The organism is Amycolatopsis australiensis (genome assembly GCF_900119165.1).
In the GTDB taxonomy this organism is placed as follows: Bacteria; Actinomycetota; Actinomycetes; order Mycobacteriales; family Pseudonocardiaceae; genus Amycolatopsis; species Amycolatopsis australiensis.
Window position 1 is genome coordinate 4787334 of record NZ_FPJG01000006.1, and the last position, 55681, is coordinate 4843014.

Genomic DNA, 55681 nt, shown 5'->3' on the forward strand with positions numbered 1-55681 from the left:
ACGCCGGAACAGCGGGCTGCGGACCGGCCCACCGCACGACGGCCGCGACGTCCTCGGCCGGGCCCGGGCGCAGCACCGCCTCGGGGACCGCGTGCACGAGATGCCCGAAGCCGTCCGCGGCCCGCCGGCGCGTGGCCGGGTCGCGCACCAGTGCGCCGTCGAGCCGTGGCGGGGCCGCGGAGCCGACCTTGTCCACAGTGGACACCTCGTCGGGACCGGCGGCCGGGTTCACGGCTGCGCGACCTCGTCCTCAGCCGATGCCGGAGCGGCGCCGTCGCGGTGGGCGCCGAAAGCGGTCAGCAGCGCGACGGCCGTCAACGCGACGCCGAACCACACCGCGCCGGTGGTTCCGAACCCCGTCGCGAACAGCCCGCCCAGCAGCGCGCCCAGCGCGATGGAGATGTTGTAACCCATGGTGTTGAGCGACATCGCGGCTTCGAAGGTGTCCGGGGCCGCGGCGAGCATCATGTTGACCTGGCAGAGGTTCGCCGCGCCGAACGACACGCCCCACAGCACCACCGCCACGGCCAGGCCGGCCGGGCCGGTGCCGATCAGCAGGACCAGCAGCAGCGACCCGACGAGGCCCGTGCAGGCCGCGATGAACGTCGCGCGCATGTTCGTGGTGACCGTGTGCCCGGCGACGAAGTTGCCGGCCGCGCCGCCGACCCCGAAGACGATCAGCAGCCCGGTGATCCACACCGGCGACATCCCGGCCCGCTGCTCCATCAGGGGCCGGATGAACGTGTAGGCGCCGAAGTGCCCGAGCACGTACAGCGCGACGGTCGTCATCACGACCCTCAGCCGCCCGTTGCGCAGCGGCAGCGCGAACACCTCCCGTACCGGGACGGCGCTGCGGGACGGCAGCGACGGCAGCGTGAGCACGACGGCGAGGAGCACCACCACGCTCAGGCCGCTCCAGATGAGGAACGTGGTGCGCCAGCCGGTCAGGCTCTCGATGAACGTGCCCAGCGGCATGCCCGCGACGGTCGCGATCGACATGCCCGACAGCACCACCGCGGCGGCCTTGCTCGCCTTGTCGCCGGGCACGAGCCGCATCGCCATGGCGACGCCGATCGCCCAGAACACGCCGTGCGCGAAACCGGTCACCAGCCGGGCGGCGAGCACGACCGGGAAGTTCGGCGAGACGGCCGTGACGAGGTTGCCGAGCGCCATGATCACCAGCAGCGCGGCGAGGAGCGCGCGGCGGTTCACCGTGCGGCTCCAGGCCACCAGGAACGGCACCCCGACTCCGGCCGAGATGCCGTACAGCGTCACCATCATGCCCGCGAGGCCGACGGAGACGGACAGGCCAGCGCTGATCGGGGTGAGCAGCCCGACGGGCATCAGTTCGGTGGTGACGAAGACGAACAGGCTCGCGGTGATGGCCGCGACGCCCGCCCACGCCCGGGTCGACGCGCGCGGGACAGTACGGGATGTGGTCATGGATGTCCTTCGGAACATCCCTGCGCAGACAGGGAAATCGAGCGGAAAGCCGCGATGGTGCCTCGCGGGTGGCTGGGCCACGATCCGAGTTTCGCCGCCGGCGAGCGATGAGTCCAACGCAATGTCGTCACCTCAGCGATGCCGTAGGATCATTGATCCATGGAGCTCCAGCAGATGCGTTACGTGCTCGCCGTCGCCGAGACGAACAGCTTCACCCGCGCCGCGGAGCAGTGCCTGGTCGTCCAATCCGCGCTGAGCAGGCAGGTCGCCGCACTCGAACGGGAGCTGGGGGCGCGCCTGTTCGAGCGCACGAGCCGGCACGTCCGGATCACGCCGGCCGGCGAGGCCTTCGTGGCCGCGGCCCGCGAAAGCCTCAACGCCGCCGAGCGGGCGGTCGCCGACGTCGGGGCCGTGACCGGTCAGGTGCGCGGCAGGCTCGCCCTCGGCCTGATCCCCACCGTGGCCGCCGTCGACATCCCGGACGCGCTGAGCCGCTTCCGCCGCCGCTACCCGCAGGTCCGGCTGAACATCCGGGTCGGCGGCAGCGAGGAGCTCACCGAGCAGGTCAGGCAGGGCAAGATCGAGGTCGCGTTCCTGGGGTTGCCGACCAGCACGCGACCGGCCGGCGTCACCGCGCGCGAGCTGGCCAGGGACCGGCTGGTCGCGGTCGTCGCGCCGGACCACCCGCTGGCGTCCGAGCCGGTCGTCGACCTCGCCCGGCTGCGTCCGAGACGTTCATCGACCTGCCACCGCAGTCCGCCGCGCGGGCGCAGTCGGACGAGGCGTTCGCCGCCGCGGGCCTGACCCGCGAGGTCGCCTTCGAGGTCACCACCGCGGACTTCATGATGGCCCGGCTCGTGCGGAAGGGCCTGGCGATCGCCTTGCTCCCGGCGGCCTACGTCCCCCAGCTGACGGGTCTGGCGACCATCGAGATCACCGACGCGCCGACGCGCGTCGAATACCTCATCTGGAGCGGCGCGGGCCGCACGCCGGCGGCGACCGCGTTCCTCGACCTGCTGGACCTGCCGGCCCGATGACCCGCGACCCGGCGGGCTACGACGTGACGTACTCCTGAGGCGCGGCGCCGCCGAGCGCCGCGTGCAGCTGGCTGCGGCTGGTGATCCCGAGCTTCGGGAACACCTTGTACAGGTGGGCGGCGACCGTCCGGTGCGACACGTAGATGCGGTCGGCGATCTCCCGGTTGGTCAGCCCGGACGCGGCCAGGTGGGCGATCTGCAGCTCCGGGGACGTCAATTCGGCGGCGGGGCCGACGCGGGCCGCGCCCGGCGCCGTCCCGCCCGCTGCCCGCAGCTCCGCCGCGGCCCGGGAGCAACCCCGGCAAGGTCGAGGGGACTCCCGGTGCGCCGCAGAAGACGCTGGAGATCGGCCCAGGCGGCGGGGCGAGCGTCGCCGGCTGGAGCCGCGGCTGACGTCGTCCGGGAACCGCTGTTTCGGCCTAGGGCAGCAAGGCACAGCTGCACGCGCTCCTGGACTGGGCGACGGGCAGCAACGCCGCCGGGAAGGTCGTCCTGTATGCGAACGGCGGTCACGGCTTCCTCTTCCAGTTCCCCGGGACTTCGCCGCCGAGGTGACCAGGTTCCTCGCCTGGGAAGGCACCCCTTGTGCCCACCTCGGCCCGGCGAGGTGGGCACAGCGGGCGGACGTCAGAACGCCGTCACGGCACTCGCTGCCGCGGGCACCTGTGGCGCCGGAGTGCCGGCGGCGCGGCGGGCGCCGCCGGTCAGGGGCAGGCCGCCGGCCGGGGCGAACATGCCCATCGCGAACGTCGAGCCGCTCGGGGCCGAGGCGATCGGCACGACCGGGAAGGCGTTGCCGCCGGCCCGCACGGACGTGGAGATGTAGTCGCCGAACATCCGGCCCTGCGACGTGTCCGGGATCCACGACAGGTTCATCGGCCCGGCGACCTGGGTGGCGCCGCTCCAGCTCGTCCCGCCGTCGACCGACGAGACGAACCCGACGTCGAGCCGGCAGGTCGAGGCCGTGCAGGCGGCGTCGGGGTAGTAGTAGTACGTCAGGCCGATCCGGGCGCTCGCGCCGGAAGTCGACGGGTCGACGCCGAGGCCGGGGACGAAGTGGTCGACGGTGCTGGTGGTGGCGTCGATCGGCACGCGCGCCGGCGTGGTCCACGTGGTGCCGTCGGCGGACCTGCTCAGCACGATGTCGTTGCTCGGGCAGCCGGCGCGGAACCGGCAGTCCGACCAGGCGACGTAGACCGTGCCCGCGCTGTCGGTTTCGGCGCTGGGCAGGGCTTCTTCGCGCAGGCCGCCGGCCGCGTCGTGGTGGCTGACCGCCGCGACCTGGACGGTCGAGGACCAGGTCGCGCCGCCGTTGGCGGAGCGGAAGCTGCGGATCTGGTCGTTGAGCGAGAGGTAGGGGACGACGACGGTGCCGTTCGGCTGCACGACCGGCTGGCCGCCGAGCCCGGTGTGCGCGCCGGCGGGAGCCCGGGCGGGTCCCCACGTCAGGCCGCCGTCGGTCGAGGTCTTCATCCGGATCGAGTCGCCGGAACTCGTGATGTCGTACTCGGTGTAGCAGGTGCCGAAGAACGGGCTGGTCGCGGTGTTGTCGCAGACGATCCAGTTCTTGTCCAGCGACCCGGTGGCGGTGGTGACGGGGTTGCCGAAGGTCTTCCCGCCGTCGGTGGAGCGGCTGGTGAACACCGGGGTGCCGCTGGGGCAGTTGACGCCGAGCGAGGAGATCAGCCAGACGTTGTGCTTGGCGTCGAAGGCGACGGCGGCGTCGCTGATCTGGCCGCAGGCGCCGCCGGTGTTGGCGGTGGTGCCGGGCAGGAAGCCGTGGGTCCAGGTGGCGCCGCCGTCGGTGGAGGTCGCGAACCCGACGTCGGACGAGCCGCCGCCGAAGACGCGTCCGACCTGGAAGGCCGAAACGATCGTGGACCCGAAGGCGAACGTGTCGGGTTCGACCTCGGTTCTGTGCTGGGCTTGCGCGTCGGTGAACGGGTCGGAGCTGACCTGGGTCACGGCGACGTTCGCGGACGCGGACGTCGTGCCGGCCAGGAGCCCGCCGACCACGACGGCGGGCAGTAATGCGGCGGTCAGGGGTTTTCGGGAAAGCGGCATGGCACGTTCACCTTCTGGCGTCGAAGTGAGGAAACGAGGCGGGCAGCGGGGTCGCCGCTGCGGGCCATGACGAATGTCGATCCAGCCACTCCGATCCGCCGCGGTAAATCCGCCATGTGGTGGACCTGGCCGGGCGGACATCCCGATTGCGGGAAATGGGCGAATTCGGCTTGTCGCGCCACGTGCGGCGACCATTCCGGGCTCGACCGGTCAAGAACCTTCGGCGGCCGCTGAACGGGGGACGAGTTGGCCGTGCGCTTACCTTGTCCGAAAAAGACAGCCGGATCAGCGGTAACGGATCGGTGTTTCCCGGCGACGATGCCAACGGCGGCCAAGGCACGGCGGAGTCCGTGTGGCTGGCCGTGCACCGGAAACCCGGTCGATCAAGGGAGCACGCCGTGCCGCGTCCCCGCACCATTTCCGTGATCAGCATGACCATTCTGAGTACCGCAGCCATCGGCTTGTCCGCCGGTTCGCCGGCGACCGCGCGGCCGTTCGGTTACCACCAGCTGAGCAAGCTCCAGCAGCGCCATGTTTCCGGGCTGCTGTCCACCGTCCTCAACGGCGAAGATCCGGCGAACGCCGCCCGGGCGCTGGCCCCGAACCGCGCCCGGCCGTCGGCCGCGGCGCCGTGCGCGAACCGGTTCGGCGCCGACGTCAAGGTCAACCAGAACTGCCTGAACATCGCCGACCCGGACCTGCAGGGCCGGGGGCAGGCGCAGAACGAGACCTGGGCGGCGGCCGACCCGAACCACCCGGACCACGTCATCGCCACCTACAACGACTACCGCCGCGGCGACGGCACCTGCGGCGTCAGCTATTCCCTCGACGGCGCCCGCACGTGGTCCGACGCGACCACACCGAACGGCTTCAGCCGCGGCTTCGGCGGCGCGCCACGGGAGTACTGGCAGTCCGGCGGGGACACGTCGGTGGCCTGGGATTCGCGCGGCAACGCCTACCTGTCCTGCCAGGTCTTCAACCGCGGCAACACCGTCTCGCCGAACCCGGACCAGTCCAGCGCGTTCCTGGTCTTCCGCTCGACCGGTACCGACGGCGCGTCCTGGAACTTCCCGGGACGTCCGGTCGCCGCGCACGACGACACCGCCGGCGCCGGGAACTTCCTGCTGGACAAGCAACTTCTGACGGTGGACGCCAATCCGCGCAGCCCGTTCCGCGACCGCGTCTACGTGTCCTGGACGACGTTCGCCGACGACGGCACCGGCTACATCTACGAGGCATACTCCGCCGACTACGGCGAAACGTTCTCGGCGCCGGTGCTCGTCAGCGCCGACACTCCGTTGTGCGCCAACGCCCTCGGCTTCCCGACGCCGCGCGGGCGCTGCAACCAGAACCAGGACTCGCAGCCGTTCGTCGGCCCGGACGGCGCGCTGTACGTGGTGTTCAACAACTTCAACAACGCCACCGCGAACGCGGCCGACAACCACAACCAGGTCCTGCTGGCCCGCTCGGCCGACGGCGGCCGGACGTTCGCGGCCCCGGTGCTGGTCGGCAACTACCACGAGCTGCCCGACTGCGCGACCTACCAGAACGGCCAGGACCCCGGGCGCGCGTGCGTCCCGGAGAAGGGCCCGTCGGCGAATTCGGTGTTCCGCGCGAGCAACTACCCGATCGGCGGCGTCGACCCGCGGCACCCGGACCGGATCCTGGTCACGTACGGCTCGTACATCAACCGGAACTCCGACGAGAACACCGGCTGCGCACCGGCGGGGTTCAACCCGGCAACCGGCGTCAACCGCTACACCGGCGTGAAGAACGGTACGTGCAACAACGACATCGTGCTGTCGGCCTCGGCGAACTCCGGCGCGTCGTTCACCGGCGGCACGACCGACGTCCGGCAGCTGCCGGTGGTGACGACGGCCGCCGGCCAGGCCCGCACCGACCAGTTCTGGCAGGGAGCGGCGTTCACCCCGGACGGCACGTTCGTGGTGAGCTACTACGACCGCCAGTACGGCGCGGACGAGACGACGGGATTCTCGGACATCACGGTGTCGGCCGCGTCCGGCGCCGGCGTCACCCACATCCGGGCGACGTCGGGAAGCATGCCACCGCCGACCCAGTTCAGCGGCACGTTCTACGGCGACTACGCGGGAATCGCGGTCACGGCCCGCACGGCGTACCCGGTCTGGTCGGACACGCGCCCACCGGACCTGTTCCTCTGCCCGGGTACCGGCACTCCCGGCGTTCCGCCGCGCAGTTGCGAGGCGGGCGCACCGAACGCGTCGATCGCCAATGACCAGGACACGTACACCACAAGCGTCGGCATCCGTTGACGTGAGCGTCGTCTGAGACCCTGTCCGTCCTGGACGGACAGGGCCTCGGGCCTGCGGCGGAAGGAGGACGAGCTGAGCGAGACGGCGGTCATGACGACCGGCGCACCTCCGTCCGAAGAGCCGGCACGCCGTCGTGGCGTCGGCGGCGCTGGCTGCCGCGCTGGCCGCGCTCCTCTTCGGCGGCGTCGTCGGCTTTGGTGAACGGGGACGCAGTCACGGTCTGGCCGCGCCTCGGTCTCGGCTTGAACGCCGGCTCGTCGTTGACGCCGTGCCCGTCGGCACGCTGTGCGCGAGGACGGTCCGGTTCACCAGGGTTGGCGGGGGCCGGGCCGCCGCCGTCGGAGGGTTCCTGCTCGGCGCCGCCGCCGGCGGCCTCGGCCTGCTGTCCGCCCTGGTCGCCCTCGCGGACTTCGAGCGGACGCCGGGCCTGCCGGTGGCGGCCGAGGTGGGCGGCGGCGCCGCCGTGACCGTGCTGGGAGTGGCCGTCGTCCTCTGGGCGGGCTGGACGTGGGCGGCGCGGCGACCGGGCCGGGACCGCGCGCCGCCGCCGCGCTGGTCGCCTGGACGCTGTGGCCTGCGCCGCCACCTTCGATGCCGCCGTCGATCGCGCAGCTCGGCGAGCCCGGACGGCCGCACGCTGGCCGCGCTCTACGACGATCAGACCGTGCAGGTGTGGGACGTGGCCACGCGCCGCCCGGTCGGTCAGCTGCTCGGCCCTCGGGAATTACCGCCGGGGTGCCGACGTGGCGTTCACCGTGGACAGCCGCACCCTGGTGACGACGAAGGCGGACAACGGATTCTGTGTCGTCCGGACGTGGGAAGCGGCGGCCGGGCGCCCGACCGGCCAGAACACCCTCAGCCTCGCGCTCGACGGCAACCGGCGCAACGAAGCCAAAGAGGCGGCGCTCAGCGCGGACGGCCGCATCGTGGCCGTCACGCCCGTCCCGGAGTCCGCGGAGGACATCGGCGTGCACCTGCGGGACGTCGGCGGCGGCCGGATCGGTTCGGCCGGTATGACCGAGGACAAGGGCCCCGGCGCCAAACCGAGCCCGGACGGCCGGCTGCTCGTCACCGCGAGCGCGCCGCACGACGACTTCGAGCCGATCACCGTTCCGTACGCGGTGGCGGCGGTGACGTTCAGCCCGGACGGCCACACGCTGACCGCGGAAGGAGGCGCGGTGGGCTGTGGAACACCGGAACGGCGCGCAGATCGGCGCGGGCAGCCCCGGAACGGGCGGCGCGCTGGCCTTCAGCCCGGACGGCCGGACCCTCGCCGCCCGGAGTGACCACGGCGCGTTGCGGCTGTTCACCGTTCCCCGCGGCTGAGGCACGCCGTGTCGCAGGTGGACAGTGCCCGCTAGGACGCGCTTTCGCGGTCTTCGAGACCGACTGCCTGGCGCAGCTGCCGGCAGTCGCGGTGCAGTTCGGGGCGGTCGTCGGCGAGCCGGTACATCAGGTCGCTCAAGCCCTGGGCGATGGCGTTCAATTTGTGCTGGGTGGCGTCGTCTGAGCGTTTTTGGGTGTTCTGGAGCAGGGCGACGAGCAGGAACGTCACGATGGTGGTCGCGGTGTTGATGATCAGCTGCCAGGTGTCGACGCTCTTCAGGACGAAGATCGACGGCGCCCACAACACCACGATCAGCACGCACACCACGAAGAACCAGGCCCGGGACGTAAATTCGTTCGTGGCGGTGGCAAAACGGTCGAAGACCGACAAATGAGAATTGACGGACGAGGGCATCGTCGCCTGCTCGTCGGCCGAGGTGTCGCGATAAGTGGTCACCCGGCCCGCGTACCCGCTGTGAGCTGCCGCAACACTTTCCCGGGGAAACTTTCACCGCGGCCAATGGCCTGGGCGAGACGCTCCCGTCGCCGGAAATTCACCGGATCGGCATCTTTCCGGTCTCCTTCCGGCGAAGCGCGGCAGTCATCATTCCGATGCCCGTTCGAGACGAGGAGGTTCCGTGCCCGCTTCCCTGCTTTCCCGGCTCGCCGTGACCGTCACCGCGGTGGCGGCCACGCTCGGCGTCAGCACCACGGCCGCCGACGCCACCGTGTACAGCTCCTGCACGCAGTCCCGCTGCTCGGACGCCCGCTCGGCCAACACCATCTGGCAGAGCAAGGGCTACCCCGGTACGCGCGGCTGGTACGACTGGCCCGGCGGCAAGTGCAACTACGCGGGCGGCACCTACCAGAACCTCGAGGGCGAACTGCCGGCCGGCCACTCGTTCCGCGAGTTCGACGTCTACCCGCGCACCTGCGGCGCGGCCCGCGACGCCTACCGCATCGTGGTCGACCTGACCGCCGGCGCGGTCTGGTTCTCGCCCAACCACTACACGGACTTCTACAAGCTCTGAGCCGGTCCACGCCCGAAACGGTTGAACACCGGGGTGGAGTGGGTAGGTCACTGACGACGGCCTGAGGATGCGCCGTCCGGGGTAGACGGCGGCCGGCCGCGGTGATCACCCTGTCGTCGGGGCGGCAGGCGTGCGGGTCACCGCGGCCGGCCGCCGTCGTCGGCCATGCCGCCGAGGCCGTCGAGGATGAGGTCGAGCCCGAACTCGAACTCGTCGGCGAACGCGAACCCCGTCTTCGCCAGTTCCGTGACCACCTCGGCGAGGTAGGGGTAGTCCTCGACCCCGGATGGTTGCCGGGCGGCGACGGCGTCCCGGCGTCGCGCCGCCTCCGCCGGGATGTCGCCGGCGAGGGTCTTCTCCTGGAGGGCGAACCCGTAGACGTAGGCGTCCATCAGGTTGTAGGCGTGCACGGCCAGGCGAAAGGGAAAACCCGCGTCACGGCGGAGGCAGCGCATCACCTCGTTGTGGTGGTGCAGGTTCGCCGGTCCCGGAGTGCCCGTCTCCATCCGGCCGACCGCCCACGGGTGCCGCAGCAGCGCCTCCCGCATCGACGAGGCGCGTGCGCGCAGAGCGGTCCGCCAGCCGACGCCGACCGGCACCTCGACCTCGGCGAAGACCAGGTCGACCATGCCGTCGAGGAGCTCGCGCTTGTCCGCCACGTGCTTGTACAGCGCCATCGGAACGACGCCGAGCCGGGCCGCCAGTCCCCGCATGGTCAGTGCCTCGAAGCCGCCCTCGTCCGCCAATCCGACGGCGGCGCGCAGCACCTTGGCGCGGTTGAGCCGGTCGCGGCCGGTGGCCGCGGCGGTTTCCTGCATCGCGGTCCTCTCGTCTCCTGACCGTGCCCGGCCTTGACAGGTGTACATCGTACGCCTAGCTTTGCCGCACGAAAGGTGTACGACGTACACCTCCGGTGGGCACTTGCGAGGAGCCAGGCATGAGTACGACAGCAAGACCCGTCACCATGGCGCCCACCGCGGGGAGGCTTTCGCGCGCGGCCGGCATCTGCGCCGCGATCGCGGGGGCGCTGTTCATCGCGGTCCAGATCGGCCATCCGGCCATGACCGTCTCGACGGTCACCACGACCGACTGGGCCGTGCGCAGCACGGCGAAGATGCTCATGGCCGCGCTGGCGCTCGCGGGCATCACCGGCATGTACGTGCGTCAAGTCCGGCAGGCCGGGATTCTCGGCTTCGTCGGTTATGTGCTGTTCGCCGCCGGCTACCTGCTCGTGCTGAGCGTCGAGGTCGTCGCCGCGGCTGTGCTGCCCGCGCTGGCGCACACCGCGCCGGGCTACGTCGCGGACGTCCTCGCCGTCGCCTTCGGCGGCACCGCAACCCATGACATCGGCGCCATGCGGATCGTCTTCGTGGTCAGCTCCGTCGGCTATCTCGCGGGCGGCTGCCTGTTCGGCATCGCGCTGTTCCGGGCGCGCGTCCTCGCCCGGTGGGCCGCGGCGCTGCTCGCCGTGGGCACGGTCGCCACAGTCGCGCTCGCGGTGCTTCCGGAGTCGTTCAACCGGCCGCTGGCCGTCCCGGTCGGCGTGGCCTTGATCGGCTTGGGCTGCTCGCTGTGGCGCGATCAGGCGGCCGGCGGCGAATGATCAGCGCGCCGCGGCCGGTGCCTCCAGTACAGAGCGCAGGCCGGGCAGCGCCAGCTTCCGCCACGCTTCGGTCAGCCAGGCCGGGCCGTGGCGGAAGTCGTGCGTGACCCACCAGCCGAGCAGGCCCAGCGTGGTGTTGGTGTAGTGCTCGACGACCAGGTCGACCGGCAGGCCCGACCCGGATTCGGCCAGCGGCCCGCTCAGGTGCTCGGTCAGCACCTGGCCGACCATCCGCTGCAGGTGACCGGCCACCAGGTTGCCGCCCTGACGGCCGCAGAGCGCCCGGTACACCGTGCGGTGCTCGTAGGCGTGCCGGTAGAGCAGCTCGGCCGGCCGCGCGGTGTCGGTCGGGGACAGCGTGCTGACCGCGTCACGCAGCTGGCCGAGCATCTCCTCGAAGCAGCTGAACAGCAGGGCGTCCTTGTCCTGGTAGTGCGCGTAGAACGTGGAGCGGACGACATCCGCGCGGTCCAGGATCTCCCGCACGCTGATCCGCTCGTAGCCCTTCTCCAGCACCAGTTCGATCAACGCCTGGTGCAGCGCGCGACGGGTGCGGCGGACACGCCTGTCGTCGGGCATCGCGGCCTCCGGTTTCCGGACAGTTTCGCCGATCGGTTCGCTACCGCACGGCCGGCCGGGATCGCACGTTGACGACCCCTTGGTCCCGGACACGATACTCGAACAGGTTGTTCGATATCAGATCTTTTGTTCGGTGAGGGGTGTGTCATGGTCGTGTGGATGCTGGTGCTCGCCGGGTCGGTGGCCACGCCGTCGGTGGCGGCGGTGGCGTTGTACCGCGGCGGGCTGGCCACGGGGCTGCCGCCCCGCAGATCGGCCGCGGTGGCGGTGACCGTCGGCGCGGTGTGGGGCGCGTGGGTCGGGACGAGTGCGGCGTTGGCCGCGAACGACGTCTACCACGACCCGGACGCGGTGGTGCCGTGGCTGGGGGTGGCCGCGCTCGCCGCGCTGATCGCCGCGTTGCTGGCGGCCCGCATTCCGGCGCTCGGCCGCATCCTGGCCGCATCGGGCGCGACGCCGCGGCCGGCGTGGCCGCACGCGGTGCGGGTCTTGGGTGTGCTGTTCCTGATCGCCATGGTCCAGGGCACGCTGCCGGCGGTGTTCGCGCTGCCCGCGGGACTCGGCGACATGGCGATCGGCGTCGCGGCCATCGTGCTGGCGCGTCGCTGGAACCGCCGCCGCGCGGTGTGGTTCAACGTGTTCGGCCTGCTGGACCTCGTCGTCGCGGTGACGCTGGGCCTGCTGGGCGGCCTGGCGACCCACCCGATCCTGCCGGTCTCCCCGTCGACGGCGGCGATGTCCCTGCTGCCGCTCGCGTTGATCCCGACGACGGTGGTGCCCCTCGACGCGGCACTGCACGTGCTGTCACTGGCCCGGCTGCGTCGCGCGACCCGCTCGGCGGCGGTGCCGGTGCCCGCTGTCGGCTCGTGACCCGTCACGCTGGGTGGTACGCCCGGCGGTCCTGCGGCGGGCCGGGCGGGGCATGCCTTCACTTGGGCACGCCGCTCGACGCCGGGCCGCGCCCGGGGAGACGGGGTTGTTCGTGGAGGCCGGGTTTCCCCGCCGTATGCCGGATAACGGCCAGGGGTCTTCGCCGTCATCAGCGGTCAGCGGGAAGTTCGACCCATTCCAGCGCCCACCGGTTGAGTTCCAGCAGCACCTTGCCCAGCGCGGCACCCTTCGGGGTCAGCCGGTACTCGATGCGCACCGGGGTGGTGGGCTGCACGCTTCGCTCGACGAGCCCGTCGGCTTCGAGGTCCTTCAGGCGCTGCGACAGCAGCTTGTCGGTCATGCCGGGAACAGCGCCGGCGATGTCGCTGAACCGGGTGGCGCCGCCCAGCAGCGCGCGCAACACGGTCGCGGCCCAGCGGCGGCCGAGCATGTCCATCGCCGCCGCGTAGTACGGGCAGTACGGCCGGAGGGAATCGACGTCCAGTTCGCGATGTGGCATGGCTCACTCCTCAGTGACCATCTCGGGGAAAGTTCCTATCTTCAAGATAGGTACTAGCCGACTGAGGAGCAGCATATGCCCGAGTCCGGTACGGCAGCGCTGTCGTACGAAGTGTTCGTGTCCGAGCCGATCCCGACCACCGGCACGCTGCCCACCGGCGAGCCGCAGCTGTGGTCGCCGCTCTCGACGACGCTCATCTCCGGCGCGGCTGATGCCGTCCTGGTCGACCCGCCGTTCACGAGGGAGCAGACCCGGCAGGTCGGCGACTGGATCGAGCGTTCCGGCAAGCGGTTGAGCCAGATCTACGTCACCCACGGACACGGCGACCACTGGTTCGGCGCGGCATCGCTGGCCGGACGCTTCCCCGGGGCGGCGGTTCACGCCACCGAAGGCACCATCCGGCTCATGCACGCCTCCGTGACCGGGCCGCGAAAAGCGTTCTGGGACAAGCTTTTCCCCGGTCAGATCCCCGACACCCCGGTCGTCGCCCGGCCCTTGCCTGCCGATGGCATCGTCCTCGAAGGACACCGGCTGATCCCGGTCGAGGTCGGCCACAGCGACTGCGACGACTCCACCGTGCTGCACGTGCCCGCGCTCGGGCTGGTCGTCGCCGGTGACGTCGCCTACAACAACGTGCACCAGTACCTCGCCGACGGCGGCCTCGACGGCGGCATCGACGCCTGGCTGGGCGCCCTCGACCAGGTGCGGGCCCTGCGGCCGGCCGCCGTGGTCGCCGGCCACAAGGATCCCCGGCGGCCGGACGATCCCGGCATCCTCGACGAGACCGCGGACTACCTGCGCACCGCACAGCGGGTGCTCGCCGGGAAACCCGCGCCACGCGAATTCTTCGACGAACTGACCCGGCGCCACCCGGAGCGGCTCAACCCCGGCACCGTCTGGCTCAACGCGCAGCGGTTGAGGTGAAGCGAGCAGTCCGAGGTAGCCGGTGGACCGGGCTGGTCCGACAACCAAGGAGCAACCAGATGAACCTCGAATCCGACCACGGCACCGTCACGCTCGCCCGCGACGGTCACGTCCTGCTGATCGGCCTCAACCGCCCCGACAAGCGCAACGCGTTCAACCGCGCGATGCTGCACGACCTCTCCCGCGCCTACGCCCTGCTCGAATCGGACCCCGGCCTGCGCGCCGGAGTGCTGTTCGCCCACGGTGAGCACTTCACCGCCGGACTCGACCTCGCCGACGTCGCTCCGGTGATCGAGGCCGGTGCCGCACTCCACCCGGCCGACGGGCGCGATCCGTGGCGGCTGGACGGCCACTGGACGACGCCGGTGGTCGCCGCCGCGCAGGGCCGGGTGCTGACGCTCGGCATCGAGCTGCTCCTGGCCGCCGACATCCGGGTCGCCGCCCCCGACGCCCGCTTCAGCCAGCTCGAGGTCCGCCGCGGAATCTACCCGTTCGGCGGAGCGACCCTGCGTTTCCCCCGCGAAGCCGGCTGGGGCAACGCCATGCGCTGGATGCTCACCGGCGACGAGTTCGACGCCGCCGAAGCCCACCGCATCGGGCTGGTCCAGGAGGTCGTCGCCGATCCCCGGCAACGCGCCCGCGCAATCGCCCACAGCATCGCCGACGACGCGGCACCTCTCGGCGTGCGCGCGGTCCTCGCCTCGGCGCACCGGGCGCGTGACCACGGCGACTCGGCCGCCATCGACGATCTCACCCCGACCGTCACCCGGCTGCTCGCCAGTGCCGACGGCAAGGAAGGCGTCCGGTCGTTCCTCGAGCGGCGCAAAGCCGCGTTCACCGGCCGGTGACGCCGCAGGTCCGGGGTTCAGGCGGGCGGCGAGCAGACGATTTCGACCGAGCCACCGGGCAGTGAGCGCGAACTTTCGAAGGACACCACGTCGTCCGGTGCGCCCGGCGGTCCGGTGGGAGCCGAGCACGGAGACCTTCGGATCCGGCCACGGCCGGCGGTCAGCACGGCTTCGCTGCCGGAGATGAATTCCCGGACCCGAAACGGCGAGTTCCTGTTCTGCTGGATCAGCCGCCGGCCGTCGCGGGTCTTCCGGCGGAGGAGCCGGGTCAGAGCTTCGGCTTGCCCGGCTGGTAAAGCCAGGCGTGGAAGAACGAGCCGAGGTCGCGGCCGGTCAGTCGCTCGACGAACTCGATGAAATCCCGCGTCGAGACGTTGCCGTACCGGTGGGCCGCCGGCCACTGCCTGAGGACGTCGAAGAAGGCGCGGTCGCCGATCTTCGTGCGCAGCGCCTGCAGGGTCATCGCGCCGCGGTTGTAGACCAGGTCGTCGAAGATGTGATCACGTCCGGGGTCGGCGACTTCGCCGCTCCAGTCCTTCTCGTCGGCGTAGGCCTTGGCGAAAGTCTGCTGCACCGGGACGTTGTTGAACTTCTCCTGGTACAGCCACTCCGAGTAGGTCGCGAAGCCTTCGTTGAGCCAGATGTCCGACCAGTGCACCGGGGTGAGGCTGTCGCCGAACCACTGGTGGCCGAGTTCGTGGGCGAGCAGGTCGCCGTCGACGTCGCTGGTCTTCTGGTCGTAGACCGGCCGGCTCTGCGTCTCGAGGGCGTAGCCGACCCCGACATCGGCGAGGATGCCGCCGGTCGAATCGAACGGGTACTGCCCGTACATCGACGATTCCCATTGGACGATCTGGGCCGTGGTCTGGTTGAACACGGTGTCCTGACCGGGCTTGGTGTCGATCGACTGGCCGATCGCGGTGATGTCGGGCAGACCGCCTGCCGTCACGCCGCGGGTGACGTGGTAGCCGCCGATCGCGAGCATGCTCAGCTCGCTGGCCATCGGGCGGTTCATGGACCAGCGGAAGGTGGTCTGGTGATCGTGCGTGGTGGTGGGCCCGGGCTCACCGTTGGCCAGCACGGTGAGCCCGGCCGGCACGGTGATGGTCTGGGTGTAGGTCGCCTTGTCGTCGGGGGTGTCGTTCACCGGGTAGTAGGTGGCCGCCCCGATCGGCTGGTTGAGCGCGACGGCGCCGTCCTTGGTGGCGACCCAGCCGGAAAGGCCCAGCGCGGGGTCGTCGATCTGCTGCGGGACACCGGCGTAGCTCACCGAGACGACGAACGCGCTGCCCTGCCGCAGCCCGAACGGCGGGGTGATCACCAGCTCCTGGGCGCCGCTGCGGGTGAAGGTGGCGTTCAGGCCGTTCACCGAGAGCTTGCCGATCGTCAGCGGTCCCTGGAAGTCGAGATCGAAGCGGGAGAGGTTCTGGGTGGCCGTGGCGAAGATCGTCGTGGTCGCGTCGATCGCGTGGGTCCCGGGGTCGAACGTCAGCCGGATGTCGTAGTGGCTGACGTCGTAGCCGCCGTTGCCCATGTCGGGGAAGTACGGATCCCCGGCGCCTGGCGCACCGGGGGAGAACACCGGCGCCGGCGCCGCGTCCGCCGCGGGACTGGTCGCGGCCAGCAGGCCGGCGGACAGTGCACAGGAAACGGCCAGCAAGCGGCCACGGCTGAGGTTGGCGCCCCGCATCGGTCCTCCTCGGCAAGCATCGACGCTGAAGAGTAGGACCGACCCGACACACGGATCAACCCCGTTGCGGCGTCATGGAAGTCCGGTTCGGGCGGTTCCTGGCCGGTCGTGCCGTTGCGGGTTCCGGGGTGATGGCTTGACCCCGGCAGGCCGTTGCCGGCCGGGCGTGGGTGGTCGCGAGGCTGCTCCCGATGCCGGTGCTGGCGTGGGGTGCGGACGAGTTGTTCCGCTGGGCCACCCGCCGCGCTGCCGCCTGACGCTGGTCGGGGTGGACGGCCGAGCGGGGGCCGCACGAGCCGGAGATCAGCGGCTACGACTGGAGACGTGCCAAGCGGCACCACGAGGAACCGAGGGAAAATCTTTCGTGAAGCGAATTTCGCGAAGCACGAGGGCGGATGGCCGGTACGGGCTCGGGGCGACGGCGGCGGCCCTGGCTTTGGTGGCGGCCGGGGCGACCGCCGCCGAGGCGGCGCCGGCGGAGCCCGGCCAGGTCGTCCGGCCGATGGGCGGCTGCCGTGCCGGAATCGTGTGCGGCACCACCTTCAACAACACCTCGCACGCCGTGCAGGTCTGCCTGGCACGGCAAGGGGCGCGACCAGGACTACCAGAGCTCCGGCTCGTGCGACCAGGTCGCCTGCGCGGCGCCGCACAGCGTGTACGGCACGCGCAGCTCGTGGCCGGGGGCATCGCCCCACCTCCGGCACGCCGGCGTGGCCCCGGCCGGGCCGCCCACGGGCCGGACGCGGAATCGCTGTTGTCGCAGACGGTGGTGCGGTAGCGGAAGCCTGCCCGCGGTGCTGCGTCCGTGCACTCCCGCGCTCTCCTCGGCCGCGCTGTTGCCGGGGCGGGTCGCCTGCTCCGCGCCGTTCAGCAGCGCCACTTGACAGGTCGGCAAGGCGCGTCGGGGAAGCCGCTGATTGCGCGAGCAACGCGGCGGCCCGAGCGGTTGGGGTGGACTCCGGCCGCGGAGCTGAATTGCTCGCGGAAGTCGGCTGGGTCGTTGAGCCCCCACGGCTGCGTCGGGAGATCTGTGGTTTGCAGGAGCGTGGCGGCGCGCATCATGGGTTGCCGCTGCACCGCACCGCCGGGCCGCAAGAACGCGGGTCAGCGCCAGCGGAACCGGTTGATGAGATCGGCAGCGACCGGCATCCGAGACAAGATGGAGAACAGGCCGAAGCCGAGCGCAGCGCCGGCTGTGTTGGAGAGCAGATCGTTCACGTCGGCCACATGGCCGCCGCCCAAGAGGTTTCCGGTGACCAGTTGGGCCAGTTCGATCGTCAGGCTGAACGCGGCGGCCACGGCCACTACGCGCCACCATGGAGCCTTGGCCAGAAGTAGCGGCACCAGTATCCCGACAGGGATGAAGACCAGGATGTTCGTCACCGCGTCGCCGACCTCGTACCCGGTGAGCGGCACGACGTAGACCTTCCACAGCGCGGTTTGGGCGGGCTTGTTCAAGAAGATCGGGAACACTGTGTTCGCGACGACTCCGGCGGCGTAAACACAGAGGGCAAGAGCGACGACGGCGCGTGGTGCCGAGAGGCGGTCGCGGCGGTGCAGGTGCCACAGCATGGTCAGGAAGATCGCTGCCGCGACGGGAACCACCACCGGAAGCACCGGGACCTCACGAAACACCTCGGCTCGATTCCTCTCGCAAGTCGCAGCGCAAGACCCCTGCCAGCGCCTTTCCGCACATCTTGCCCTAGGCGAAGACGCACGCTGGCGACACCCTGCCCACCCTCCGGCCTCGAGCCCGACATCGTGGCGCTCCTCACCACCGGCTGGAAGTGACCAGGACCCGAAGTCGTTCGCGCCGGCCGCGCTGGACTGCGGTCAGTGGGCGAAGGCGGCCGGGATGACCTTCGGGGTGCTGACCACCAAGCACCACGACGGGTTCTGCCTGTGGCCGTCGAAACTGACCGGCTACACGGTGGCGAACAGCTCCTGCCGCCAGGACGTCGTCGCCGAATACGTCAGCGCGTTCCGCTCCCGGGGTCTGGTGCCCGCGTTGTACTTCTCCATCTGGGACCGGACGCAGGGGATAGCGGCCGGTTCCGTCAGCCGGGCCGACCTGGACTTCGTCAAGGGCCAGCTGACCGAGCTGCTCACGCGGTACGGGGAGATTCCGGCGCTGGTCATCGACGGCTGGTCGTGGCAGATGGGTTTGCGGGAGGTGCCCTACGGTGAGATCCGCGACCACATCCGGTCGCTGCAGCCGCAGTGCGCGGTGGTCTGCCTGACCGGGATCACCGAACCGTGGGGCACCGACGTCGTGTTCTACGAAGAGCCGAAAGGCGTGTGGACCGCGCCGGACAACACCTATGCGGCATGCCAGGGCCAGACGATCGCGGCCAACGGCTGGTTCTGGCACCCGAGCACGCCCACGACGTCGCTGCTGACCGCGGACGACATCGTGCACCGGCACCTCGAGCGGCTGGAACCCCGCTGGTCGACGTTCATCCTCAACTGCCCACCGGGGCCGCGTGGCCTGCTCGACGACACCGTCGTCGCCCGGCTGCGGGAGGTCGGGGCGTTGTGGCGGCCTGATCCGGCCCGTCCGCCGCTGCCACCGCGGCCCGACCGGCTGCGCCACCCGCTGACGCCGGTGGCGGCGACGGCAACCAGCGGCGATGCGGCGAAGGCGATCGACGGCTACAGCGACTACAACGGCAGCGCGCAGCAGACGCTCTGGCAGACCACCGGCGCCTTGCCGCAGTCGGTGACTCTGGACCTCGGCACCGTCCGGCCGGGGATCGACATGGTCAGCTACCTGCCCCGCCAGGACCAGGTGAACGGCCAGTACGTCACCACGGGCAACGTCACCGGCTTCCGCGTCGAGACCAGCACCGGCGGCGTCCGCTTCACCCCGGCGGCGGGAGGAGGCTGGGCGGCGGACAAGACGCTGAAGCGCGCGAAGTTCAGTCCCCGGCCGGCGCGGTACGTGCGGTTCACCGCGACGGCCGCGGAAGGCGGGTTCGCGGTGGCGAGCCAGCTCGACTGCGGACGGTCCTGACCGCGCCCGAGCGCGCCACGACGGCGGCGCCTTGCCGACCTGGATGGGCGTGCGTGCCGATGCCGCCCCGCGCCGCCGTGCACGAGCGGGACGCCGCCCATGCGCAGCCTTCCCGGCTTGATGGTGGCCCATACCGTGCACGCGGCTTCGGGCGGCGCGGCGGCCTCGGGCAGTCCGACGCCGTCCGGGACCGCCAGCAACTGCGGGCGGGCACCACGACTCGCTCCGCGTACCCGCCAGCCGCCGACGCCCTCGCCGAGTTCCGTGATCGTGCCCGAGCATTCGAGGCCGGGGATCCGGCCCTGACGCTGAACACGTGCGCCGCGCGGTTCACCCCGGCGGCGCGGGCCAGGACCTCGCCGGGGGACGCGGGTCCGGCGCCTCGGCCGCCGGGTTCGCGGATCGTGATGGCGTGCATGAAGTCCTTCTCGGTTTTTCCGATGGGCTCCACTCCACCGGGAGACCGGGCGCGACGACCAGCGATGAGGACCGCTGCGTTCACGCATCGTGATCGCAGGCGCGCAGCAGCTCGTCCAGGCACCACGGAGGGTTCGTCTCCGACGTCGCGAGCAGCGTGGTCATCCTGATGGGCGTCGCCGGGGCGCGGAACGCGACCCGGGGTGCCACCAGCCGTCGCGCCTGGGCTTCGTACACCACAGTCCAGGCGCCGCCGTTGCCGATCATCGCCAGGCTGTCCTGGAGGTGGCCGGCCGGCGCGCCGAACACCGGCTCGAATCCCGCTGCCCGGCAGGACGCCACCATCAGGTCGTGCAGCGGCGCGTTGCGGGCGCGGTCGGCCAGCCGCAGCGGCAGGCCCGCCAACTCGGCGAGATCAACGGCTTCCGTCGCGGCCGACGGGTGCCCGGCGGGCAGGGCCACCGTCAGCCGATCGCGCCACAGCGGGATCAGCCGCAGCTCTGGGGCGGCGGTGACGCCGCGGACGAACGTCGCGTCCAGCGTGTGTGCCCGGACCCGGTCGAGCCTGGCCTCGGTGGCGGCCGAAACCAGCTCGACGCTCAGCCGCGGGACAAGCGCGGACAGCCTGTCCAGTACCCGGTCCAGGTGCTCGCCGAGGCCGTTGCTGGTGCCCAGCCGCAGCACGGCCGACTTCGTCGCGGTCAGCTCGGCGATCCGGGCCTTCGCCCGGCTTTCCGCGGCGAGTACCGCACGTGCCTCGGGCAGGAACAGCTGGCCCGCCGTGGTGAGCCGTACTGTCCGGGGCGACCGGTCGAACAGATCGATGCCGAGTTCGCGCTCCAGCTTCCGGATCTGCTGGCTCACCGCGGCCTGCACGATGTGCAGCCGCTGCGCGGCTCGCCCGAAGTGCAGTTCCTCGGCGACGGTCACGAAATACCGGAGCTGGCGAAGTTCCACGGGGCCAGTATCCCGCGATCACGATCGCTGATCGCAGCGAGCACGGACTGCTCCTTGGTGGCGCCGGGCTTCTCCGGTGGACTGGGGTCGGTCCGAAACCCGTTTCCGAGGAGGAAGAAATGCCCATTGTGACTGTCCAGCAGGGACCGCGCAGCGTCGAGCTGAAGCGCGAACTCGTGAAGCGGATCACCGACGCTTTCGTCGCCGCGTACTCGCTGCCGCCCGAGACCGTGCAGGTGTGGATCCACGAGTTCCCGGCCGAGAGCTGGGGCGCTGCCGGGAAGCTCACCGCGGACAAGTAACCGCGTCACCCGTGCCGCGCGACGGCCACGGTGGTCGGCTCGTTCGCAACGGCGCCTTCCGGCCCGCACCGCGGATGTCGTCGGGTGCGAGACCTGTTCAGGGTGCCTGCTGGGCCCTTTCCCCGGCGCCGGCCACGACCCGGCGCGGGTCGACCGGGGCGGCGGCGATGATCGCGGTGCCCGTCACGGTGCCGAACGCGCCGTCGCGGTCGAACACCGCCGCGGTCGCCACCGCCACGCCGTCGTCTTCGGCGCGGTGGATCGTGGACAGGCCCAGGTGCAGGTCTTCGGCCGGTGGGCGGGACAAGGCCAGGCTGAGGTCGGCGTTGATGAACTCCAGGCCGGCGTCGCCCCAGTTCGTCACCAGGTTGACCAGATCGGCGACCATGGCTGCGTGCTGGAACGGCGTGGGGCGTTCGCCCCGCACGAGCTCCTGCGGGAAGGCCCAGAGCATCTTCCGGCCGGAATTCTGGTGCGGCTCCGGCGAGCTCGTCCAGCCGGTGCTCTCGCTGTAGTAGACCCGTGGTTCGGTCGTCGACGGGCGCAGGCCCGGCGGCGGGAGCGGTGGTGCGTCATCCGGTGCCCACACGTTGCCGGTGACCGGTGTGCCGGCGGCCAGGAACAGCCCGGTCGCCCTGGCGACCAGCACCTCGCGTTGCCGGAGTGCCGCTTCGACGAGGCACAGCCGCCGTCCTCGGCGCACCACCTCGGCGGTGGCGCGACAGGGTTCGAAACCGGCCGGGCGCAGCAGGTCGACGGTCCAGCGTGCCGGCCGCAGCAACCCGGCGCCGCCGGAACGGGTCACGGCCGACTCGGCGGCGCGGGCGAGCGCTCCGCTCGTCACCATGCCGCGCAACTGCCCGCCGCCGCCCCAGTGCGCGCGGGCCGCGGGCAGGGGGTGGAGGAGTTCGCCGCCGGCCTCGAAAAAGCTCATCACCCGACGAAGATAACATTATATATGCGAAGAGGTGGTCGGCTCCCTGAGCCGAACTGCCGCTTCGGGAAGTCCGGCGGGTTCACGCGATGCCGCGGTGGCCGCGTGCCGGCCGGGAAGTGGTTCTGCCGGAGGTCCCCGGCCCGAGCAGCTCGTCGTTGTGCTCGCCCACGGCGGGCGCGATTCCCGGCGCCGGGCGGGTGCCGTCGATCCGGATGGGGGAGCCCGGCGCCCAGTGGCGGCCCACGCCGGGCTGGTCGATCTCCGTGAACAGATCCAGCTCGCCGAGCGCCGGGCCCAGCTCGGCGAAAGTCCGGTAGCGCTGCCAGAGGATGCGGTGCCGGTCGAGCACTTCCGCCGCCTCCCGGAACGAGGTGCGCGAGAACCATCGCGCCAGCAACGTCGAAATCAGGTCGCGGTGCTCGTAACGCGCGGACTCCGACGAGAAGTCGATGCCGAGCGACTCGCTCAGCTGGGCGAACGTGCCGGTGAGGCCGGTGGCCGACATCAGCTTGGTCCAGTGGCGCTGCGTCAGCACCACCAGCATCAGCCGGATCCCGTCCGCGGTCACGAAGTCACGGCCGTACGTGCCGTACACGTCGTTGCCCGATTTGCCCCGCTCGTGGTCGGTCACCTGCGCTTCGGCCAGGTAGCCGAGGTTGCCCGCGGTCGCGAGGGCGACGTCCTCCAAGGCGACCTCGATCGCGCGGCCGCGGCCGGTCAGCACCCGGTGCCGCTCGGCCGCGAGCAGGCCGATGGCCAGGTAGAGCCCGGCGGCGACGTCCCAGGCGGGAAGGACGTGGTTCACCGGGGGCGAGCCCGGCGGCCCGGTGAGGCAGGGGAATCCGGTGCCCGCCTGGACGGTGTAGTCCACGGCGGCGCCACCGTCCGCCCGGCCGGATAGCAGCACGTGGATCAGGTCCGGCCGTCGCGCGGACAACGCCCGGTACGAAAGTTCGGGATGGCGGTCGGTGTTCGCGACGACCGCGCACGGTCCACTCCGGACGATGAAGTCGGCGATCCGCCGGCGGTCCTCAGTGGACTCGAGGTCGACCGCGATCGCGCGCTTTCCTTTGTTGAGGCCGGACCAGTAGAGGCTCGTCCCGGAATCGGCGAGGGGCCAGCGGGTGCGGTCGGCCGCGCCGCCGAGCGGTTCCACGCGGATGACGTCGGCGCCGAGCTGGGCCAGGGTGAGCCCGCACAGCGGCGTCGCCACGTAACTCGACAGCTCGACGACCCGCAGCCCGGACAGCGGCCCGGTCATCCCTGCCACCGCGTGGGGTCGGGCTTGCGGCGCTCGCGGTGCGACGCGAGCCCTTCCCGCACTTCGGGACCACCGAAGCCGTAGAACTCCAGCGCCAGGGAGGAGTCGAACAGCGCGCCGGCGACCTGCCGGTACCACATGTTCAGGCTCTGCTTGGTGAACCGGATCGCGTTCGGGGCGCCGCCGGCCAGTTCGTGCGCGATCTCCCGCGCGGTCGGCAGCAGTTCTTCGGCGGTGCCGACGCACAACGAGACCAGGCCGATGCGCTCGGCCTCGGCGCCGGTGAGCGGGCGGCACGTCATCAGGTAGTACTTGGCCTTGGCCATGCCGCACAGCAGCGGCCAGCAGATCGCCGCGTGGTCGCCGGCCGCGACGCCGAGCCGGGTGTGCCCGTCGACGATCTTCGCGTCCGCCGTCACCACCGAGACGTCCGCCAGCACGCCCGCGACCAGTCCGGCGCCGACGGCCGGGCCGTGGATGGCCGACACGATCGGTTTCGAGCAGTCGATGACGTTGTAGACGAGGTCGCGGGCCTCCCGCATCGTGCGGGTGCGGGTCTCGTAGTCGGTGGCCAGCTTCTCGACGAGGTCGAAGGACCCGCCGGCGGAGAAGCCTTTGCCCTCGCCGCGGAGCAGGATCGCCTTGACGCCGGGGTCGCGGTCGAATTCGCGCCAGATGTCGGCGAGGTCGGCGTGGGCGGCTTCGCTGACCGCGTTGAGGTTCGGCGCGTCGAGCACCAGCTCCAGGACGCCTTCGTCGTCCGGTCCGTCCACCCGGAGGTGTGCGAAACGTGCGTAGCGGCTCATGCGTTTCCCTTCCCGAGGAACAGGCCCTCGCGGTCGTACTTCCGCAGCTGCTGGACGTCATCGTCGGAGACGGCCCGCAGTTGCGCCAGGTCGGCGGCCACGCTCAGGTCCCAGCCGCAGCGGGATCGGACGTGCTCGACGTCCACGCCGGGTGCCAGGTGGGTGAGGACCAGTTCACCGTCGCGGCGGGTGAGGATGCCGAGGTCGGTCACCACGGCCCGGACGCGCTCGCCCGGGCTGGTCACGTAGCCGCACTGCTCGATGAACCGGCGCGGGCTCATGGTGCCGACGACCAGGGTCTCGTCCGCGTTGGTGACGACGTCGTTCGCGCCGCCGGAGCCCACCAGGTACGGGCCGCCGTCGATGCGGGTGGTGTTGATGTCGCCGTGCCGGTCGATCTGCGCCGCGCCGACGCAGGCGATCGACCGCGTGTGCGGCCCGTTCACCAGGTTCCCCAGCACCTGTTCGGTGTCCAGGAGCATCGACGAGGCCGGGAAGCCGGCGAAGCTGAAGATGAACGGGTCGCCTTCGGTGGGGGTGTAGTCCCACAGCCCGAGTTCCGCGGCGAGCGCGACCCGGCACCCGTCGGCCTTCGCCTTCTCGACACCCACCCAGGCCGCCAGGTTCGCCAGCCCGGCGCCGGCCAGCACCGCGTCGGCGCCGGTGTCGGCGATCCGGGCCCGGAGCAGGTCGCTGAGCCATGTCGCGGCGCGTTCGGGTGGGGTGACCGGTCCGGTGTGCTCGCCGCGGCCGGTGGGCGGGGTGGGGCGCCCGAGCGTGCGGGTCAGCTCGCCGAGCCGGGGTTCGCCGAGTTTGGCGAGGTAGGCGTCGTGGTCGGCGGGGCCGAGGACCCACTCGCGGATCCAGTCGTCGAAACCGGCCGACCGGCTCGCCTCGCGGGCGGCGATCCAGAACTCGACGTCTTCGGCGTAGCCGTCCACCGGCAGCCGCGCGCCCTCCGGCCCGGGGAAGACCCCGCCGGGGTGTGCCCCGAACGGCGCCTCGACGACCGCCAGCACGCGGTGCGCGGGGATGCGGACCAGCGGGGACCACGGGCGGAGATCGTCGACCACCTTCTCGACGGTGGCCAGCACCCCGCGGCGGGCGGCGAACGCGCCGACCGAGCCCTCGAACATCGGCGGCGCGATGGCGAGGTTGCCGTGGCGGTCGGCGACGGCCGCGTGCACGAGCGCGACGTCCGGGACCAGCGGCGCGACCAGGCCGACCCGCCCGAACGGGCCCTCGACCTCCGTGTAGGCGTCGTTGCCGGCCATCGACGAGCCGCGCACCGAGCCGGTCACCACCGCGGGCACCCCGGTGGCCGCGGCGCGCAGCCGCTGGATGTAGCTGAGGAACGACCAGTTCTCGACCTCGACCGTGCCGTCGGTGTAGGCCCGCTGGAACACCGGGTTCGGGGTGAACACCGGGAACGAGTCTCCCGAGTAGACGGTCACGACCTTTTCGAGGCAGCCGGAGCGGAACAGCACCGCGCCGAGCGACGACAGGCTGGCCATGATGAGGGTGAACCGCGACGGCTTGCCCCAGTGCTGCCGCGCGACCTCGCGCACCAGCGCGCTCCACCGGCTGTGGCCCATCATCACGTGCAGCGCGTCACCCGCCCGGACGTGCCGGGCGACGGCCTCGTCGAGACGGCAGAACTCGGTGCTCATCCGGTCACCACGACCAGCGTTTCCGCGACACAGGCGGGCTTGCCGCCGCCGTCGAGTTCGACGACGTACCGGGTGGTCACGGTGTGGCCCGCCGGGCCTTCGGTCACGTCGGTGAACGCCGCGGTCGAGCGGATCCGCGCCCCGGACGGCACCGGAGCCGGGAACCGGACCTTGCCGAGCCCGTAGTTGAGCCGGGCGCTGCCGAAGTCCAGCCGGAACAGCTCCCGCCCGAACAGCGGGAGCAGCGACAGGGTCAGGTACCCGTGCGCGATGGTCGAGCCGTGCGGCCCGGCCGCGGCGCGGACCGGGTCGGTGTGGATCCACTGGTGGTCGCCGGTCGCGTCGGCGAAGGCGTCGATCCGCGCCTGGTCGACGACGAGCCACCCGGTGGGGCCGAGTTCCTCGCCGAGGGCCGCGCGGACCTCCGCCGGGGAGGTGAAGACGCGCGTCACGCCGTCACCCGCTCGAACACCGCCGCCAGGCCCTGGCCGCCGCCGATGCACATGGTCTCCAGGCCGTAGCGGGCTTCGCGGCGGTGCAGTTCGCGGGACAGTGTCGCGAGGATGCGCGTGCCGGTGGCGCCGACCGGGTGGCCGAGGGAGATGCCGGAGCCGTGCACGTTGAGCCGGTCGAAGTCGGCGTCGCCGAAGCCCCACTCGCGGGTGCAGGCCAGCACCTGCGCGGCGAACGCCTCGTTCAGCTCGATCAGGTCCATGTCGGAGATCTTGAGCCCGGCGCGGCCGAGAGCGAGCGCGGACGCCGGGACGGGACCGATGCCCATCACCTCGGGTCCGACACCGGCGACGCCGTGGGAGACGAGCCGTACGAGGGGGCGCAGGCCGAGCTCGGCGGCCCGGTCCGGGTGGGTGACGACGCACATCGCGGCGGCGTCGTTCTGGCCGCTCGCGTTGCCCGCGGTGACCGTCGCTTCGGGATCCTGCTTGCCCAGCACGGGTTTCAGCGCGGCCAGCGTCTCGGGCGTGGTGTCCGGACGCGGGTGCTCGTCGGTGTCGACGACGACCCGGCCCTTCCGCGTCTCGACGGGGACCGGGACGATCTCCTCGGCGAAGACGCCGGAGTGCTGGGCGGCGACCGCGCGTCGGTGCGACTCCGCGGCGAGGCGGTCCTGCTCTTCGCGGCTGATGCCGTACCGGCGGCGCAGGTTCTCGGCGGTTTCGAGCATCCCGCCGGGCACCGGGTGGTGCTTGCCGCCGGGAGTCTGGCGGCCGCGGCTGAGCGAGTCGTGCAGCATGACACCCGCGCCCTTGGCGCCCCAGCGCATCCCGGTGGCGTAGAAGACGGTGTTGCTCATGCTTTCCGCGCCACCGGCGATGACCAGGTCGCTCACGCCCGCCTGGACCTGCACCGCGGCCTGCAGCACCGACTGCAGCCCGGACCCGCAGCGGCGGTCGACCTGCATGCCGGGCACGGTCACCGGCAGGCCCGCGTCGAGCGCGACCACGCGGCCGATCGCCGGGGCCTCCGCGCTGGGGTAGCAGTGGCCGAGGATGACGTCGTCGATCGCCTCGGGGGGCAGGCCGGTGCGGTCGAGCAGCGCGGTGAGCGCGATCGTGCCGAGGTCGGCCGCGGGCACGTCCTTGAGCGAGCCGCCGAAGCGGCCGATCGGGGTCCGGACGGGCTCGCAGATCACAGCGTCACGCATGGGGAGTGCCTTCCTCGTGGAGTTCGACGGCGAGGGTGGTGCGGACCCGGCCGTCGGGGCCGGTCAGCTCGACCTCGCCGGCGCGCGCGGTCACCCGGGCGGGTTCGCCGCAGAACAGCGGCGCCCGGTTCCGGTGGGTCACGCGGCGCACCCGGTCACCGGGGGAGTCCAGGCGCAGGACCTCGGCCATGGCCAGGGTCATCAGCGGGCCGTGCACGACCAGGCCGGGATAGCCTTCGACGCCGGTGGCGTAGGGCCAGTCGTAGTGGATGCGGTGCGGGTTCGCCGTGGCCGCGGAGAACCGCATCAGCAGCGTCGGGTCGGTGGCGAAGTCCCAGACGCCCTGCCCGGCCCGGCGCAGCGGCGCCCCGGCCGGATCGGACGCGGCCGGTCCCGGCTCGGTGGGAGTGCCGCGCTCGCGGTAGATCAGATCCTGACGTTCCTCGACGCACAGTCCGTCCACATCGGACAGCCGCGTGCGGACGACCACGACCACCAGCTTCCCGGACCGGCCTTCCTTGGGCGTCACCGACTCCACTGTGGACTCGCGGGTCACGGTTCCGCCGACGCGCAGCGGCCGGTGGAAGACCACCTCACCGCCGGCGAACATCCGCCGGGGCAGGCCGGTCTCGGGCAGGAACGCGCCGCGCGCCGGATGGCCGTCGGAGCCCAGCTCGGAGGAAACCGGCCAGCGGGGGAGCGCGACCCAGTGCCACAGCGGCGGCAGCTCCTCGCCCGGGCGGGGCGCGGGCAGGCCGTCGTCGAGCAGCGCGGCCAGCGCCGCCACCGGCGCCGGGTCGAGGAGTTCCTCCGTGCGCATCACATGAACCGTCCGCCGGTGACTTCCAGGACGGTGCCGGTCATGTACGACGAGAGATCGGAAGCCAGGAACAGCGCCACGGACGCGACTTCGCCGACCTCGCCGGCGCGGCCCATCGGGATTTCGCTCATCTTCTGGTCCCACGCCTTCGCGGGCATGGCCTCGGTCATCGCGGTGCGGATCAGGCCGGGCTGGATGGCGTTGACGCGCACGCCGTGGTGCGCGAGTTCCTTGGCGGCGGCCTTGGTGAGCCCGACGATCCCCGCCTTGGCGGCCGAGTAGTTCGTCTGCCCGACCATGCCGACCTTGCCCGAGAGCGACGAGAGGTTGACGATCGCGCCGGATTTCTGTTCCCGCATGATCGCCGCGGCCTTGCGGACGCCGTTCCAGGTACCTTTGAGGTGGACGTTGATCACCTGGTCGAACTGGTCTTCGGTCATCGTGCGCAGGGTCGCGTCGCGGGTGATCCCGGCGTTGTTCACCAGGATGTCGACGCCGTGGGCCAGCAGGGCGTCGACATCGGCCGCGTCGGTGACGTCGCAGCGGAGGCCGATGCCGCCGAGTTTCGCCGCGGCACGGGTGGCCGCGTCACCGTCGATGTCGCCGATGACCACGCGGGCGCCTTCGGCGGCGAACAGTTCGGCGATGGCGAAGCCGATGCCCTGCGCGGCGCCGGTGACGACCGCGGTCCGGCCGGTCAGCAAAGTCATGGTGGTCCTCAGATCTTGTTGCGGGCGACGAGCTGGGCGGCGATCACGTTGCGCTGGATCTCGTTGGTGCCTTCCCCGACGATCATCAGCGGCGCGTCGCGGAAGTAGCGTTCGACGTCGTACTCCTTGGAGTAGCCGTAACCGCCGTGGACGCGGATCGCGTCGAGGGCGACCTGCATGGCCGTCTCGGAGGCGAACAGCTTCGCCATCCCGGCTTCCATGTCGGCGCGTTCCCCGGCGTCGAGCCGCTCGGCGGCGTCGAGGGTGAGCAGCCGGGCCGCGCGCATCTTGGTGGCCATGTCGGCCAGGAGGTTGCCGACGGACTGGTGTTTCCAGATGGGCTTGCCGAAGGACTCGCGCTCCTGGGCGTAGCGCACGGCGTCGTTCAGCGCCGCCTGCCCGACCCCGAGCGCGCGGGAGGCGACCTGGATGCGGCCCACTTCGAGACCACGCATCATGTGCGCCCACCCCTGGTTCGGGGTCCCGCCCAGCACGGCGTCGCCGGGCACGGCCATGCCGTCGAAGACCAGCTCACACGCCTCGACACCGCGGTAGCCGAGCTTCGGCAGCTTCTTCGAGACGGTGAGCCCGTCGCCGGGTTCGACGAGCAGGACGCTCATGCCTCGGTGGGCGGGCTTCGCGTCCCGGTCGGTGATGCAGAGCAGGCCGATGAGACCGGAGTGGGCGGCGTTCGAGATCCACGTCTTGGCCCCGGTGACGGCGTACCCGCCGCCGGTGGGCACCGCGTGGGTGCGCATGGCCTGCAGGTCGCTGCCACCGCCGGGCTCGGTCAACGCCATCGTGGCGCGGATCCTGCCTTCGGCCATGGCGGGCAGGTACTTCTCACGCTGCTCCGGCGTGCCGAACGTCTTGATCAGGTACGTGATCACCGAGTGGCCGCCGATCGCGCCGGCCAGGCTCATCCACCCGCGCGCCAGCTCCTCGGTGACCCGGGCGAAGCACGCCGTGCTGACGTCCACGCCGCCGTACTCGGCCGGGGCGAGCAGCCCGAAGAAGCCGAGTTCCTTCATCTCGTCGATGAACTCGGCCGGGTAGACGTCGTCGGCCTCGAATTCGCGCACGCGCGGGCGGACCCGCTCGTCGACGAACTCCGCCACCAGGGCCACCATCTGCTTCTCGTCGTCGGTGAGCGTCATCGCCCGATCCCTTCTCGTGCCTGCCGGAGGATGCGCTGCGCGCGCTCCAGCACCGGCTTGTCGATCATCTGCCCGCCGGCCGCGACCGCCCCGCCGTCGCCCGCCGCGTCGAGCACCGACCGGGCCCAGCGGGTTTCCTCCCGCGTCGGCCGCAGCGCCGCGGCGGCGACCGGGACCTGCTTGGGGTGCACGCACAGCTTCCCGGTGAAACCCAGCCGGCGCGCGTACTGGACTTCGTCGGTGAGCAGCAGTTCGTTGTGCAGATCGGCGGTGACGCCGTCGATCGGCCCGGGCAGGCCCCCGGCCGCCGAGGCCAGCACCAGCGCCCCGCGGGCCGCGGCCAGCGCGTCGCGGTCCGCCGGGTCCGCGCCCAGCTCGGCGGCGAGGTCGAAACTGCCGAACGCGAGCCGCTGGACGTTCGGGACGGCGGCGGTCTCCCGCGCGTCCAGCACCCCGCGCGCGGTCTCCACCAGCGCGACGAGCACCGGCAGCACCCCGAGCTGCCCGGCCGCGGTACGCGTGCTCGCCGGGTCGGCCTTGGGCAGCAGCACCGTGCACCGCCGTTGCCGCAGCACGGCCAGGTCCTCGTCGTGCCACGGCGTGCCGGCCGCGTTGACGCGGACCGCGCACTCGGGGTGCTGCTCGAGCCAGGCGCCGACCTGCTCCCGCGCGTAGTCCTTGCGGTCCGGCGCGACGGCGTCCTCCAGGTCCAGCACGACCAGGCCCGCCCCGGCCGCGGCCGCCTTGGCGAAGCGTTCCGGCCGGTCCCCGGGGACGAACAGCAGCGTGGCCGCTTCGCGGGCCCGCGTCGCGGCGCGGTTCGTCATTTCCGTGCCCGGCGCACGAGGCCGCCGCCGATGATGAGCCGCTGGATCTCGCTGGTGCCCTCGTAGAGGCGCAGCAGCCGGATGTCGCGGTAGATCCGTTCGACCGGCACCTCGCGCATGTAGCCGGTGCCGCCGTGGATCTGCACCGCGAGGTCGGCGACCTTGCCCGCCATCTCGGTGCAGAACAGCTTCGCCGCGGACGGCCCGATCCGCCGGTCCTCACCGGAGACGTAGCGGGCGGCGGTCTCGCGCACCAGCGCACGGCCGGCCAGCACCCCGGTCTGCTGGTCCGCCAGCATCGCCTGGACCAGCTGGAACTCGCCGATCGGCGTGCCGCCCTGGGTGGCCGAGGCGGCGTAGGCGACCGACTCGTCCAGCGCCCGCTGCGCGGAGCCGACGGCCAGCGCGGCGATGTGCACCCGGCCACGAGCCAGCGACGTCATCGCGGCGCGGTACCCCGCGTCCTCGTCGCCGCCGACGAGCGCGCTCGCGGGCACGCGCACGCCGGTGAAGGTGACGTCCGCGGTCCAGGCGCCTTCCTGGCCCATCTTCTTGTCCTTCGGGCCCACCGCGACACCGGGCGCGTCCGCGGGCACCAGGAACACCGCGATACCCGGGCCGGAGCCGTCGGCCGGGCGGGTCCGCGCGAAGACCACGAACAGGTCCGCGATCGGCGCGTTGGTGATGAAGCGCTTCTGCCCGTCGATGACCCACTCGCCGCCGTCACGCACGGCTTTCGTGCGCAACCCGGCCGGGTTCGATCCCGCGCCCGGCTCGGTGAGCGCGAACGACGCGACGACCTCGCCGGTGGCGATGCGCTCGAGCCACTGCTTCTTCTGCTCGTCGGTGCCGAAGCCGACCAGCACCTGCCCGGCGATGCCGTTGTTGGTGCCGAACATCGACCGCAGCGCCAGCGACGTGTAGCCGAACTCCATCGCCAGCTCGACGTCCTGGGTCAGGTCCAGGCCGAGCCCGCCCCACTCCTGGGGGATGGCGTAGCCGAACAGGCCCATCTCGGCGGCCTGCGCACGCAGGTCGTCCGGGATCGCGTTGCCGTCCATGATCTCCTGCTCGCGCGGGAGCACCTTCGACCGGACGAAGTCGCGCACCAGCTCCAGGATCGGGCGGAAGTCCTCGGGGGTCACTGCTGCCATGCCCATCACTATGACCCATGATCGGCGAATAGAAAATACTTTATCAGAAATCACGTGACGCATCGCACGCTGCGCCGCAAGGATCCCCTGGTCAGCTGGGTTCGACGGCGGCTGGGAGGCTGCAACCCGTCCGCGTGTACGTGTAATACTTCATCCGCATGGGCGGTGGCGCAGGGATGGGAGACGTCGTGGCGATGCCCGAGACCACGGGGGCCGGACCGCGCCGCGGCGGCCCCGCGAACCTGAAGGCGATGGCCGCGCAGGAGATCCGGCGGCGGGTCTTCTCCGGGCAGCTGCGCCCCGGCGCGAAGATCGACCAGGACGCGCTGGCCGACGAGCTGGGCATCAGCAAGCTGCCGGTCCGCGAGGCCCTGATCACCCTCGACCACGAGGGCGTCGTCGAGCACATCGCCCGCCGCGGCGCCTACGTCGCGCGGATGACCCGCGAGGACATCCGCGACCACTACCGCGTGTTCGGCCTGGTGTCCGGGCTGGCCGCGGAGCGCGCGGCCCGGAACCTGTCACCGGAGAGCCTCCAGGCGCTGACGGACCTCGCCGACCGGATGGCGGCCGAGACCGACCCGGCGGAGCAGGAACGGCTCAACTTCGAGTTCCACCGCCGGATCAACCACGCCTCGGGTTCCCGGCGGCTCGTCTCGATCCTCGGCCTGCTGGCCAAGACCGTGTCGCACGGGTTCTACGAAGCCCACGAGGACTGGCCGGGCAAGGCGTCCGAGGACCACCGGCGGATCCTCAACGCGCTGGCCGCACGCTCGGCGGCCCGCGCGAAGTCGCTGGTGGAGAAGCACTTCGCGGACGGCGGGGAGCGCGCGGTGGCGTTGCTGGAGCAGCAGGGCTTCTGGGACCGCTGACGGCGTCCGGAGCGGGCCGAAGTGTCCAGGTTTCTGGACAGTCGCGCAGCCGGGGCTCGCTTAGCGTCTCCGTCATGTCAACGACGACCACCGAAGAACTGGCCCAGGGCTGGATCCGCGCCCTTTCCGACGTCGACGCCTTCCACGGCCTCTGCGCCGCCGGCTGCCGCGTCTGGCACAGCACCGACGACAAGTGGATCACCGTCGAGGAGGCGGTCGACGCGGTCCACGAACGCGGCGGGCTGCCGGAGTTCGAGAACCCCCGCTACACCCTCACCGGCAAGGGCTTCTTCGTGCAGACCTCGGCCACGCTCGCGGCCGCCCGGGTGCACGTGATCCAGGTGGTGACGGTCGAGGACGGCAAGGCGATTTCGGCCGAGGAGTACGTCGGCCCCGAGATGGACATCGCCGTCTAGGCGGGAACGGACACTCTGATGAGCGGAATCGCAGGACGTTCGATCATCGTCACCGGTGGCGCCAGCGGCATCGGCGAAGCGGCGGTACGCCTGTTCGCCGAGAACGACGCGCTCGTGACCATCGCGGACGTGCACGCCGGGCCCGGTGAGGCGCTCGCCGCGGAACTGGCAGGCCGGGGCCACCAGGTCCAGTTCGTGACCACCGACGTCACCGACGAAGCCCAGGTCGCGGCCATGGTGGCGGCGGCCGAGTCCGCCTACGGCAGGCTCGACGGCGCGTTCAACAACGCCGGGGTGCCCAACCACGGCAAGAAACTCGGCGAAATCACGCGCGAGGAGTTCGACCGGGTCTTCGCCGTCAACGTGACCGGCCCGTTCCTCTGCATGAAGCACGAGGTCCCGGCGCTGCGCCGGGCGGGCGGCGGATCGATCGTCAACACGGCCTCGGTCGGCGCGTTCGTCTACATCCCGCTGGCCGCCGAGTACACCGCGTCGAAGCACGCGCTGATGGGGCTGACGAAGGCGGCCGCGGCCGAGTACGGCGAGGAAGGTATCCGCGTCAACGCCATCGGGCCGTCCACCGCGCGCACGCCGATGTACGTCGAGTACCTGAAACTCAACCCCGAGTACGAAAAGACGGTCGCCGCCACGCACGCACTGCGGCGCGGCAGCGAACCGGTCGAGCAGGCGCAGGCGGCTATGTGGCTGCTGTCGGACGCGGCCGCCTTCGTCACCGGCGTGACGCTGGCCGTCGACGGCGGCTACACCCTCTACTGACCCGCCGTTCCCCGCCCCGGCGCTCGTTGACCGCCGAACCGCACGTATGAAATATTATGTTGTATGAGCGGTGGCCCCAGCGCCGGGGCGGTGGACCGGTGAGCGTCGCCGGCCGCCCCGAAACCGGTCTGGCCCGCGCGGCCCGGCCCGTCCTCGACCGGGTGCAGGGCGACCTGCGGGGCAGCCCGATCGCGCTGCTGCTCGCCGACGGCGGAGCCCGGGTCCTCGACATCCGGTACGGCGACGTCCCGTTCGGCCGCGAGGTCGCCGCGCTCGGCGTCGCACCCGGTGTCCGGCTCGGCGAAGCCGACGTCGGCACCAACGCCGTCGGGACCCCGCTGGAGACGCGCGAGAGCCTGCTGCTGCGCGGGCCCGAGCACCCGATGCCCGCGTTCCACGGGTTCACCTGCTACGGCCATCCGATCATCCATCCCGTCACCCGCCGGGTGGCCGGGGTCCTCGACCTCGCCGCACCGCTGGGTCGGGACGACCGGCTGGCGCCACCGCTGGTGCGGCACCTGGTGGCCGAGATCGAGCAGCGGCTGCGGTCGGGCGCGCCCGACGTCCAGCGGCGGCTGCTCGCGGCGTTCCAGGCGGCCGCCCGGCGCCGCGACCGGCGGGTCGTGGTGCTCGGCCACGGCCTCGTCCTGGCCACGCAGCCGGCGCTCGACCTGCTGGATCCGGCCGACCACGCCGCGCTGCGGGCGTGCGCGGAGCAGGGGCGCGGGACGGAACGGCTCACGCTGGCCTCCGGGCGCGTGGTCCGGCTGGGCTGTACACCCGTCGAGGGCACGGACGGCGCCCTCGTCGACATCACGATCGAGCCCGCGCGTCACCGTCCGGGGCCGGGCCGCGGGGCCGGCTGGCCCCTGCTGATCGTCGGCGAACTCGGCGGCGGCCGGACGACCGAGGCGCTCGCCGCGGCCGGCGCCGGCGCGGTCACGCTCGACGCGGCCGAGATCGAGCGGGCCGGGGAGAAGCGGTGGACGGCGGACGCCGTCCGGCTGCTCGGCACCGGCGGCCCGCCGCTGGTCGTCGAAAACGTCCAGCTGCTGTCCGGGCCGGCGGCGGCCATGCTGGCGGCGCGGCTGCGCGGCGCCCCGCGGAACGTCGTGCTGACCTCGACGTCGGCACCGGCGCCGCCGGTGGCGATCGCCGTCCGGTGCGGGGAGCGCCGGGAGCTGCGGCCGCTGCGCCGGCGCCGGCACGAGATCCCGCTGCTCGCGCAGAAGATGCTCGGCGAGGAGGCACCGCGGGCCCGGCTGACGGCCGGGGCGCTGTCCGTGCTGGCGGCCCAGCCGTGGCCGGGCAACCTGGCGGAGCTGCGGCAGGTGATCCGCGCGGTCGCCGCGAAGCGGTCGGCGGGTGACGTGCTCCCGGCCGATCTGCCTGCCTCCCACCGTGCCCCGGCACCGCCGGATTCCCCGTTCCGGCAAGCGGAGCGCGAGGTGATCGTGACGGCGATCGAAGCGGCGGGCGGCAACAAGGCGGAGGCGGCCCGGGCGCTCGGTGTCAGCCGTTCGACGCTGTACAACCGCATGAAGGCCCTGCGGATCCCGTGACGACGAAGCGCCCCGCCCGGCGAGCGGGCGGGGCGCGTCGGCCGGCCGGTCAGCGCGAAACGGTCTCCGCCGCCGGTTCCGTCAGCTCCGCGTGCCGGTTCTCGCGCAGGGCCAGCGTGCAGCCCAGTGCGATCACGCTCAGCACCGCCAGGAACACGCCGAAGGCCAGCCGCCCGTAGGCCGCGGTGATGGCGGCCGCCACCACCGGCGGGACCGCGCCGCCGAGGATGCCCGCCACGTTGTACGAGAAACCCGTCGCGCTGTAGCGGTAGCGCGTGTGGAACAGTTCCGGCATGAACGCGCCCACCGGGCCGTAGGCGAAGCCCGCGATGAAGGTGGTCACGCAGGAGCCGACCGCGAACGTCGCGGCCGAAGCCTCGTCCAGGATCGGGAACAGCGCCAGCGCCCACACGATCGCCACCGCGTTGCCCGCGATGATCACCCGGCGCCTGCCGATCCGGTCCGAGACCACCGCGCCGAGCACGATCGCCACCCCGAACAGCGCGCCGGCCAGGATGCCGATGATCAGCACCACCGGCCGGGCCAGGTGGAGCACCGCCGTCCCGTAGTTGATCAGGTAGCCGACCGCCAGGTAGTAGAACGCGAACACCATGACCAGCACACCGGAGGCGAACGCGATCTCGCGCGGCTGCCGCCGGAGCGCTTCGGCGAACGGTGTGCGCGCCGCGCCGTGGCGGGCGACTTCGCCCTTGAACGCGGCGGTCTCGTCCACCTTCAGGCGCACGAACAGGCCGACCGCGACGAGCACGAAGCTGGCCACGAACGGGATCCGCCAGCCGTAGGACAGGAAGGCCTGCTCGGACATCGTCGCGCCGGTGAGCAGGAAGGTCGCGCTGGCCAGCACGTAGCCGATCGACCCGCCCAGCGAGCCGAACATCGACCAGAACCCGCGCCGGGCCTTCGGCGCGTTCTCCGCCGCCAGCAGCGTCGCGCCCGTCCACTCGCCGCCGAGCGCCAGGCCCTGCAGGACCCGCAGCGCGATCACCAGGATCGGCGCCGCGACGCCGATGGTCTGCGCGGACGGGGTCAGCCCGACCAGCGTCGTCGACAGGCCCATGATCAGCAGGGTGCTGACGAGCGTGCGCTTGCGGCCGAGCCGGTCGCCGAAGTGGCCGAACAGGATCGAGCCGAGCGGACGGGCCACGAAGGCGACGCCCAGCGTCGCGAACGACGCCACCGTGCCGGCCGCCGGACCCAGTGCGGGGAAGAACGCCTTCGGGAACACCAGCGCCGCCGCGGTCGCGAAGATGAAGAAGTCGTAGTACTCGATGACTGTGCCGGTTCCGCTGGCGATCGCGATCCGGCGCATCGAACCGGCTGTCGTCCCGGTGGCCGCCATGGGCACCTCTTTCCGTGGGGAGAGCAAGGAGGACTGAGCATTATATACAAAATTTGAAGTGTCAAGCACGTCATGCTTGACGTCGCCAGATGAAGTCAATATTATGTATTTTCCTTCATCCTGGAGTGAGCAATGACGCTCGACCGTGAACGCCCCGGGCCGCCGGGTGCGGAAGGCGCCGTGCTCGGCGCGGACCTGGGTGCCCGGCTGGAACAGCTGGCCGGGGAAGTCGGCGCGGCCCTGGACCGCGAGTTCCCCGCGCCGCGGCAGCGGGCGGGCACCGCGCTGCGGTCGCTCGCCGCGATGTGGGACGCCGTGCTGGCCGAGACCCTGCACGCCGCCGAGGAACGGGCCCGGCCGGCACGTCAGGCCGAGCTGACCCTGCTGCTTTCGCGCATCCGCGAAGCCGAGTCCGCGGTCACCGACTTCCGGCTCGCCGACGGCGCCGGCCTGCTGCACCGCATCCGGGCGGCACTGGCGGAGGTCCGCGACGCCGCGGGTGTCGAGGACCTGCTCACCCGGGTCCCCGAAGCGTGCCTGAGCCTGGGCTTCGACCGCGCGCTGGTGTCGCAGGTGGAGGACTCGGTGTGGAAGCTGCACACCATGGCCATCATCCGCGACCCGCGGATGGCCGAGGAAATGGTGGCCGCGGGCAAGGCGGACCCGCCCGCGCTGGACGGCAGCCTGGTCGAGACCGACGTCGTCGACCAGGGCAAGCCCGGGCTGGTATTCGACGTGCAGAACAACCCGCGCGTGGCGCGGAAGCTGGTCCGCATCTCGCACTGCAGTTCCTACGGGGTCGCGCCGCTGACCGTGCAGGGCGAGGTCGTCGGCCTGCTCCACGGCGACTGCTACCACCAGCGTCGCGACGTCGACGCCACCGACCGTGCGGTGCTCAACCTCTTCGCCGAAGGGGTGAGCCAGACACTCGGCCGGGTGACCGTCCTTGATGGACTGTCCACACTGGCCGAAGGCATCGGCCGCCTCGCCACCACCGCCCGGCTGCCCGCACCACGGCCCGAGCCGCCGCCCGCCGCCGCGTTCGGCCTGACCCGCCGCGAGGCCGAGATCGCCGAGCTGCTCGCGGCCGGGGAGTCCAACCAGGCGATCGCCCGCCGGCTCTACATCTCCGAGGGCACGGTCAAGACGCACGTGACGCACGTCCTGCGCAAGCTCGGCGCCGCGAACCGCGCCGAAGCCGTTTCGCGGTGGCTGCGCCGGGACCGGTGATCCCCCGCCGGTCGTAGCGGATCTCTGCCCGGCGACGGATGTGGGCTCCGCCACCCGGCAGCCAGACTGGCTCCGCCGGACCGCACCGACGGAGGACACACACCATGGCCACGATCATCGAGCAGCTCGCCGGCTTCGCCGCGGACGTCGACGCGCGCACCCTGCCCGCGGACGTCGTCCGGGAGTCCCAGCGGATCCTGCTCGACTCACTCGGGTGCGCGGTCGCCTCGCTCGGCGACGAGGGCGCCCGCCGCGGCGTCGACTACGCGCGCTACCTCGGCGGCACCGGCGGCGAGGCGTCGATCCTCGGCACCGGGACGAAGACGTCGGTGCCCGCCGCCGCGTTCGCCAACGCCGAGCTGATCAACGCGCTCGACCAGGACGCCGTGCTGCCGCCCGGGCACGTGACGCCGTACGTGCTGCCGGGAGCGCTGGCGACCGCCGAGTCACTGCGCGTGCCCGGCGCGAAGCTGCTCGAGGCGATCGCGGTCGCCCACGAAATGTCCTTCCGCATCGGCAAGGCCACCGACTACCTGCGTGACATCAAGGACGGCGTGGTCACCATCCCGGACGTCATCGGCTACAGCAGCACGCTGTTCGGTGCCGCGGCCGCCGTCGGTGTCGTGAAAGGACTCGACGCCGAAACCCTCGCCGACGCGCTCGGCATCATGGGCTCGACCGTGCCGGCGAACACGCAGCGGGCGTGGATGATGCACGCGCCGTCGACGACGATCAAGTACCAGCTGGCCGGCGGGATGGCGTTGTCCGCGGTCACCGCCGCAAACCTCGCCGAGCGCGGCCACACCGGCGACCGGCAGCTGCTCGACGACCGCGAGTACGGCTTCCCCCGGTTCATCGGCACGTCCCGCTGGGAGCCGGCGCCGATCACCGCCGGGCTCGGTACCGAATGGACGTTCACGCCGTTCCAGTCGTTCAAGCCGTACCCGCACTGCCGGGTGATGCACGCGCTGTTCGACGCGCTCACCGAGATCGTCGAGACGCACGACATCCGTCCCGACGAGATCGACGCGATCACCGCCTGGGGCGAGAGCTTCGTGCTGCAGCCGGTGTGGGTCAACGAAACCATCCGCAACCCGCGGGACGCGCAGTTCAGCATGACCCACGGTCTCGCGCTGGCCGCGCACCGCATCCCGCCCGGCAAGGACTGGCAGACCCCCGAAGCGGTGCTCGACCCGTCCGTGCTCGACCTGACGAAGAAGTCGACCTTCCAGGCGCACCCCGGCTACACCGAGGCGCTGAAGAGCGATCCCGCCGCCCGCCGCTCACGCGTCGAGGTGCAGGCGCGCGGCACCACCTTCGCCGGTGAGCGCGCCTACCCGAAGGGCAGCCCGTCACCCGATCCCGCCACCTACCTCACCGACGACGAGCTGGCCGCCAAGTTCCGGCACAACGTCGAAGGTGTGGTCGCCGACCCGGACGCGGTCGTCGAAGCCGTCTTCGCCCTGGACGGCACCGAAGACGTCTCGGCCCTGCTGAACCTGCTCCGGTAACCCGAAGGACTTCCCCATGACCACGGCATCCGTGGCCGCGCGGCCACGCGCGTCCCTGCGCGCCCGCCTGGGCGGCACCGACCAGACGTACCTGGTGCTCGCGATCACCGTCCTGCTGGCGCTGGCCGGCGGCGCGACCACCACGAACTTCCTCACCACCGGCAACTTCACGAGCATCCTCAACCTGTCCGCGGCGTTCGGCATCCTCGCGATCGGCGAGGCGCTGGTGATCCTCGGCAAGGGCCTCGACCTGTCGGTGGCCGGCATCGGCCTCGGCTGCGCCCAGGCGACGCTCGCGTTCATCAGCCGCGGCATGCCCGAATGGCAGGCGATCGGCCTGATGACCGGGCTGGCGCTGCTCATCGGCCTCGTCAACGGCGTGCTCGTCGCCGTGTTCGAGGTGCCCGCGCTGTTCGTCACGCTCGCCACCGGCATGCTCGCCATCGGCGGCATCGACATCCTGTTCCTCACCGAGAACGTCTACGGCGTCCCGGGTTCGTCGTTCCTCGCCCAGCTGTCCGGCGGCGGCGTGCTCGGCGTCCCGCGGCCGGTGCTCGTCGCCGCGGCCGCGTTCGTCCTGGCCGGGCTGTTCGTCGCGTGGACGACGCCGGGCCGGCTGATCCGCGCGATGGGCGACAACTTCGAGTCCGCGCGGGCCACCGGCGCCCCGGTCCGGCCGCTGCAGGTGCTCACCTACGTGCTTTCGGCGCTGCTGGCGGCCCTGGCCGGCTACGTCACCGTGTCCATCCAGGGCAGCGTGCAGACGACCGTGACGTCGTTCGACCCGATCCTGTTCACCGCGCTCACCGTCGTCGTCCTCGGCGGGGTGTCGCTGTCCGGCGGCCGCGGCTCGATCCTCGGCGTCTTCGCCGGCGCGCTGTTCGTGGGCGTGCTCAACAACCTCCTCGTCCTGCACGGGCTGAGCGCCGCGGTGCAGGACCTCATCCGCGGCGCGGTGCTGATCGCGGCGATCGCGTTCGACGCCTGGCTGCACCCGCGGAACGAAGAGACCGAGAAGTCCGGCGAACTCTGACCCATCCGATCCAGCAAAGGGAACAGCGATGAAGCTCACCCGGAAACTCACGGCCGTCGCGACGGCGGTGCTGCTCGCCACCGCCGGCTGCTCCGTCGGCAGCAGCTCGTCCGGCGGCCAGGCCGGTGGCGGCAACCAGGCCTTCGGGGCGAACGCCGAACTCCTGCCCGCGCGGCAGAAGGCCCACGACACGATGAAGGGCAAGAAGATCGCCTTCGTCCCCATCCTCTTCAAGGGCTACCAGCTCACCGAGAACTGGGGCTCGACCATGAAGCGGACGTTCGAGAGCATGGGCGCCCAGTTCACGGTGTACGACTCGAACTTCAGCAGCGACCGGATGCTCAGCACGATCAACGACCTCATCGCCCGCAAGGCGGCGGACGTGCTCGTGCTGCAGAACCAGGACCTCGGCCTGCTCGACAACGCGATCGACCGGGCGGAGAAGGCGGGCATCTACACGGTGGTGCTCAACATGATGTCCACCCGCCTCGGCGACGCGTTCGTCGGCGTCGACGTCTACGGTGCGGCGCAGGCCATCGCGAAACGCGCGATCGCCGACTGCGACGCCCGCCACGCGGCCAAGACCCTCTCGGTCATCGACGGGCCCGGCAACGACCCGGCGTCGATCCTGTGGGACCAGGGCATCAAGGACGTCGCCGGATCGCTCGGGTACCAGGTGCTCGTCGGGCACTCGCAGTTCCAGAACGCGCAGGCGCAGGCCACCGCGGAATCGGTGATCCAGCAGCAGCAGGGCAAGCTGTGCGGGTTCCTGGTCACCTTCGACCTCAACTCGATCACCGTCGGCCAGACGGTGAAGGCGGCCGAAGGACGCGGCCAGGTGGCGCCCGGCTCGATCGGCGTCTACACGCTCGACGCGGACAGCAACTGGTGCGGCGCCCTGAAGCAGGGCCTGGTCACCGCGTCGGCGGCCTACGACGTCCAGGGCATCGGCGCGGCCGGGGCGGCCGCCGCGCAGAACCTGATCTTCTCCGGCGCGAAACCCGGCAGCGGGCACGACTTCGCGTACGTGTCGAGCACCGTCGTCGACAAGACGAACGTCGACCAGACCACCATCGCCTGCTACAAGAGCCAGTAGGGAACGCCGATGACAACGTCGCTTTTCCGGCGCCGCAAGCGCATCGACGCCTTCGGCATGACCGGCGGGCGCCCGGGCGAGCGCATCGCGCGCTACCGCACGGTCTCCGACCTGTTCGAGAAGCGCTGGATGGAGGGTGCCGTCCCGCTGGTGCTCGCGCTCGCGCTGTGCGTGTACGTGCTGGCGACCACGAACGTCGGGGCCGGCAACGCCCCGCTCGTGCTGGACGAGGTCTGCGAGTACGGCCTGCTCGCGATCGGGCTGACGGTGGTGCTGGTCGGTGGCGGCATCGACCTGTCGGTCGGGTCCATGGTCGGCGTGTGCGGCCTGGGCGCGATGGTCGCCGACCGGGTCTGGCTGTGGCCGACGGCCCTGGTCGTGCCCGCGGCCATCGGGCTCGGCGCGCTGCTCGGCTCGGTCAACGGCTACCTCATCGCGGTCCGGCGGATGCGCCCGTTCATCACGACGCTCGTCACGCTGATCGCGTTCGGCGGCGCCGCCGCGGTGCTGCAGAACGCCAACAGCACCCGCATCGGCGTGACGAAGCAGTCGCTGGTGTGGGACTTCCTCAGCGACGGCCGGATCGCCGGCGTCCCCGCCGCGTGGTTCCTGTTCGCGGTGGTCCTCGTGGCCGTCCACCTGGCGCTGACGCGTTCGCGCTGGGGCTGGTGGGTGACCGCGACCGGCTCGGACCGCCGCTCGGCCCGGCGCAACGGCATCCCGGTCACGGCGGTGACGTTCTGGACGTACGTGCTCTCCGGCGCCCTGGCCGGCACGGCGGCGATCCTGACCTCGGCGCGGCTGGGCCGGACCGACCCGAACGTCGGCCGCGGCTGGGAGATCATCGTGCTCACCGCGGTCGTGCTCGGCGGCGTCAGCATCAAGGGCGGCCGCGGCTCGGTGCTGCGGGCCACGGTCGGGGTCGTGGTGGTGGCGATCATCCAGCAGGCGACCGTGGCCGACGGTGTCCAGGGCTCGTTCTACACGGTGATCCTCGCGGCCGTGCTGCTGGTGTTCACCGTACTGGACCTCAAGTGGGGCAAGTACCGGCAGCGGGCGGTGGAGAAGCTGAAGATCGACCCGGCACGGCTGTCGCCGGGCCCGCTGATCGACGTGACCGCGCCCGGCACCGTGTGGTCGCCCAACCGGCGGCTCACCGACGCCCCGCCGGTCGGCCTCGGCAAGATCCGCGGCGCCGAGGACTGCGCGGTCGACGCCGAAGGCAACGTCTACTGCGGTGACCAGCGCGGCTGGGTCTGGCGCTTCCGCGGCATCGAGGACACCGAAGGCGAGATCTTCGCCCGCACCGGCGGCTTCCCCTGCGGACACGCCTGGGACACCGAAGGACGCCTCGTCGTCGCGGTCGGTGGCATGGGCATCTACCGCATCGGCCCGGACGGCGAACCCGAACTGGTCGCCAACCAGGTCAAGCGCAGCCCGCTGTCGCTGATCGACGACTCCGGCCTGCGCGCGATCGACGACCTCGACATCGCGCCCGACGGCTCGATCTACGCCTCCGACTTCTCCACCCGCACCAACACCGCGGACTTCCTCCTGGAACTGGTCGAGTTCCGGCCGAACGGCCGGGTCATCCGGGTCGACCCGGACGGCCGCACCGAGGTGGTCGTCTCGAACTACGTGTTCCCCAACGGCGTCTGCACCGCCCACGACGGCCGTTCCATCCTGATCGCCAGCACCGGCCTCTGCCGCGTCGACCGGCTGTGGATCGACGGCCCGGAGAAGGGCCGGCTCGAACCGGTGCTGGAGAACCTGCCCGGCTACCCGGACAACATCAACCGCTCGTCCGACGGGAACTACTGGATGCCGCTGTGTGCCATGCGCACGCAGATGTCGGACCTGCTGGGCCGCTACCCGGCGGTCCGGCGGCGGATGACGCGCGAAGTGTCGGTCGACAACTGGGTCGTGCCGCAGCTGAACGTGTCGTGCGCGATCAAGTTCAGCGACCGCGGCGAGATCCTCGCCGTGCTGTGGGACGAGACGATGGCGAACTACCCGATGGTCACCGCAGTCAAGGAACGCGACGGCCACCTCTACCTGTGCGGCGTCAGCAACAACCGGATCGGCCGCCTGGAACTGGACCCGCGCGAAGTCGGGGACATCGATCCTTCGGCCGTGCCGGGCACGGCGGCGGCGCGTCCGGTCGCGGAGGTGCCGCGATGAGCCTGGCGACGGTCAAGGAGTGGCTCAACCCGGGCTGGGTCCGGCGGCGCACGGTGCCGCCGATGGACACCGGCCTGCGGCCCAACCTGCGTCTCGACGACGCCGCGGAACTGCTGACGCCGGGGGAGTACCAGCCCGACGACGTCGTGCTCACCGCCGGCGGCGTCGTGTTCAGCAGCGGCAACCGCGTGATCGGCGGACGCGAGTTCCCGGGCCGCGTGGCCGCCCTCGCCGTGCGCGACGGCGAAGTGCTCGCCGCGGTGGACGGCGTCGGGATCGTGACGGCCACCGGCGAGCAGGTGTGCACGGCGGTGAAATCGGGGGTCACGGCACTCGCGGCCGCTCCCGACGGCTCGCTGCTGGCCACGATCGGGTCGACGCGGGAAGCCCAGTGGGCCCGCGCGCTGGTCACCGGCGACCGGTCCGGCCGGCTGGTCCGGATCGACGGCGGCCGCGCGGACGTCGTCGCCGAAGGGCTGGCCTGGCCGTCCGGGGTCGGCGTGTCCGGCGACGAGGTGCGGCTCTCGCTCAGCCTGGAGCACCGCATCGAGGCCCGGCCGCTGGGCGCCCTCGGCAAGCGCGGCCGTCCGGTGATCGAGAACCTGCCGGTCTACCCGGGACGGATCTCCGGTGACTGGATCGCCGCGCCGTACGTGCGCAACCGCGTCACCGAACTGCTGCTCGACGAGCCGGCGCTGCTCGCCGAGATGACCGCGACCATCAGCCCGGACGAGTGGTTCGTGCCGCGCCTGCACGCGGGCAACCCGTTCACCGACACCATGCAGATGGGCCAGCTGCGCGTGCTCGGCGTGGTGAAGAGCTGGGCTCCCGCGCGCTCGTGCGGGCTGGTGTTCCGGCTGGACGAGTCGGGCCGCGTCGCCGAGAGCGCGCACGCCCGCGTCGACAGTCCCCGCCACGGCGTCACCGGCGTCGCCGCTCGCGACGGCCGGGTGGTCGTGACCGTGCACGGAAACCTCCTGGAGCTGCGAGATGCCTGACGAACTCGTGCTGCGCCTGAGCGGCGTCAGCAAGCGCTACGGCGGCACCTACGCCCTCGACGACGTCGACTTCGACGTGCGTCCCGGCGAAATCCACGCCCTGCTCGGCGAGAACGGTGCCGGCAAGTCCACTTTGGTCAAGATCATCTCCGGTGCGGTGGCCCACGACTCGGGCACGCTGGAGATCGGCGGCCGGGTCCGGCGATTCACCACGCCCCGCGAGTCGGTCGAGGCCGGCGTCGCGATGGTCTACCAAGAAGGCTCGCTCGTCGAGTCCATGACCGTGGCCCAGAACCTGTTCATGGGCAGCGAAAAAGTCTTCAACAACCTGGGCAGGCTCAACGTCGTCGCGCGCGAGCTGCTGGAGTCGCACAACTTCCACATCCGCCCGGACGTGCCCGCCGGAGCGCTGGGCATCGGGCAGAAGCAGATGGTCGAGATCGCCCGCGCGGTGCACCGCAACGCGAAGCTGGTCATCCTCGACGAGCCGACCTCGTCGGTGACGCCCGAGGAACGGCTGCAGCTGTTCCTGTCGATGCAGCGGCTCAAGCGCCGCGGCATCGGCGTCATCTTCATCACGCACATGCTGGACGAGGCATTCGAGCAGGCCGACCGGATCACCGTGCTGCGCGACGGCGTCGTGCAGGGCACGCTCGCCCGGCCGGAGTTCGGCCACGACCGCGTGGTGAAGATGATGGTCGGCCGGACGGTCGAGATGGGCCGCGTCGGGCCGGGCCGCGCGCCGGAGCCGGTGCCTGCCCTGCAGGTCGAGGACCTCACGCTGCTGCCGATGGTGCGCACCATGTCGTTCTCCGCCTACGCGGGCGAGATCGTCGGCATCTACGGCCTGGTCGGCGCCGGCCGCAGCGAAACCGCGATGATCATCGGCGGGATCGCGAAACGGCGGCGGCTGCGCGGCGGCACGGTGCGGCTCGGCGGCCAACCCGTCCGGTTCCGGACGCCGCGGCACGCCCGCAAGGCCGGGATCGTCTACATCACCGAAGACCGCAAGGCGTCCGGCTTCTTCAGCCACCTCACCATCGCCGACAACATCTACCTCGGCCACCTGTGCGGGGCGCGGCGGCTGCCGTTCCTGTTCCGGCCGGGGGAGCGCAGGTCCGTGGCGAAGCGGTTCGTCGAACGGTTCCAGGTCCGGACGCTGCAGCCCGGCAAGGCGACCGTCGAGGAGCTCAGCGGCGGCAACCAGCAGAAAGTCGTGCTCGCCAAGGGGCTCACCCGCAAGCCGCTGGTGGCGATCATCGACGAGCCCACCCGCGGGGTGGACCTCGGGACGATCCCCGAGATCCACCGGATGATCCGGGCACTGGCCGACGACGGCGTCGCGGTCGTCGTCATCTCCTCCTACCTGCCCGAAATCCAGGCGCTGTCGGACCGCGTGCTCGTCGCGCGGGCGGGCAGCATCGCCGCCGAGTTCTCCCCGGCGGAGGCGGATGAGGAAAGCCTCATGTTCGCCGCCGTCCACTGACCCCGAAGGACAGATCATGCGTGGAGTGGTGTTCAAAGGCGACCGTGTCGTCGAGATCGAGGACTTCGCCGACCCCTCGCCGGGGCCCGGCGAGGTCGTGCTGGAGGTGAAGGCGTCCGGGATGTGCGGTTCCGACCTGCACTTCTACCGGGCGCCGGCGGGCCAGGCGCTGGCCGCGTTCGGGCTCACCGGCGACGACGCCGGCATCATCGGCGGCCACGAGCCCTGCGGGGTGGTGGCCGAGGTCGGCCCGGGCGTGGACACGGTCGCGGTGGGGGACCGGATGATGGTCCACCACTACGACGGCTGCGGCTTCTGCGACCAGTGCCGCACCGGCTGGCCGCAGCTGTGCGAGCGCGGGAACGTCATCTTCGGCGCCACCGCGCACGGCGGCCACGCCGACTACCTCAAGGTGCCCGCGCGGACGCTGGTGCCGCTGCCGGACTCGCTGAGCTTCGCCGCCGGTGCCGCGATCTCGTGCGGTACCGGGACGGCGTTCGGCGCGCTGACCCGGCTGGACGTCTCCGCGCGCGACACCCTGGCGGTGTTCGGGCAGGGCCCGGTCGGCCAGTCGGCCGTGCAGCTGGCGGCCGCGCTGGGCGCGCGGGTGATCGCCGTCGACATCGAGGCCGAGCGCGTGGGGCGGGCCGCGTCGTTCGGGGCGTCGGACGCCGTGGACTCGTCGGTGTCCGATCCGGTCGAGGCCATCCGGTCGCTGACGGGCGGACACGGCGTGACGAAGGCGCTCGACTGCTCGGGCGCGCCGGCGGCCCGCGCGGCCGCCGTCAAGGCCGCGGCGAAATGGGGAACGGTCGCCTTCGTCGGCGAGGGCTCGACGGTCACTCTCGACGTCAGCCCGGACCTCATCCGCAAGCAGCTGACCGTGCTCGGGTCCTACACGTTCTCCCTGACCGGCCAGGCGGACTGCGCGCGGTTCATCGCCGCGCACGGCGTCGAGGTCGACCGCATCTTCACCGACCGCTGGAAACTCGAGGACGCCGTCGCGGCCTACGCGGCGTTCGACCGCCAGACCGGAGGCAAAGCCGTGATCGAGTTCGCGTCATGATCCCCGTGATCAACCCGGCCACCGAAGAGGTCATCGGGTCCATTGCGGACAGTGACGCGGCGGCGGTGGACGCCGCGGTCTCGGCTGCCGAGGCGGCACTCGGCCCGTGGTCGGCGCTGTCGCCGCCGGAGCGCGCGGGCTACCTGCGCGCGCTGGCCGACGAGTTCGAGAAGCGGTCCGACGAGATCTCGGAGCTGGTGACCCGGCAGAACGGGACGCCGATCAGCATCACCCGCGCCATGCAGAGCCAGGTCCCGGTCTGCTACCGCTACTTCGCTTCGCTGGCCGAGAAACTCTCGGTCGAGGAACGCGTCGAGACGGCCAGTGGTGACGCGATCGTGCTGCGTGAGCCGGTCGGCGTCGTCGGGGCCATCACGCCGTGGAACGGGCCGCAGCCGCTGATCGCGTGGAAGCTGGGCCCGGCGCTGGCCGCGGGCTGCACGGCGGTGATCAAGCCGGCGCCGGAGACGTCGCTGGACGCGTTCGTGTTCGAGGAGATCGTCGCGGCCGCGGGCATCCCGTCCGGGGTGGTGAACATCGTGACCGGCGGTCGCGAGACGGGCGCGGCGCTGGTCGCGCACCCGGGCGTGCGCAAGGTGGCGTTCACCGGCTCGACGGCGGCGGGCAAGGCGATCGCGGCCGAGTGCGCGACCCAGCTCAAGCGCGTGACCCTGGAGCTGGGCGGCAAGTCGGCGGGCATCCTGCTCGACGACGTCGACCTGGAAGCGTTCCGGCCGCTGGTGCTCTCCGCGTGCGCGCCCAACACGGGCCAGACGTGCCGGGCGCTGACCCGCGTGCTGGCTCCGGCCTCGCGCTACGACGAGGTCGTGGACATGCTGGCGGCGACGATGAGCGGCATCCCGCAGGGCGACCCGCTGGATCCGGGCGTGTTCTTCGGGCCGCTGGTGAACGCGGCGCAACGCGACCGCGTCGAGTCCTACATCGAGCTGGGCCGGGCGGAGGGCGCCCGGCGGGTGATCGGCGGCGGGCGCCCGTTCGACCGCGGCTACTACGTCGCGCCGACGATCTTCGCCGACGTCACCAACGACATGCGCATCGCGCGCGAGGAGATCTTCGGCCCGGTGCTGACGGTGCTGCGGTACCGGACCGAGGACGAGGCGGTGGCCATCGCGAACGACTCGGAGTACGGCCTGGGCGGCGGGGTGTTCTCCCCGGACCGCGACCGCGCGACGGCGGTGGCCCGCCGGATCGTGACGGGCAGCGTCGGGGTGAACACGTCGACGCTGCCGATCGAAACCCCGTTCGGTGGCGTGAAGAACAGCGGAATCGGCCGTGAGCTGGGCCCGCAGAGCGTCGACGCGTACCTGGAGTACAAGACGATCTTCCGGGCCTGACAACACGAAAGCGGCCGCCGGACTCGCGAGTCCGGCGGCCGCTTTCGTGTTCTCAGGCTTTCAGCAGGGCGGCGAACTCCGCGGCCGGCTGGCCGAGGTCGCCCTCCTGGACGGCCCGCAGCAGCGCGGCACTGCGGTCCGGCCCCAGCGCGGCCTCCGTCAGGTCGCGGAACTTCGCGTCCAGATCCGCTTGCGAAATCGGGTTCTCCGCCGTCCCCACCGGGTTGTCGACGAACACCTCCTCGCGGGTCCCGTCGCGGTAGGTCACCGCGATGTCGCCGACCCAGCGGCCCGGGTACGCGCGGTCCAGCTCCGGCCGGACCTCGATCTTCACCCGCCGGGCGAGCGCCGCCACCGCGCTCGACGGCCCCAGGTCCAGGCGGCCGGCCAGGTAGTCGTGGTGCGTGGTGAACCCGTTGCCGTGGCTCAGTGCCGCCAGCGCGAACTGGAACGGCAGGCTGTACTGCAGGTGCTCGATGATCTTCGGCGCGTACGCGTTCGCGTTCCGGTTGCCGATCACGACGTCGCCGCCGGTCTGGATGCCCAGCAGCACCGAGTCGATCTCCGCCGCCTTCGCCGACAGCCGCCGGGCGCCGTCGATGTACGCGTGGTTGATTCCGCAGCAGCAGTACGGCTTCACCCACACCCGCGTGATCTCGAACGGCCGGTCCGGCCCGAACGCCGCGGCGTCGGAGACCTCGGTGCCCGCGAACACCCGGAGGAACCCCTTCTCGCCGGTCAGGAACGTCGTCGGCCCGGTGATCCCGGCCGCGGCCAGCTCGGCCGCGCGGATCCCGTTGCGCGTGCCGATCCCCGAGTGGGCGCGCTTCACGGACCCGCCCGACGACGTGTACTCCGTCGTCCCGGACGCGTGGCTCAGCGCGATCGCCAGCGCGTGCACCGTCGTCGGCACGTCGAACCCGCGCAGCTTCGCGACCACCGCCGCCGCGCCGAACGCCGACAGCAGCCCGTGCGGGTGGAAACCGCGTTCCAGCAGCGTCGGCGCGGCCAGGACACCGATCCGGGTGTACACCTCGTAGCCCGCGACGATCCCGGTGAGCACGTCCCGCATCGGCAGACCGAGTTCTTCGCCGACGGCCAGCGCCGCGGACACCACGCAGCTGCCGGGGTGCGACGAGCTCGCGCGGTGGGCGTCGTCGTACTCGAACCCGTGGCCGAAGGTCGCGTTCACGAACGCCGCGTCGGCCGCGCTCATCGCGTCGCCGGTCGCCGTCACGTGCGCGGTGCCCGGGACGCAGGCCGCGCGCGTCACGTCGAGGATCGCCCGGCTCCACGGCAACGCCGCGCAGCCGATCTGCACCGCGAGCTGGTCCTGCAGCAGCTGGCGCGCGCCGGCGAGGGCGTCGGCGGGGATGGTGGCGAAGGTCAGCCCGGTCACCAGGCGGGCCGCCGCTTCTTCGACCGGAGGGAGATTTCCCATGCTGTGCTTGCCTTTCAGAGAGAGGGGAGCCCGTAGGACTTGATTTCGACGTAGGCGTCGAAGCCTTCGAGACCGGCTTCGCGGCCGATCCCGCTGTTCTTGAAGCCGCCGATCGGGGCGGTGAAACCGACCGGGTTCCCGTTGACCTCGACGGTGCCGGTGCGGATCCGCCGCGCGACCGCCAGCGCGTGCTCCGGGTCGGCGGCGAACACCGAGCCGTTCAGCCCGTACTCGGAGTTGTTGGCGATCGCGACGGCCTCGTCCTCGGTGTCGAAAGTGTGCACGGTCAGCACCGGCCCGAAGATCTCCTCCTGGGCGATCTTCGCGTCCGGGTCGACGTCGGCGAACACCGTGGGCGCGACGTACCAGCCGGGGCCCTCGGGCCGTTCACCGCGGACGAGGACGGACGCACCGGACGCCTCGCCGTCGGCGATGTAGCCCTCGACGCGCTTGCGCTGGTTCTCGCTCACCATCGGGCCGATCTCGGTGGCCGGGTCGAACGGGTCACCGACCGGCATCGAGCGGACCAGCTCGGCCAGCCGGTCGTGCAGCTCGTCCCGCAGCGACCGGGCCACCACGATCCGGGTCTTGTTGCTGCACACCTGGCCGCTGTTGCGCAGCGACACGGCGCGGATCGCGGCGACGGCGGCGTCGAGGTCGGCGTCATCGAGCAGGACCGCGGCCGACTTGCCGCCCAGCTCCAGCGTCACGCGCCGCAGGTCGTGGCCGCACAGCGCGCCGATCCGCCGTCCCGCCGCGGTGGACCCGGTGAACGACACCTTGTCGACCCCGTGGTGGCGCACCAGGTACTCGCTGACCTCGCGCCGGGCCGGGACGATGTTCACGACCCCGGCCGGGAGCCCGGCCCGCTCCAGCAGGTGGCCGAGCAGGTAGGCGTCCAGCGGGGTTTCCGGCGACGGCTTCAGGACCATCGTGCAGCCCGCCAGCAGCGCCGGGGCGAGCTTGATCATGGTGATGAGCAGCGGCGCGTTCCACGGCACGATCGCCGCGACGACACCCACCGGTTCCCGCGTGACGAGCGCCTTGCCGGTCGCGGAGGCCCGCGTGTCCGTCCACGGGTATTCCGGTGCCAGGCCGAGGAAGGCGTCCAGCAGCAGCCGCGGGCCCATCGCCTGCATCTTCGCCGACAAGGTGATGGGGCACCCCATCTCCGTGCTGACCAGCCGGGCGATTTCGGCCTCGTGCGCGGCCAGCTCGCCGCTGAGCCGGCGGAGCACCGCCACGCGGTCTTCGAGCGGGAGGCGGGGCCACGGGCCGCGGTCGAACGCCTCGCGGGCCGCGGCCACGGCCGCGTCGATGTCCGCCTCGACGCCGTCGGGAACTCGGGCCACGACTTCCTCGGTGGCGGGGGAGATCACCGCCAGGTCCCCGTCCGACGCCGGCGGTACCCACCGGCCACCGACGAACAGCTTGTCGTACCGGCCTTGCCAGAGATCCATCGCACCGCTCCTTCGCGTTCTTGACCGACCCTACCGAAAATTATATAAAATATGTAGTGCGTATTCCCGGGAAGGCAGGCAGCATGCAGCACAAGCCGCTCGACGGCATCCGGATCCTGGAGATCGGGGGTTACATCGCGCTCCCGTTCGGCACCTCGATGCTGTGCGCGCTCGGCGCGGAGGTCGTCAAGGTCGAGAAACCCGTGGCGGGGGAGGACTTCCGCCGGCACCAGAACGACCGGAGCCCGTACTTCCGCCAGTACAACACCGGGAAGCGCAGCCTCTCGGTCGACCTCAAGAACCCCGAAGGCGTCGCGCTGGTGAAGGCGCTGGTGCCGCGGTTCGACGTGGTGCTGGAGAACCTGCGACCGGGCAAGCTCGCGGCGATGGGCCTCGGGCCGGAGGACTGCCGGGCGCTGCGCGCCGACGTGGTCTACGGCTCGGTGACGGGTTTCGGCTCCGGCGGCCCGCTGGCGAACCGGCCGGCCTACGACACGATCGGGCACGCCTTCGGCGGGTTGTACTCCCTGTTCAGCGACGACGGGCACCCGCAGCTCGCGGGCGGGCTCAGCGCCGACCTGGTGACGGGCCTGTGCACGGCGGCAGGCGTGCTGGCGGCGCTGGTCGGGCGGCTGAAGACCGGGCGGCCGCAGCGGCTGGAGACGTCCATCATGGAGGCGGTCAGCGTCCTCATCACCGACGGTGTCACGCAGGCCTTCGAGCTCGGCCACGATCCGAGCCGCACCAGCAGGCACCCGCAGGCGCAGAACTTCTGCGTGCCGACCGCCACCGGTGAGTACCTGGCCGTGCACCTGTCGTCGTCGCAGAAGTTCTGGACCTCGCTGTGCCGCGCGATGGACCGGATGGACCTCACCGAAGACCCGCGGTTCGCCGAATACCGGGCCCGCGAAGCGAACTATTTCGACCTGGTGCCGATCGTCGAAGCGGAGTTCGCCGCGAAACCGGAGAAGCACTGGCAGGAGGTCCTGATCGAAAACGACGTGCCGTTCGCGCCGGTGCTGTCCATGACCGGCTACACCGAGCACGAGCAGGTCGGGCACCTGGAGCTGGTCGAACGCCAGCCGGACGGGCTGGCCCTGCTGCGGCCGCCGTGGAAGTTCGACGGCACGCGCCCGGCCCGCGGCGGCCGGGCGCCGAAGGTGGGCGCGGACACCCGCGCGGTGGCCGGCGAGGTGCTGCCGGCCGGCCGGGTCGAAGAACTGCTCGCGTCCGGAGTGCTCTACGCGGACGAAACGTGAACGCCGCCGTGGCCGGACCGGGGCGCACCCGGCGGATCCCCGGCCCCGCGGATCGCCGCACCGCCCGTGACCATCACTCGCCGTCGGACCAGAGGCCGCGCTCCTCCAGCATCTTGATGACGCTGTCCGCGCCCTCCAGGATGTGCTGCTCGGCGATCGTCCTGGCCTTCCGCGCGTGACGGCCGCGCAGCGCCTGGACCAGCTCCGCGTGGTCGTTGCGGGTCGCGGTGACGTGCTCCTCGATCGAGGCGTAGAACCGGTTCGGCAGGTGCTTGACCACGGAGCTGAGCAGCATCGTCAGCCGGTGCGAGCCGGCCGCGAGGTTGATCCGGCGGTGGAACTCGTGCCCGAGCCGGGCGACGGTCTCCTGGTCACCGGCTTCGACGGCCTTCTCGAAGTCCTCGTTGATGGCCTCGAGCCGCTCGAGCTCGTCGGTCGTGATCTTCTTCGCCGCCCGCGCGGCCAGTTCCGACGAAAACTGCGCCTGCGCCCAGAAGAGATCACGGATGTCCTGCCGGGAAACCGGCGCGACGACGAATCCGCGCCGCGGCACCAGCTCGACGAAACCCTCGCTGCGCAGGGAAAGCAGCCCTTCGCGGACGGGCGTGTTGCTGACGCCCACCGCTTCGGCGATCGGCTCGGTGCGCAGGAACTCGCCCGGCTTGGCCTGGCCCGACATGATGAGTTCGCGCACGTAGGTGGCGACTTCCTCGGGCAGCTGCTGCCGGCCGTTGCCACCGCGGGGCCTGAACGGGTTGTCGGCCACCCGGCACCTCCTGAAATCGTTTGCCAACATCATATACAACGTTCTCCCGATGATGTGCGGAGGAAGAGCCGATGAAGCACGAGACGACCGGGCCGCTGGCGGGCGTGCGCGTGGTCGCGCTGGCCGGCATGGGGCCGACGCCGTTCGCGAGCATGCTGCTCGCGGACATGGGCGCGGAGGTGGTCCGGGTGACGCGGCCGGCGCACCGCCGCGGGCGGGCACTGGGCCAGACCGAGGGCCTGGCCCCCGAGCACGACCTCGCCAACCGCGGCGTGGATACGGTGGAGGCGGACCTGAAGAGCACCGCGGGGATCGCAACCGTGCTGCGGCTGGCCGACGCGGCGGACGTGTTCCTCGAAGGCTACCGGCCCGGCGTGGCCGAGCGGCTGGGCCTGGGCCCGGACGTGCTCCTGCGGCGCAACCCGGCCCTGGTGTACGCCCGGCTGACCGGTTACGGCCAGACGGGCCCGCTGGCCCGGCAGGCGGGGCACGACATCAACTACGTGGCCCAGTCGGGGGCACTGCACGCGATGGCCCGGGCCGGTGAGCCGCCGCGGCCGCCGGTCAACCTGCTGGGCGACTACGCGGGCGGCGCGCTGGTGGCGGCGTTCGGCGTCGTGTGCGCGATACTCGAAGCACGCGGTTCGGGCCGCGGCCAGGTGATCGACGCGGCGATGGTGGACGGAGTCGCGCTGCTGACGGCGAAGCTGCAGGGTCTGCGCGCGGCGGGCCGCTACGACGACGAGCCCGGCACGAACTACCTCGACTCCGGGGCGCCGTTCTACGACACCTACCGCTGCGCGGACGGCCGCTACCTCGCGGTGGGAGCACTGGAACCGGACTTCTACGCCGAGTTCCTGACCCGCCTGGGCACGGACACGAGCGGCTGGCCCGCGCAGGACGACCGCGCGGAGTGGCCGCGGCTGCGCGCGCTGATCGCGGCGGCGGTGTCGGCGAAAACACGCGACGAGTGGGCGGAGATCTACGCTGGCACGGACGCGTGCGTGACCCCGGTCCTGACGTTCGACGAAGCGGCCGAGCACCCGCACAACCGCGAGCGCGGGGTGTTCGCCCGGGTCGGCGGGGTGCTGCACCCGCGCCCGGCGCCCCGCCTGAGCCGCACCCCGGCGCGCGAGCCGCAGGCACCGGCCGGGGAGGTGCTGGACCCGGACCGGCTGGCCGGGGAATGGACGGCGCGCTCAGGCCGGCGGCGCTCGGCCTGAGACCCGGGCTCCGCCACTCGCCGACGACGCCACGGGGACCCGCGAACTCGCGCCTGATCGGCCGGCCTGCCGAAACCCCGCGCGACCCTGGCCGTGGTCCGCGGCGCGGCCGGAGTGCCGCGGACGGCTCGTTCGCGGGCAGCCTGCGCTCGGCGGGTCGGCTGTGTCGGGGGCGATTGTGGCGGTTCGGTGTCGCGCTTGGCGGGTCGGCTGTGTCGGGAGCGATCGTGGCGGGGGTTCGGTGCGACGCCCGGCGTCCGGCAGTGATCGTGGCGGGGTTCGGTGCCGCGCCCGGCGCCTGGCCGTGTCGGCAGCGACCGCGGCCGGGGTTCAGTGCCGCGCCCGGCGGGCCGTTTCCGAGGGCAGGGCACCGAACCGCTCCCGGTACTGCTGCGCGAACCGCCCGGGGTGGAAGAAGCCCCACGCCGCCGCGATCTCCGTGACCGAACGGGGGCCGCCCGCCAGCAGCTCGGCGTGCACCCGGTCCAGTCGCACCCCGCGCAGGTACGCGGTCGGGGACATGCCCACCACGTCGTGGAAGCCCGCCTGCAGCGCCCGCGCTCCGATGCCCGCCAGCGCCGCCAGGTCCGCCGTCGTGATCTCCTCCTCCGGGTGGCGGTCGATGTGGTCGACGATCTCCCGGATCTTCGAATGCCGCGTGTGCGCCGG

Annotated in this window: 50 protein-coding genes and 1 pseudogene (1 of these 51 running past the window's edge); 25 read left to right on the forward strand and 26 right to left on the reverse strand. The window is 71.8% G+C overall.

The window, feature by feature from the left end:
* Positions 1-228 precede the first annotated feature (228 nt).
* Complete coding sequence (locus BT341_RS23680) at positions 229-1443, reverse strand: MFS transporter (RefSeq protein WP_072478367.1); 1215 nt, start codon at positions 1441-1443, stop codon at positions 229-231.
* A gap of 159 nt (positions 1444-1602) precedes the next feature.
* Here BT341_RS23680 and BT341_RS23685 point away from each other — a divergent pair.
* Positions 1603-2480 (forward strand): annotated as a pseudogene (locus tag BT341_RS23685) (LysR family transcriptional regulator).
* A 16-nt stretch (positions 2481-2496) separates the two neighbouring features.
* Here BT341_RS23685 and BT341_RS46655 read toward each other — a convergent pair.
* Positions 2497-2697 (reverse strand): response regulator transcription factor, encoded by a 201-nt coding sequence (locus BT341_RS46655; RefSeq protein ID WP_342750225.1) that lies wholly within the window; start codon positions 2695-2697, stop codon positions 2497-2499.
* Positions 2698-3107: 410 nt separating this feature from the next.
* Positions 3108-4544 (reverse strand): sialidase family protein, encoded by a 1437-nt coding sequence (locus BT341_RS23695; protein WP_072478368.1) that lies wholly within the window; start codon positions 4542-4544, stop codon positions 3108-3110.
* 431 nt (positions 4545-4975) lie between these two features.
* Here BT341_RS23695 and BT341_RS23700 point away from each other — a divergent pair, with 431 nt between their 5' ends.
* Both BT341_RS23700 and BT341_RS23705 read left to right on the forward strand, forming a co-directional pair.
* The gene (locus BT341_RS23700; protein ID WP_245805081.1) at positions 4976-6835 is read left to right on the forward strand and encodes a sialidase family protein; all 1860 of its coding nucleotides are present in this window, start codon (positions 4976-4978) and stop codon (positions 6833-6835) included.
* 743 nt (positions 6836-7578) lie between these two features.
* Positions 7579-8121 carry a WD40 repeat domain-containing protein gene (locus BT341_RS23705; RefSeq protein ID WP_072478370.1) on the forward strand — a complete coding sequence of 181 codons (543 nt, stop codon included), beginning with the start codon at positions 7579-7581 and terminating at the stop codon, positions 8119-8121.
* A 71-nt stretch (positions 8122-8192) separates the two neighbouring features.
* Here BT341_RS23705 and BT341_RS23710 read toward each other — a convergent pair whose 3' ends face one another.
* A complete protein-coding gene (locus BT341_RS23710) occupies positions 8193-8618 on the reverse strand; it encodes a low affinity iron permease family protein (protein ID WP_245805082.1) in 426 nt (141 codons plus the stop codon).
* 181 nt (positions 8619-8799) lie between these two features.
* On the opposite strand from BT341_RS23710, the gene BT341_RS23715 reads away from it, so the two are divergent.
* Positions 8800-9192: a ribonuclease domain-containing protein gene (locus BT341_RS23715; RefSeq protein WP_072478371.1), complete on the forward strand. Its 393-nt coding sequence runs from the start codon at positions 8800-8802 to the stop codon at positions 9190-9192.
* Positions 9193-9329: 137 nt separating this feature from the next.
* Here the strand turns inward: BT341_RS23715 and BT341_RS23720 are convergent, their stop codons facing one another.
* Positions 9330-10010 carry a TetR/AcrR family transcriptional regulator C-terminal domain-containing protein gene (locus BT341_RS23720; RefSeq protein ID WP_177328885.1) on the reverse strand — a complete coding sequence of 227 codons (681 nt, stop codon included), beginning with the start codon at positions 10008-10010 and terminating at the stop codon, positions 9330-9332.
* A gap of 119 nt (positions 10011-10129) precedes the next feature.
* Here BT341_RS23720 and BT341_RS23725 point away from each other — a divergent pair, with 119 nt between their 5' ends.
* Positions 10130-10795, forward strand: a complete 666-nt coding sequence (locus tag BT341_RS23725) for a hypothetical protein (protein WP_218177762.1) — start codon at positions 10130-10132, stop codon at positions 10793-10795.
* On the opposite strand, the gene BT341_RS23730 is transcribed toward BT341_RS23725, so the two are convergent.
* On the reverse strand, positions 10796-11374 hold the full coding sequence (locus BT341_RS23730) for a TetR/AcrR family transcriptional regulator (protein ID WP_072478373.1): 579 nt from the start codon (positions 11372-11374) through the stop codon (positions 10796-10798).
* A gap of 147 nt (positions 11375-11521) precedes the next feature.
* Between BT341_RS23730 and BT341_RS23735 the strand changes: the two genes are divergently transcribed.
* A complete protein-coding gene (locus BT341_RS23735; protein WP_072478374.1) occupies positions 11522-12244 on the forward strand; it encodes a hypothetical protein in 723 nt (240 codons plus the stop codon).
* A gap of 169 nt (positions 12245-12413) precedes the next feature.
* Here BT341_RS23735 and BT341_RS23740 read toward each other — a convergent pair whose 3' ends face one another.
* A complete protein-coding gene (locus BT341_RS23740; RefSeq protein WP_072478375.1) occupies positions 12414-12764 on the reverse strand; it encodes a winged helix-turn-helix transcriptional regulator in 351 nt (116 codons plus the stop codon).
* Positions 12765-12839: 75 nt separating this feature from the next.
* Here BT341_RS23740 and BT341_RS23745 point away from each other — a divergent pair, with 75 nt between their 5' ends.
* Positions 12840-13688 carry an MBL fold metallo-hydrolase gene (locus tag BT341_RS23745; RefSeq protein ID WP_072478376.1) on the forward strand — a complete coding sequence of 283 codons (849 nt, stop codon included), beginning with the start codon at positions 12840-12842 and terminating at the stop codon, positions 13686-13688.
* A gap of 59 nt (positions 13689-13747) precedes the next feature.
* Positions 13748-14536, forward strand: coding sequence for a crotonase/enoyl-CoA hydratase family protein (locus BT341_RS23750; RefSeq protein ID WP_072478377.1), 789 nt, complete (start codon positions 13748-13750; stop codon positions 14534-14536).
* Positions 14537-14804: 268 nt separating this feature from the next.
* On the opposite strand, the gene BT341_RS23755 is transcribed toward BT341_RS23750, so the two are convergent.
* Both BT341_RS23755 and BT341_RS23765 read right to left on the reverse strand, forming a co-directional pair.
* Positions 14805-16226, reverse strand: coding sequence for a M1 family metallopeptidase (locus BT341_RS23755; RefSeq protein ID WP_245805083.1), 1422 nt, complete (start codon positions 16224-16226; stop codon positions 14805-14807).
* A 1104-nt stretch (positions 16227-17330) separates the two neighbouring features.
* Complete coding sequence (locus BT341_RS23765) at positions 17331-17834, reverse strand: VanZ family protein (RefSeq protein WP_245805084.1); 504 nt, start codon at positions 17832-17834, stop codon at positions 17331-17333.
* Here BT341_RS23765 and BT341_RS23770 point away from each other — a divergent pair.
* Entirely contained in the window at positions 17797-19239 is a 1443-nt protein-coding gene (locus BT341_RS23770) for an alpha-L-fucosidase (RefSeq protein ID WP_072478379.1), read from the forward strand. The genes BT341_RS23765 and BT341_RS23770 overlap by 38 nt on opposite strands.
* A gap of 498 nt (positions 19240-19737) precedes the next feature.
* Here BT341_RS23770 and BT341_RS23775 read toward each other — a convergent pair whose 3' ends face one another.
* The gene (locus BT341_RS23775; RefSeq protein WP_072478380.1) at positions 19738-20613 is read right to left on the reverse strand and encodes a LysR family transcriptional regulator; all 876 of its coding nucleotides are present in this window, start codon (positions 20611-20613) and stop codon (positions 19738-19740) included.
* Positions 20614-20732: 119 nt separating this feature from the next.
* Between BT341_RS23775 and dmpI the strand changes: the two genes are divergently transcribed.
* Positions 20733-20915 (forward strand): 4-oxalocrotonate tautomerase DmpI, encoded by a 183-nt coding sequence (gene dmpI, locus BT341_RS23780; RefSeq protein ID WP_072478381.1) that lies wholly within the window; start codon positions 20733-20735, stop codon positions 20913-20915.
* Positions 20916-21012: 97 nt separating this feature from the next.
* On the opposite strand, the gene BT341_RS23785 is transcribed toward dmpI, so the two are convergent.
* The 11 genes from BT341_RS23785 to BT341_RS23835 form a co-directional block, all read right to left on the reverse strand.
* The gene (locus BT341_RS23785) at positions 21013-21849 is read right to left on the reverse strand and encodes an acyl-CoA thioesterase domain-containing protein (RefSeq protein ID WP_072478382.1); all 837 of its coding nucleotides are present in this window, start codon (positions 21847-21849) and stop codon (positions 21013-21015) included.
* Positions 21850-21931: 82 nt separating this feature from the next.
* Positions 21932-23113: a CoA transferase gene (locus BT341_RS23790; RefSeq protein ID WP_072478383.1), complete on the reverse strand. Its 1182-nt coding sequence runs from the start codon at positions 23111-23113 to the stop codon at positions 21932-21934.
* Positions 23110-23919 (reverse strand): enoyl-CoA hydratase/isomerase family protein, encoded by an 810-nt coding sequence (locus BT341_RS23795; RefSeq protein WP_072478384.1) that lies wholly within the window; start codon positions 23917-23919, stop codon positions 23110-23112. Before BT341_RS23795 ends, BT341_RS23790 begins: the two co-directional genes overlap by 4 nt.
* A complete protein-coding gene (locus BT341_RS23800; RefSeq protein ID WP_072478385.1) occupies positions 23916-25589 on the reverse strand; it encodes a CoA-transferase in 1674 nt (557 codons plus the stop codon). Before BT341_RS23800 ends, BT341_RS23795 begins: the two co-directional genes overlap by 4 nt.
* Positions 25586-26041, reverse strand: a complete 456-nt coding sequence (locus BT341_RS23805) for a MaoC family dehydratase (protein ID WP_072478386.1) — start codon at positions 26039-26041, stop codon at positions 25586-25588. Before BT341_RS23805 ends, BT341_RS23800 begins: the two co-directional genes overlap by 4 nt.
* Positions 26038-27252 (reverse strand): acetyl-CoA C-acetyltransferase, encoded by a 1215-nt coding sequence (locus BT341_RS23810; RefSeq protein ID WP_072478387.1) that lies wholly within the window; start codon positions 27250-27252, stop codon positions 26038-26040. Before BT341_RS23810 ends, BT341_RS23805 begins: the two co-directional genes overlap by 4 nt.
* Positions 27245-28072 carry an HTD2 family dehydratase gene (locus BT341_RS23815; RefSeq protein ID WP_072478388.1) on the reverse strand — a complete coding sequence of 276 codons (828 nt, stop codon included), beginning with the start codon at positions 28070-28072 and terminating at the stop codon, positions 27245-27247. The genes BT341_RS23810 and BT341_RS23815 overlap by 8 nt, the downstream gene beginning before the upstream one ends.
* Entirely contained in the window at positions 28072-28782 is a 711-nt protein-coding gene (gene fabG / locus BT341_RS23820; RefSeq protein WP_072478389.1) for a 3-oxoacyl-ACP reductase FabG, read from the reverse strand. The genes BT341_RS23815 and fabG overlap by 1 nt, the downstream gene beginning before the upstream one ends.
* An 8-nt stretch (positions 28783-28790) precedes the next feature.
* Entirely contained in the window at positions 28791-29939 is a 1149-nt protein-coding gene (locus BT341_RS23825) for an acyl-CoA dehydrogenase family protein (protein WP_072478390.1), read from the reverse strand.
* Entirely contained in the window at positions 29936-30766 is an 831-nt protein-coding gene (locus BT341_RS23830) for an HpcH/HpaI aldolase/citrate lyase family protein (RefSeq protein ID WP_072478391.1), read from the reverse strand. The genes BT341_RS23825 and BT341_RS23830 overlap by 4 nt, the downstream gene beginning before the upstream one ends.
* Positions 30763-31920, reverse strand: a complete 1158-nt coding sequence (locus tag BT341_RS23835) for an acyl-CoA dehydrogenase family protein (protein ID WP_072482154.1) — start codon at positions 31918-31920, stop codon at positions 30763-30765. The genes BT341_RS23830 and BT341_RS23835 overlap by 4 nt, the downstream gene beginning before the upstream one ends.
* A 176-nt stretch (positions 31921-32096) precedes the next feature.
* Between BT341_RS23835 and BT341_RS23840 the strand changes: the two genes are divergently transcribed.
* The 4 genes from BT341_RS23840 (at position 32097) to BT341_RS23855 (ending at position 35547) form a co-directional block, all read left to right on the forward strand.
* Positions 32097-32792 carry a GntR family transcriptional regulator gene (locus tag BT341_RS23840; protein ID WP_084742981.1) on the forward strand — a complete coding sequence of 232 codons (696 nt, stop codon included), beginning with the start codon at positions 32097-32099 and terminating at the stop codon, positions 32790-32792.
* 74 nt (positions 32793-32866) lie between these two features.
* On the forward strand, positions 32867-33208 hold the full coding sequence (locus tag BT341_RS23845; protein WP_072478392.1) for a hypothetical protein: 342 nt from the start codon (positions 32867-32869) through the stop codon (positions 33206-33208).
* Positions 33209-33226: 18 nt separating this feature from the next.
* The gene (locus BT341_RS23850; protein WP_072478393.1) at positions 33227-33985 is read left to right on the forward strand and encodes an SDR family NAD(P)-dependent oxidoreductase; all 759 of its coding nucleotides are present in this window, start codon (positions 33227-33229) and stop codon (positions 33983-33985) included.
* 98 nt (positions 33986-34083) lie between these two features.
* Complete coding sequence (locus BT341_RS23855) at positions 34084-35547, forward strand: helix-turn-helix domain-containing protein (RefSeq protein ID WP_072478394.1); 1464 nt, start codon at positions 34084-34086, stop codon at positions 35545-35547.
* 49 nt (positions 35548-35596) lie between these two features.
* Here the strand turns inward: BT341_RS23855 and BT341_RS23860 are convergent, their stop codons facing one another.
* On the reverse strand, positions 35597-36907 hold the full coding sequence (locus tag BT341_RS23860) for an MFS transporter (protein WP_072478395.1): 1311 nt from the start codon (positions 36905-36907) through the stop codon (positions 35597-35599).
* 132 nt (positions 36908-37039) lie between these two features.
* On the opposite strand from BT341_RS23860, the gene BT341_RS46665 reads away from it, so the two are divergent.
* The 9 genes from BT341_RS46665 to BT341_RS23905 all read left to right on the forward strand — a co-directional run bounded on the left by BT341_RS46665 (position 37040) and on the right by BT341_RS23905 (position 48863).
* On the forward strand, positions 37040-38137 hold the full coding sequence (locus tag BT341_RS46665) for a LuxR C-terminal-related transcriptional regulator (RefSeq protein WP_072478396.1): 1098 nt from the start codon (positions 37040-37042) through the stop codon (positions 38135-38137).
* A gap of 104 nt (positions 38138-38241) precedes the next feature.
* Positions 38242-39648: an MmgE/PrpD family protein gene (locus BT341_RS23870; RefSeq protein WP_072478397.1), complete on the forward strand. Its 1407-nt coding sequence runs from the start codon at positions 38242-38244 to the stop codon at positions 39646-39648.
* Positions 39649-39664: 16 nt separating this feature from the next.
* Positions 39665-40681, forward strand: a complete 1017-nt coding sequence (locus BT341_RS23875; RefSeq protein ID WP_084742982.1) for an ABC transporter permease — start codon at positions 39665-39667, stop codon at positions 40679-40681.
* 28 nt (positions 40682-40709) lie between these two features.
* Positions 40710-41777, forward strand: a complete 1068-nt coding sequence (locus BT341_RS23880; RefSeq protein WP_072478398.1) for a sugar ABC transporter substrate-binding protein — start codon at positions 40710-40712, stop codon at positions 41775-41777.
* A 9-nt stretch (positions 41778-41786) separates the two neighbouring features.
* Positions 41787-43958, forward strand: coding sequence for an ABC transporter permease (locus BT341_RS23885; RefSeq protein WP_072478399.1), 2172 nt, complete (start codon positions 41787-41789; stop codon positions 43956-43958).
* Positions 43955-44956: an SMP-30/gluconolactonase/LRE family protein gene (locus BT341_RS23890; protein ID WP_072478400.1), complete on the forward strand. Its 1002-nt coding sequence runs from the start codon at positions 43955-43957 to the stop codon at positions 44954-44956. Before BT341_RS23885 ends, BT341_RS23890 begins: the two co-directional genes overlap by 4 nt.
* On the forward strand, positions 44949-46442 hold the full coding sequence (locus BT341_RS23895; protein WP_072478401.1) for a sugar ABC transporter ATP-binding protein: 1494 nt from the start codon (positions 44949-44951) through the stop codon (positions 46440-46442). The genes BT341_RS23890 and BT341_RS23895 overlap by 8 nt, the downstream gene beginning before the upstream one ends.
* Before the next feature lie 16 nt (positions 46443-46458).
* The gene (locus BT341_RS23900; protein WP_072478402.1) at positions 46459-47508 is read left to right on the forward strand and encodes a zinc-dependent alcohol dehydrogenase family protein; all 1050 of its coding nucleotides are present in this window, start codon (positions 46459-46461) and stop codon (positions 47506-47508) included.
* A complete protein-coding gene (locus BT341_RS23905) occupies positions 47505-48863 on the forward strand; it encodes an aldehyde dehydrogenase (RefSeq protein ID WP_072478403.1) in 1359 nt (452 codons plus the stop codon). Before BT341_RS23900 ends, BT341_RS23905 begins: the two co-directional genes overlap by 4 nt.
* 52 nt (positions 48864-48915) lie before the next feature.
* Here the strand turns inward: BT341_RS23905 and BT341_RS23910 are convergent, their stop codons facing one another.
* Together BT341_RS23910 and BT341_RS23915 are read right to left on the reverse strand one after the other, a co-directional pair.
* Positions 48916-50304, reverse strand: a complete 1389-nt coding sequence (locus BT341_RS23910) for an MmgE/PrpD family protein (protein WP_072478404.1) — start codon at positions 50302-50304, stop codon at positions 48916-48918.
* Positions 50305-50318: 14 nt separating this feature from the next.
* A complete protein-coding gene (locus BT341_RS23915; RefSeq protein WP_072478405.1) occupies positions 50319-51764 on the reverse strand; it encodes an aldehyde dehydrogenase in 1446 nt (481 codons plus the stop codon).
* A gap of 83 nt (positions 51765-51847) precedes the next feature.
* Here BT341_RS23915 and BT341_RS23920 point away from each other — a divergent pair, with 83 nt between their 5' ends.
* Complete coding sequence (locus tag BT341_RS23920; RefSeq protein ID WP_072478406.1) at positions 51848-53023, forward strand: CaiB/BaiF CoA transferase family protein; 1176 nt, start codon at positions 51848-51850, stop codon at positions 53021-53023.
* Between the two features lie 73 nt (positions 53024-53096).
* On the opposite strand, the gene BT341_RS23925 is transcribed toward BT341_RS23920, so the two are convergent.
* Complete coding sequence (locus BT341_RS23925; protein WP_072478407.1) at positions 53097-53789, reverse strand: GntR family transcriptional regulator; 693 nt, start codon at positions 53787-53789, stop codon at positions 53097-53099.
* 71 nt (positions 53790-53860) lie between these two features.
* On the opposite strand from BT341_RS23925, the gene BT341_RS23930 reads away from it, so the two are divergent.
* Positions 53861-55012, forward strand: a complete 1152-nt coding sequence (locus BT341_RS23930; RefSeq protein WP_072478408.1) for a CaiB/BaiF CoA transferase family protein — start codon at positions 53861-53863, stop codon at positions 55010-55012.
* Positions 55013-55342: 330 nt separating this feature from the next.
* On the opposite strand, the gene BT341_RS23935 is transcribed toward BT341_RS23930, so the two are convergent.
* Positions 55343-55681: the end of an AraC family transcriptional regulator gene (locus tag BT341_RS23935; protein ID WP_218177765.1), read on the reverse strand. 624 nt of this gene lie beyond the right edge of the window; 339 of the gene's 963 nt are visible here — the last part of the coding sequence; its start codon lies off the right edge, out of view; it ends in the stop codon at positions 55343-55345.

What these genes read in the sequence shown, in the direction of transcription:
- BT341_RS23680 (WP_072478367.1), bottom strand. Translation starts at nt 1,443, where the DNA reads ATGACCACATCCCGTACTGTCCCGCGCGCGTCGACCCGGGCGTGGGCG.
- BT341_RS23695 (WP_072478368.1), bottom strand. Translation starts at nt 4,544, where the DNA reads ATGCCGCTTTCCCGAAAACCCCTGACCGCCGCATTACTGCCCGCCGTC.
- BT341_RS23700 (WP_245805081.1), top strand. Translation starts at nt 4,976, where the DNA reads ATGACCATTCTGAGTACCGCAGCCATCGGCTTGTCCGCCGGTTCGCCG.
- BT341_RS23720 (WP_177328885.1), bottom strand. Translation starts at nt 10,010, where the DNA reads ATGCAGGAAACCGCCGCGGCCACCGGCCGCGACCGGCTCAACCGCGCC.
- BT341_RS23725 (WP_218177762.1), top strand. Translation starts at nt 10,130, where the DNA reads ATGAGTACGACAGCAAGACCCGTCACCATGGCGCCCACCGCGGGGAGG.
- BT341_RS23730 (WP_072478373.1), bottom strand. Translation starts at nt 11,374, where the DNA reads ATGCCCGACGACAGGCGTGTCCGCCGCACCCGTCGCGCGCTGCACCAG.
- BT341_RS23735 (WP_072478374.1), top strand. Translation starts at nt 11,522, where the DNA reads ATGGTCGTGTGGATGCTGGTGCTCGCCGGGTCGGTGGCCACGCCGTCG.
- BT341_RS23740 (WP_072478375.1), bottom strand. Translation starts at nt 12,764, where the DNA reads ATGCCACATCGCGAACTGGACGTCGATTCCCTCCGGCCGTACTGCCCG.
- BT341_RS23745 (WP_072478376.1), top strand. Translation starts at nt 12,840, where the DNA reads ATGCCCGAGTCCGGTACGGCAGCGCTGTCGTACGAAGTGTTCGTGTCC.
- BT341_RS23750 (WP_072478377.1), top strand. Translation starts at nt 13,748, where the DNA reads ATGAACCTCGAATCCGACCACGGCACCGTCACGCTCGCCCGCGACGGT.
- BT341_RS23755 (WP_245805083.1), bottom strand. Translation starts at nt 16,226, where the DNA reads ATGCGGGGCGCCAACCTCAGCCGTGGCCGCTTGCTGGCCGTTTCCTGT.
- BT341_RS23770 (WP_072478379.1), top strand. Translation starts at nt 17,797, where the DNA reads ATGGTCAGGAAGATCGCTGCCGCGACGGGAACCACCACCGGAAGCACC.
- dmpI (WP_072478381.1), top strand. Translation starts at nt 20,733, where the DNA reads ATGCCCATTGTGACTGTCCAGCAGGGACCGCGCAGCGTCGAGCTGAAG.
- BT341_RS23785 (WP_072478382.1), bottom strand. Translation starts at nt 21,849, where the DNA reads ATGAGCTTTTTCGAGGCCGGCGGCGAACTCCTCCACCCCCTGCCCGCG.
- BT341_RS23790 (WP_072478383.1), bottom strand. Translation starts at nt 23,113, where the DNA reads ATGACCGGGCCGCTGTCCGGGCTGCGGGTCGTCGAGCTGTCGAGTTAC.
- BT341_RS23795 (WP_072478384.1), bottom strand. Translation starts at nt 23,919, where the DNA reads ATGAGCCGCTACGCACGTTTCGCACACCTCCGGGTGGACGGACCGGAC.
- BT341_RS23800 (WP_072478385.1), bottom strand. Translation starts at nt 25,589, where the DNA reads ATGAGCACCGAGTTCTGCCGTCTCGACGAGGCCGTCGCCCGGCACGTC.
- BT341_RS23810 (WP_072478387.1), bottom strand. Translation starts at nt 27,252, where the DNA reads ATGCGTGACGCTGTGATCTGCGAGCCCGTCCGGACCCCGATCGGCCGC.
- BT341_RS23815 (WP_072478388.1), bottom strand. Translation starts at nt 28,072, where the DNA reads ATGCGCACGGAGGAACTCCTCGACCCGGCGCCGGTGGCGGCGCTGGCC.
- fabG (WP_072478389.1), bottom strand. Translation starts at nt 28,782, where the DNA reads ATGACTTTGCTGACCGGCCGGACCGCGGTCGTCACCGGCGCCGCGCAG.
- BT341_RS23825 (WP_072478390.1), bottom strand. Translation starts at nt 29,939, where the DNA reads ATGACGCTCACCGACGACGAGAAGCAGATGGTGGCCCTGGTGGCGGAG.
- BT341_RS23830 (WP_072478391.1), bottom strand. Translation starts at nt 30,766, where the DNA reads ATGACGAACCGCGCCGCGACGCGGGCCCGCGAAGCGGCCACGCTGCTG.
- BT341_RS23835 (WP_072482154.1), bottom strand. Translation starts at nt 31,920, where the DNA reads ATGGCAGCAGTGACCCCCGAGGACTTCCGCCCGATCCTGGAGCTGGTG.
- BT341_RS23840 (WP_084742981.1), top strand. Translation starts at nt 32,097, where the DNA reads ATGGGAGACGTCGTGGCGATGCCCGAGACCACGGGGGCCGGACCGCGC.
- BT341_RS23845 (WP_072478392.1), top strand. Translation starts at nt 32,867, where the DNA reads ATGTCAACGACGACCACCGAAGAACTGGCCCAGGGCTGGATCCGCGCC.
- BT341_RS23850 (WP_072478393.1), top strand. Translation starts at nt 33,227, where the DNA reads ATGAGCGGAATCGCAGGACGTTCGATCATCGTCACCGGTGGCGCCAGC.
- BT341_RS23860 (WP_072478395.1), bottom strand. Translation starts at nt 36,907, where the DNA reads ATGGCGGCCACCGGGACGACAGCCGGTTCGATGCGCCGGATCGCGATC.
- BT341_RS46665 (WP_072478396.1), top strand. Translation starts at nt 37,040, where the DNA reads ATGACGCTCGACCGTGAACGCCCCGGGCCGCCGGGTGCGGAAGGCGCC.
- BT341_RS23870 (WP_072478397.1), top strand. Translation starts at nt 38,242, where the DNA reads ATGGCCACGATCATCGAGCAGCTCGCCGGCTTCGCCGCGGACGTCGAC.
- BT341_RS23875 (WP_084742982.1), top strand. Translation starts at nt 39,665, where the DNA reads ATGACCACGGCATCCGTGGCCGCGCGGCCACGCGCGTCCCTGCGCGCC.
- BT341_RS23880 (WP_072478398.1), top strand. Translation starts at nt 40,710, where the DNA reads ATGAAGCTCACCCGGAAACTCACGGCCGTCGCGACGGCGGTGCTGCTC.
- BT341_RS23885 (WP_072478399.1), top strand. Translation starts at nt 41,787, where the DNA reads ATGACAACGTCGCTTTTCCGGCGCCGCAAGCGCATCGACGCCTTCGGC.
- BT341_RS23890 (WP_072478400.1), top strand. Translation starts at nt 43,955, where the DNA reads ATGAGCCTGGCGACGGTCAAGGAGTGGCTCAACCCGGGCTGGGTCCGG.
- BT341_RS23895 (WP_072478401.1), top strand. Translation starts at nt 44,949, where the DNA reads ATGCCTGACGAACTCGTGCTGCGCCTGAGCGGCGTCAGCAAGCGCTAC.
- BT341_RS23900 (WP_072478402.1), top strand. Translation starts at nt 46,459, where the DNA reads ATGCGTGGAGTGGTGTTCAAAGGCGACCGTGTCGTCGAGATCGAGGAC.
- BT341_RS23905 (WP_072478403.1), top strand. Translation starts at nt 47,505, where the DNA reads ATGATCCCCGTGATCAACCCGGCCACCGAAGAGGTCATCGGGTCCATT.
- BT341_RS23910 (WP_072478404.1), bottom strand. Translation starts at nt 50,304, where the DNA reads ATGGGAAATCTCCCTCCGGTCGAAGAAGCGGCGGCCCGCCTGGTGACC.
- BT341_RS23915 (WP_072478405.1), bottom strand. Translation starts at nt 51,764, where the DNA reads ATGGATCTCTGGCAAGGCCGGTACGACAAGCTGTTCGTCGGTGGCCGG.
- BT341_RS23920 (WP_072478406.1), top strand. Translation starts at nt 51,848, where the DNA reads ATGCAGCACAAGCCGCTCGACGGCATCCGGATCCTGGAGATCGGGGGT.
- BT341_RS23930 (WP_072478408.1), top strand. Translation starts at nt 53,861, where the DNA reads ATGAAGCACGAGACGACCGGGCCGCTGGCGGGCGTGCGCGTGGTCGCG.